The organism is Rhizobium sp. C4, from assembly GCF_021026315.1.
Lineage (GTDB): Bacteria > Pseudomonadota > Alphaproteobacteria > Rhizobiales > Rhizobiaceae > Ensifer_A.
This window is the reverse complement of sequence record NZ_JAJNCX010000005.1, coordinates 114,500-170,403: the sequence shown is the minus strand read 5'-3', so window position 1 is coordinate 170,403 and position 55,904 is coordinate 114,500. Positions and strand designations below refer to the sequence as shown.

Annotated in this window: 57 protein-coding genes (2 of these 57 running past the window's edge); 36 read left to right on the top strand and 21 right to left on the bottom strand. The window is 61.2% G+C overall.

Annotation, left to right across the window (positions count from 1 at the left end; genetic code table 11):
* The 9 genes from LQK84_RS11170 to chvE form a co-directional block, all read right to left on the bottom strand.
* Window positions 1-366, bottom strand: partial view of a bifunctional methylenetetrahydrofolate dehydrogenase/methenyltetrahydrofolate cyclohydrolase gene (locus LQK84_RS11170; RefSeq protein ID WP_230828797.1) — the 5' portion only. The gene continues 543 nt to the left of window position 1, outside the view; the window shows 366 of its 909 coding nt (coding positions 1-366); it begins with the start codon at window positions 364-366; its stop codon lies off the left edge, out of view.
* Window positions 367-372: 6 nt separating this feature from the next.
* The gene (gene purU, locus LQK84_RS11165; RefSeq protein ID WP_230828796.1) at window positions 373-1,257 is read right to left on the bottom strand and encodes a formyltetrahydrofolate deformylase; all 885 of its coding nucleotides are present in this window, start codon (window positions 1,255-1,257) and stop codon (window positions 373-375) included.
* 240 nt (window positions 1,258-1,497) lie between these two features.
* Window positions 1,498-3,003: an aldehyde dehydrogenase (NADP(+)) gene (locus LQK84_RS11160; RefSeq protein WP_230828795.1), complete on the bottom strand. Its 1,506-nt coding sequence runs from the start codon at window positions 3,001-3,003 to the stop codon at window positions 1,498-1,500.
* A gap of 86 nt (window positions 3,004-3,089) precedes the next feature.
* Window positions 3,090-4,007, bottom strand: a complete 918-nt coding sequence (locus LQK84_RS11155; protein ID WP_230828794.1) for a dihydrodipicolinate synthase family protein — start codon at window positions 4,005-4,007, stop codon at window positions 3,090-3,092.
* Between the two features lie 12 nt (window positions 4,008-4,019).
* The gene (locus LQK84_RS11150) at window positions 4,020-4,958 is read right to left on the bottom strand and encodes a Gfo/Idh/MocA family protein (RefSeq protein ID WP_230828793.1); all 939 of its coding nucleotides are present in this window, start codon (window positions 4,956-4,958) and stop codon (window positions 4,020-4,022) included.
* Window positions 4,958-6,700 carry an L-arabinonate dehydratase gene (gene araD / locus LQK84_RS11145; protein ID WP_230828792.1) on the bottom strand — a complete coding sequence of 581 codons (1,743 nt, stop codon included), beginning with the start codon at window positions 6,698-6,700 and terminating at the stop codon, window positions 4,958-4,960. Before araD ends, LQK84_RS11150 begins: the two co-directional genes overlap by 1 nt.
* Before the next feature lie 60 nt (window positions 6,701-6,760).
* Window positions 6,761-7,966: a multiple monosaccharide ABC transporter permease gene (gene mmsB, locus LQK84_RS11140; protein WP_230828791.1), complete on the bottom strand. Its 1,206-nt coding sequence runs from the start codon at window positions 7,964-7,966 to the stop codon at window positions 6,761-6,763.
* A 9-nt stretch (window positions 7,967-7,975) separates the two neighbouring features.
* Window positions 7,976-9,496 (bottom strand): multiple monosaccharide ABC transporter ATP-binding protein, encoded by a 1,521-nt coding sequence (gene mmsA, locus LQK84_RS11135; protein WP_230828790.1) that lies wholly within the window; start codon window positions 9,494-9,496, stop codon window positions 7,976-7,978.
* A 233-nt stretch (window positions 9,497-9,729) separates the two neighbouring features.
* Window positions 9,730-10,800, bottom strand: a complete 1,071-nt coding sequence (gene chvE, locus LQK84_RS11130) for a multiple monosaccharide ABC transporter substrate-binding protein (RefSeq protein ID WP_230828789.1) — start codon at window positions 10,798-10,800, stop codon at window positions 9,730-9,732.
* Window positions 10,801-10,963: 163 nt separating this feature from the next.
* Between chvE and LQK84_RS11125 the strand changes: the two genes are divergently transcribed.
* The 4 genes from LQK84_RS11125 to LQK84_RS25235 all read left to right on the top strand — a co-directional run bounded on the left by LQK84_RS11125 (window position 10,964) and on the right by LQK84_RS25235 (window position 15,587).
* Window positions 10,964-11,905, top strand: coding sequence for a LysR family transcriptional regulator (locus tag LQK84_RS11125; RefSeq protein WP_230828788.1), 942 nt, complete (start codon window positions 10,964-10,966; stop codon window positions 11,903-11,905).
* A gap of 193 nt (window positions 11,906-12,098) precedes the next feature.
* Window positions 12,099-12,338, top strand: coding sequence for a hypothetical protein (locus tag LQK84_RS11120; protein ID WP_230828787.1), 240 nt, complete (start codon window positions 12,099-12,101; stop codon window positions 12,336-12,338).
* Between the two features lie 24 nt (window positions 12,339-12,362).
* Window positions 12,363-14,231 (top strand): adenine deaminase, encoded by a 1,869-nt coding sequence (locus tag LQK84_RS11115; protein ID WP_230828786.1) that lies wholly within the window; start codon window positions 12,363-12,365, stop codon window positions 14,229-14,231.
* 177 nt (window positions 14,232-14,408) lie between these two features.
* Window positions 14,409-15,587, top strand: a complete 1,179-nt coding sequence (locus tag LQK84_RS25235) for a GGDEF domain-containing protein (protein WP_230828785.1) — start codon at window positions 14,409-14,411, stop codon at window positions 15,585-15,587.
* A 17-nt stretch (window positions 15,588-15,604) separates the two neighbouring features.
* On the opposite strand, the gene LQK84_RS11105 is transcribed toward LQK84_RS25235, so the two are convergent.
* Genes LQK84_RS11105 through LQK84_RS11095 form a run of 3 tightly spaced genes read right to left on the bottom strand, consistent with a single transcriptional unit; the run spans window position 15,605 to window position 18,355 of the window.
* A complete protein-coding gene (locus LQK84_RS11105) occupies window positions 15,605-16,756 on the bottom strand; it encodes a CaiB/BaiF CoA transferase family protein (RefSeq protein WP_230828784.1) in 1,152 nt (383 codons plus the stop codon).
* Window positions 16,746-17,171 carry a hypothetical protein gene (locus tag LQK84_RS11100; protein ID WP_230828783.1) on the bottom strand — a complete coding sequence of 142 codons (426 nt, stop codon included), beginning with the start codon at window positions 17,169-17,171 and terminating at the stop codon, window positions 16,746-16,748. The genes LQK84_RS11105 and LQK84_RS11100 overlap by 11 nt, the downstream gene beginning before the upstream one ends.
* 2 nt (window positions 17,172-17,173) lie before the next feature.
* Window positions 17,174-18,355 (bottom strand): acyl-CoA dehydrogenase, encoded by a 1,182-nt coding sequence (locus LQK84_RS11095; RefSeq protein ID WP_230828782.1) that lies wholly within the window; start codon window positions 18,353-18,355, stop codon window positions 17,174-17,176.
* 99 nt (window positions 18,356-18,454) lie between these two features.
* Here LQK84_RS11095 and LQK84_RS11090 point away from each other — a divergent pair, with 99 nt between their 5' ends.
* Both LQK84_RS11090 and LQK84_RS11085 read left to right on the top strand, forming a co-directional pair.
* Window positions 18,455-19,360, top strand: a complete 906-nt coding sequence (locus tag LQK84_RS11090) for a LysR family transcriptional regulator (RefSeq protein ID WP_230828780.1) — start codon at window positions 18,455-18,457, stop codon at window positions 19,358-19,360.
* A gap of 140 nt (window positions 19,361-19,500) precedes the next feature.
* A complete protein-coding gene (locus tag LQK84_RS11085; protein ID WP_230828779.1) occupies window positions 19,501-20,082 on the top strand; it encodes an outer membrane protein in 582 nt (193 codons plus the stop codon).
* Window positions 20,083-20,126: 44 nt separating this feature from the next.
* On the opposite strand, the gene LQK84_RS11080 is transcribed toward LQK84_RS11085, so the two are convergent.
* A complete protein-coding gene (locus LQK84_RS11080) occupies window positions 20,127-20,906 on the bottom strand; it encodes an SDR family oxidoreductase (protein WP_230828778.1) in 780 nt (259 codons plus the stop codon).
* Window positions 20,907-21,170: 264 nt separating this feature from the next.
* Here LQK84_RS11080 and LQK84_RS11075 point away from each other — a divergent pair, with 264 nt between their 5' ends.
* From LQK84_RS11075 to LQK84_RS11065, 3 genes are all read left to right on the top strand, one after another.
* Window positions 21,171-22,088, top strand: a complete 918-nt coding sequence (locus LQK84_RS11075; protein WP_230828777.1) for a sugar kinase — start codon at window positions 21,171-21,173, stop codon at window positions 22,086-22,088.
* Window positions 22,089-22,147: 59 nt separating this feature from the next.
* On the top strand, window positions 22,148-22,546 hold the full coding sequence (locus LQK84_RS11070; RefSeq protein WP_230828776.1) for a (R)-mandelonitrile lyase: 399 nt from the start codon (window positions 22,148-22,150) through the stop codon (window positions 22,544-22,546).
* A gap of 121 nt (window positions 22,547-22,667) precedes the next feature.
* Window positions 22,668-23,858, top strand: a complete 1,191-nt coding sequence (locus tag LQK84_RS11065) for an AGE family epimerase/isomerase (RefSeq protein ID WP_230828775.1) — start codon at window positions 22,668-22,670, stop codon at window positions 23,856-23,858.
* A 6-nt stretch (window positions 23,859-23,864) separates the two neighbouring features.
* On the opposite strand, the gene LQK84_RS11060 is transcribed toward LQK84_RS11065, so the two are convergent.
* Window positions 23,865-24,656, bottom strand: coding sequence for an SDR family NAD(P)-dependent oxidoreductase (locus LQK84_RS11060; RefSeq protein WP_230828774.1), 792 nt, complete (start codon window positions 24,654-24,656; stop codon window positions 23,865-23,867).
* A gap of 2 nt (window positions 24,657-24,658) precedes the next feature.
* On the bottom strand, window positions 24,659-25,702 hold the full coding sequence (locus LQK84_RS11055) for a phosphotransferase family protein (RefSeq protein ID WP_230828773.1): 1,044 nt from the start codon (window positions 25,700-25,702) through the stop codon (window positions 24,659-24,661).
* Between the two features lie 153 nt (window positions 25,703-25,855).
* Between LQK84_RS11055 and LQK84_RS11050 the strand changes: the two genes are divergently transcribed.
* The 4 genes from LQK84_RS11050 (at window position 25,856) to LQK84_RS11035 (ending at window position 30,176) form a co-directional block, all read left to right on the top strand.
* Window positions 25,856-27,124, top strand: coding sequence for an acyl-CoA dehydrogenase family protein (locus LQK84_RS11050; protein WP_230828772.1), 1,269 nt, complete (start codon window positions 25,856-25,858; stop codon window positions 27,122-27,124).
* Window positions 27,124-28,092, top strand: a complete 969-nt coding sequence (locus LQK84_RS11045) for an NADPH:quinone oxidoreductase family protein (protein WP_230828771.1) — start codon at window positions 27,124-27,126, stop codon at window positions 28,090-28,092. Before LQK84_RS11050 ends, LQK84_RS11045 begins: the two co-directional genes overlap by 1 nt.
* Before the next feature lie 129 nt (window positions 28,093-28,221).
* Window positions 28,222-29,004 carry a 3'(2'),5'-bisphosphate nucleotidase CysQ gene (gene cysQ / locus LQK84_RS11040; RefSeq protein WP_230828948.1) on the top strand — a complete coding sequence of 261 codons (783 nt, stop codon included), beginning with the start codon at window positions 28,222-28,224 and terminating at the stop codon, window positions 29,002-29,004.
* Window positions 29,005-29,051: 47 nt separating this feature from the next.
* Window positions 29,052-30,176: an RHE_PE00001 family protein gene (locus LQK84_RS11035; RefSeq protein ID WP_230828770.1), complete on the top strand. Its 1,125-nt coding sequence runs from the start codon at window positions 29,052-29,054 to the stop codon at window positions 30,174-30,176.
* A gap of 10 nt (window positions 30,177-30,186) precedes the next feature.
* Here LQK84_RS11035 and LQK84_RS11030 read toward each other — a convergent pair whose 3' ends face one another.
* Entirely contained in the window at window positions 30,187-30,954 is a 768-nt protein-coding gene (locus tag LQK84_RS11030; protein WP_230828769.1) for an SDR family oxidoreductase, read from the bottom strand.
* Between the two features lie 303 nt (window positions 30,955-31,257).
* Here LQK84_RS11030 and LQK84_RS11025 point away from each other — a divergent pair, with 303 nt between their 5' ends.
* Window positions 31,258-32,085, top strand: coding sequence for an endonuclease/exonuclease/phosphatase family protein (locus LQK84_RS11025; RefSeq protein WP_230828768.1), 828 nt, complete (start codon window positions 31,258-31,260; stop codon window positions 32,083-32,085).
* 174 nt (window positions 32,086-32,259) lie between these two features.
* Here the strand turns inward: LQK84_RS11025 and LQK84_RS11020 are convergent, their stop codons facing one another.
* Window positions 32,260-33,426: a nucleotide sugar dehydrogenase gene (locus LQK84_RS11020; protein WP_230828767.1), complete on the bottom strand. Its 1,167-nt coding sequence runs from the start codon at window positions 33,424-33,426 to the stop codon at window positions 32,260-32,262.
* A gap of 499 nt (window positions 33,427-33,925) precedes the next feature.
* Between LQK84_RS11020 and LQK84_RS11015 the strand changes: the two genes are divergently transcribed.
* The gene (locus LQK84_RS11015; protein ID WP_230828766.1) at window positions 33,926-34,132 is read left to right on the top strand and encodes a hypothetical protein; all 207 of its coding nucleotides are present in this window, start codon (window positions 33,926-33,928) and stop codon (window positions 34,130-34,132) included.
* 84 nt (window positions 34,133-34,216) lie between these two features.
* On the opposite strand, the gene LQK84_RS11010 is transcribed toward LQK84_RS11015, so the two are convergent.
* Complete coding sequence (locus tag LQK84_RS11010; protein ID WP_230828765.1) at window positions 34,217-34,855, bottom strand: nucleoside/nucleotide kinase family protein; 639 nt, start codon at window positions 34,853-34,855, stop codon at window positions 34,217-34,219.
* A gap of 135 nt (window positions 34,856-34,990) precedes the next feature.
* Window positions 34,991-35,746, bottom strand: a complete 756-nt coding sequence (gene phnF, locus LQK84_RS11005) for a phosphonate metabolism transcriptional regulator PhnF (RefSeq protein WP_230828764.1) — start codon at window positions 35,744-35,746, stop codon at window positions 34,991-34,993.
* Window positions 35,747-35,831: 85 nt separating this feature from the next.
* On the opposite strand from phnF, the gene phnG reads away from it, so the two are divergent.
* Genes phnG through LQK84_RS10990 form a run of 3 tightly spaced genes read left to right on the top strand, consistent with a single transcriptional unit; the run spans window position 35,832 to window position 38,030 of the window.
* Complete coding sequence (phnG, locus tag LQK84_RS11000; protein ID WP_230828763.1) at window positions 35,832-36,314, top strand: phosphonate C-P lyase system protein PhnG; 483 nt, start codon at window positions 35,832-35,834, stop codon at window positions 36,312-36,314.
* Window positions 36,314-36,922 (top strand): phosphonate C-P lyase system protein PhnH, encoded by a 609-nt coding sequence (gene phnH, locus LQK84_RS10995; protein ID WP_230828762.1) that lies wholly within the window; start codon window positions 36,314-36,316, stop codon window positions 36,920-36,922. The genes phnG and phnH overlap by 1 nt, the downstream gene beginning before the upstream one ends.
* A gap of 1 nt (window position 36,923) precedes the next feature.
* Entirely contained in the window at window positions 36,924-38,030 is a 1,107-nt protein-coding gene (locus LQK84_RS10990) for a carbon-phosphorus lyase complex subunit PhnI (protein ID WP_230828761.1), read from the top strand.
* A gap of 11 nt (window positions 38,031-38,041) precedes the next feature.
* Here the strand turns inward: LQK84_RS10990 and LQK84_RS10985 are convergent, their stop codons facing one another.
* The gene (locus LQK84_RS10985; protein WP_230828760.1) at window positions 38,042-38,197 is read right to left on the bottom strand and encodes a hypothetical protein; all 156 of its coding nucleotides are present in this window, start codon (window positions 38,195-38,197) and stop codon (window positions 38,042-38,044) included.
* Window positions 38,198-38,247: 50 nt separating this feature from the next.
* Here LQK84_RS10985 and LQK84_RS10980 point away from each other — a divergent pair, with 50 nt between their 5' ends.
* From LQK84_RS10980 to LQK84_RS10925, 12 genes are all read left to right on the top strand, one after another.
* Window positions 38,248-39,129, top strand: a complete 882-nt coding sequence (locus LQK84_RS10980; RefSeq protein ID WP_230828759.1) for an alpha-D-ribose 1-methylphosphonate 5-phosphate C-P-lyase PhnJ — start codon at window positions 38,248-38,250, stop codon at window positions 39,127-39,129.
* On the top strand, window positions 39,126-39,902 hold the full coding sequence (gene phnK, locus LQK84_RS10975) for a phosphonate C-P lyase system protein PhnK (RefSeq protein ID WP_230828758.1): 777 nt from the start codon (window positions 39,126-39,128) through the stop codon (window positions 39,900-39,902). Before LQK84_RS10980 ends, phnK begins: the two co-directional genes overlap by 4 nt.
* 71 nt (window positions 39,903-39,973) lie before the next feature.
* The gene (gene phnL / locus LQK84_RS10970; protein WP_230828757.1) at window positions 39,974-40,678 is read left to right on the top strand and encodes a phosphonate C-P lyase system protein PhnL; all 705 of its coding nucleotides are present in this window, start codon (window positions 39,974-39,976) and stop codon (window positions 40,676-40,678) included.
* A gap of 3 nt (window positions 40,679-40,681) precedes the next feature.
* Complete coding sequence (locus LQK84_RS10965) at window positions 40,682-41,293, top strand: DapH/DapD/GlmU-related protein (RefSeq protein WP_230828756.1); 612 nt, start codon at window positions 40,682-40,684, stop codon at window positions 41,291-41,293.
* Window positions 41,294-41,420: 127 nt separating this feature from the next.
* Window positions 41,421-42,248, top strand: coding sequence for a phosphonate ABC transporter ATP-binding protein (phnC, locus tag LQK84_RS10960; RefSeq protein WP_230828755.1), 828 nt, complete (start codon window positions 41,421-41,423; stop codon window positions 42,246-42,248).
* A gap of 86 nt (window positions 42,249-42,334) precedes the next feature.
* Window positions 42,335-43,240, top strand: coding sequence for a phosphonate ABC transporter substrate-binding protein (phnD, locus tag LQK84_RS10955; protein WP_230828754.1), 906 nt, complete (start codon window positions 42,335-42,337; stop codon window positions 43,238-43,240).
* A gap of 103 nt (window positions 43,241-43,343) precedes the next feature.
* On the top strand, window positions 43,344-44,306 hold the full coding sequence (gene phnE, locus LQK84_RS10950) for a phosphonate ABC transporter, permease protein PhnE (protein ID WP_230828753.1): 963 nt from the start codon (window positions 43,344-43,346) through the stop codon (window positions 44,304-44,306).
* Window positions 44,307-44,319: 13 nt separating this feature from the next.
* Entirely contained in the window at window positions 44,320-45,657 is a 1,338-nt protein-coding gene (gene phnE / locus LQK84_RS10945; RefSeq protein ID WP_230828752.1) for a phosphonate ABC transporter, permease protein PhnE, read from the top strand.
* 123 nt (window positions 45,658-45,780) lie between these two features.
* Window positions 45,781-46,449, top strand: a complete 669-nt coding sequence (locus LQK84_RS10940) for a DUF1045 domain-containing protein (protein WP_230828751.1) — start codon at window positions 45,781-45,783, stop codon at window positions 46,447-46,449.
* 15 nt (window positions 46,450-46,464) lie between these two features.
* Window positions 46,465-47,604 carry an alpha-D-ribose 1-methylphosphonate 5-triphosphate diphosphatase gene (locus LQK84_RS10935; RefSeq protein WP_230828750.1) on the top strand — a complete coding sequence of 380 codons (1,140 nt, stop codon included), beginning with the start codon at window positions 46,465-46,467 and terminating at the stop codon, window positions 47,602-47,604.
* Window position 47,605: 1 nt separating this feature from the next.
* Window positions 47,606-48,166 carry a phosphonate metabolism protein/1,5-bisphosphokinase (PRPP-forming) PhnN gene (gene phnN / locus LQK84_RS10930; protein WP_230828749.1) on the top strand — a complete coding sequence of 187 codons (561 nt, stop codon included), beginning with the start codon at window positions 47,606-47,608 and terminating at the stop codon, window positions 48,164-48,166.
* 191 nt (window positions 48,167-48,357) lie between these two features.
* Window positions 48,358-49,128 (top strand): siderophore-interacting protein, encoded by a 771-nt coding sequence (locus tag LQK84_RS10925; RefSeq protein WP_230828748.1) that lies wholly within the window; start codon window positions 48,358-48,360, stop codon window positions 49,126-49,128.
* A 34-nt stretch (window positions 49,129-49,162) separates the two neighbouring features.
* On the opposite strand, the gene LQK84_RS10920 is transcribed toward LQK84_RS10925, so the two are convergent.
* Window positions 49,163-49,540, bottom strand: a complete 378-nt coding sequence (locus LQK84_RS10920; RefSeq protein ID WP_230828747.1) for a DUF2147 domain-containing protein — start codon at window positions 49,538-49,540, stop codon at window positions 49,163-49,165.
* 136 nt (window positions 49,541-49,676) lie between these two features.
* Between LQK84_RS10920 and LQK84_RS10915 the strand changes: the two genes are divergently transcribed.
* The 6 genes from LQK84_RS10915 to kdpB all read left to right on the top strand — a co-directional run.
* Window positions 49,677-50,483: a DUF1295 domain-containing protein gene (locus LQK84_RS10915; protein ID WP_230828746.1), complete on the top strand. Its 807-nt coding sequence runs from the start codon at window positions 49,677-49,679 to the stop codon at window positions 50,481-50,483.
* A complete protein-coding gene (locus tag LQK84_RS10910; RefSeq protein ID WP_230828745.1) occupies window positions 50,480-51,505 on the top strand; it encodes an SAM-dependent methyltransferase in 1,026 nt (341 codons plus the stop codon). The genes LQK84_RS10915 and LQK84_RS10910 overlap by 4 nt, the downstream gene beginning before the upstream one ends.
* 8 nt (window positions 51,506-51,513) lie before the next feature.
* Window positions 51,514-52,038, top strand: coding sequence for a hypothetical protein (locus LQK84_RS10905; protein WP_230828744.1), 525 nt, complete (start codon window positions 51,514-51,516; stop codon window positions 52,036-52,038).
* Window positions 52,039-52,229: 191 nt separating this feature from the next.
* Window positions 52,230-52,328 (top strand): K(+)-transporting ATPase subunit F, encoded by a 99-nt coding sequence (gene kdpF, locus LQK84_RS10900; protein WP_230828743.1) that lies wholly within the window; start codon window positions 52,230-52,232, stop codon window positions 52,326-52,328.
* 19 nt (window positions 52,329-52,347) lie between these two features.
* A complete protein-coding gene (gene kdpA / locus LQK84_RS10895) occupies window positions 52,348-54,057 on the top strand; it encodes a potassium-transporting ATPase subunit KdpA (protein ID WP_230828742.1) in 1,710 nt (569 codons plus the stop codon).
* A 12-nt stretch (window positions 54,058-54,069) separates the two neighbouring features.
* Window positions 54,070-55,904: the 5' portion of a potassium-transporting ATPase subunit KdpB gene (gene kdpB / locus LQK84_RS10890; RefSeq protein ID WP_230828741.1), read on the top strand. It continues 199 nt past the right edge of the window; 1,835 of the gene's 2,034 nt are visible here — the first part of the coding sequence; the start codon lies at window positions 54,070-54,072; the stop codon falls past the right edge of the window.

The window sequence follows — 55,904 nt, the reverse complement described above, 5'->3', positions numbered from 1 at the left end:
AAGACCGTCAACATCCTTTTCAGGCTTGATCGACTGAATGATCGGCTCTGAATCCAGACCCTTGGGCAGCGGCAGCTGGACGAGAACGCCATGAATGGCGGAATCGGAGTTCAGACTGTCCACCAAAGCCGCAAGCTCAGCTTGCGTCGTTGCCTCAGGCAGCGAATGCTGAACCGAGTGAAAGCCGCATTCCTTGGCCGTGCGCGACTTCGAGGCGACATAGGTCTGGCTCGCGGGATCTTCCCCGACGATGACGACGGCAAGGCCGGGCTTTACGCTATGATCGTGCTCCAGGCGCGCCGCTTCCGCCTTCACCTTCTCAATGACAGCCGCCGCCGTCGGCTTTCCCTCGATCCGTCGAACCATTTGAAATCAGCCCATTCTTTCAGACGCGTAAGACCCGGGGCTAGCCGGGAAAACGACAGTCCGGTTGCCGTTGATGAAGGTGCGGTGATGGATATGGGCATGGATGGCCCGTGCCAGCACCTGGCTTTCCACATCGCGGCCCAGCGACACGTAGTCGTCCGCGCTCTGGGCATGCGTGATGCGGACAATGTCCTGCTCAATGATCGGGCCTTCGTCAAGGTCCGCCGTGACATAATGCGCCGTTGCGCCGATCAGCTTCACGCCGCGCTCATAGGCCTGCTTGTAGGGGTTGGCGCCCTTGAAGGACGGCAGGAAGGAGTGGTGGATGTTGATGATCTTGCCCGACATCTTCTTGCAGAGATCGTCGGAAAGCACCTGCATGTAGCGCGCCAGAACGATCAGCTCGGTGCCGGACTGCTCCACCACCTGCATCAGCTGCGCCTCAGCTTGCGGCTTGTTCTCCTTCGTCACCTTGATGTGGTGGAAGGGAATATCGTGGTTGACGACGACCTTCTGGTATTCAAAATGGTTAGATACAACGCCCGCAATGTCAATTGGCAGTGCGCCAATCTTCCAACGATAGAGAAGATCGTTGAGGCAATGGCCAAAGCGCGAGACCATCAGCAGCACCTTGACGCGCTGATCCGGGCTGTGGATTTCCCAATCCATGGCGAATTTCTCTGCCACAGGCTCGAAACCGCTGCGCAAGTCATCGCCGCTGATGCCCCCCTCGGAAACGAAGGACACGCGCATGAAGAACTTGCCGGTGTCGAGCGCATCGAATTGGGAGCTGTCGATAATGTTGCAGTCTTTGTCAGCCAGATAGCCCGAGATCGCGGCAACAATCCCCCTGGTTGATTTGCACGAAACGGTGAGAACGTAATTGTTCATATCCGAGAGCCCCTCTTCATCTCCGCCGATCTTCTCTACCCGGAACAACGCAGACTGCAAGGTCTTTCGTGTCTCCGGTCGGCATGGCTAATTCGTATCGTCCGCTGGCCTTCTCTGGCTCTTCCGCGTCCGACACCGTTTGGCGCATTCAGACTGTCGCAAAAGAGACGATTTGGCCTCAAGACGACAAAGGCGGGACGTTGCCGCCCCGCCTTCTCATGCATTTACAGGTCTCAGATCTCAGCGCAGATCGGCCGGCAGAAGGTCGGCGGGCATGTTCTGATAGGACACCGGACGCAGGAAGCGACGGATCGACAGCGTGCCGACAGAGGTCGCACCGAAGTTTGTCGTTGCCGGATACGGACCGCCATGAACCATTGCGTCGCAGACCTCGACGCCGGTCGGATAGCCGTTGACCAAGATGCGGCCGGCCTTGCGCTCCAGGATCGGCATCAGCTTCTGCGCATCCGCCGTGTCGGCCGCGTCCATGTGGATGGTCGCCGTCAGCTGGCCGGCAAAGCTGAGAGCCAGCTTGCGCATCTCGTCGAGATCATTGACGACAACGACCATGCCCAGCGGACCGAACACTTCTTCGCTCAAGACATGGTTGCCCAGCCAATCCTCACCCGTCGTCACGTAGAGGTAAGGCGTCGCGTTGCGCAGATCACAAACCGACGTCAGCACTTCACGGACACCAGCTGTTGCGCGAACGCGGTCGCGGCCACGCCGGAATGCTTCGGCAATGCCGTCCGACAGCATGGTCTGCGCACCGACAGGCTCAAGGCCCTTCACCGCGGCGTCGATGTAAGTGTCGGCGCTTTCGCCCTTCACCACGATCGAAATGCCGGGATTGGTGCAGAACTGCCCTGCCCCCATGGTGAGCGAGCCAGCCCAGCCCTTGCCGATGGCTTCAGCGCGCGCGTTCGCGGCGTTCGGCATGACGAACATGGGGTTGACGGAACCGAGCTCGCCGAAGAACGGGATGGGTTCCGGACGGGCCATGCAGAGATCAAACAGAGCCTTGCCGCCACCGAGGGAACCGGTGAAGCCGATGGCCTTGATCAGCGGATGCTGAACGACGGCGGCGCCGAGCTCGCGCGTAACGCCCTGAACGAGCGAGAAGACGCCCGGATGAATGCCGCAGGCCTTAATGGCTGCATCGATCGCCTGGGCAATGATTTCACCCGTGCCGGGATGCGCCTGGTGGCCCTTGACGACGACCGGGCAACCGGCAGCCAGTGCGGCCGCAGTGTCACCGCCGGCAGTCGAGAAGGCGAGCGGGAAGTTGGAGGCACCGAAGACGGCGACCGGGCCAACGGGACGTTCAATCAGGCGGATATCCGGGCGCGGCAGCGGCTGGCGGTCCGGCAGGGCCGGATCGTAGCGGCGGTCGAGATAGTCGCCCTTCTCGATATGGCTGGCGAAAAGGCGCAGCTGGCCGGTGGTGCGGCCGCGCTCGCCCTGAAGGCGGGCTTCCGGCAGACCGGTTTCGGACGAGCCGATTTCGGTGATTGCGTCGGCACGCGCCTCGATCTCGTCAGCGATCTTGTTGAGGAAAGCGGCGCGCTCGGCGCGGGTGGAATAGCCATAGGACCAGAAGGCCTCTTCGGCAGCTTGCACGGCGCGATCGACTTCGGCGGCTCCGCCATCAGAATAGGTGCGGGATTCGCCCTTGGCCGGGGCGGACTTGAAGGTCTTTTCAGAACTGACCCATTCGCCAGCGATCAGGTGTTTGCCAGTCAGCATCGTCTTACTCCTTGCGGTCAAATGGAAAGTGGCGAGCGGGCCGCTCGCCACTGATCTAGGTTACTATCCGCCGGCATTCAACCGGCTTACTTGCCCCATTTCAGGGCAAGCACATCAAGGTCACGCGCCAGTGACAGCAGGCGCTGCTTGGTGCGATCCGACATCGGCTTCAGCGGATGGCGGACATAATCGCTCTTGATCACGCCGCCTTCCATCATCACGGTCTTCGCCGCGCGCAGGCCGCATTGACGGTTCTCATGGTTGACGAGCGGCAGGCAACGCTGCCACTGGGCCAGCGCCGCATCAAGCCGGCCGGCGCGATAATCGATCACGATCGGACGGATCTTTTCCGGGAACATGGCCGAGGTCATCGTGCCCGTTGCGCCGGCGTCGAGGTCCGCCAGCAGGGTCACTGCTTCCTCGCCGTCGAACGGACCGAGAATCTCGGGGCCGCCTGCTTCAATCAGGGCCGCCAGCTTGTCGGCTGCAAACGGCACTTCGATCTTGAAGTAGGAGACGTTTTCGATCTCCTTGGCCATCTTCACCAGCATGTCCACCGGCAGCGACGCACCGGAGATCGGAGCATCCTGGATCATGATCGGGATCGAGATCGCATCGGACACGGCCTTGAAGTGCTCATAGATGCCGAGCGGAGCCGGCACCAGGCCGACACCGTGATAGGGCGGCATCATCATGACCATCGAGGCGCCGAGGCTCTGCGCATACTTGGCACGCTCGACCACGATATGCGTTGCAAAGTGGCTGATGGTGACGATGACCGGAACGCGGCCGGCCACATGCTCGACAGAGAGCTTTGTCAGCAGCGCGCGTTCTTCGTCCGACAGAACGAACTGTTCGGAATAGTTGGCCAGAATGCAGATCGCATCGACACCCTGGTCGATCATGCAATCGAGCACACGGCGCATGCCGTCTTCGTCAACGCGACCGTCCGCCGTAAACGGCGTCGGGGCAACGGGCAGAATGCCGGTCAAAACATGTTTCATAATCGAAGCACCTTATTCGTAAAACGGTTCGACGGTCACGCGCTTGCCAAGCAGGAAGGCATCGGCAACATGCGCCATCGGCGAGATATCCATGTGAATGGCGCCAGCCTTAACCAGCGCAGCCATCTTGGCATAGAGGCGCGGATATTCCCCTGACAGGGTCAGTCCACCTTCCAGCGCCGCCTGGCGCTCGCCATTGATGAAGAGGTTCGCGCCACCATCGGTCAGGCTGAGCTTGCCCTCTTCCGTCTCTACGTCGATCGACCAGGTCTGTTCGCCTTCCTGACGGAAGTCGAACACGGCCGAGACATCGGCACCCTGCGGGTGGAAGAACTGCAGGTCAGCCGCAATCGGCGTCTCGCAGTTGGACGGGAAGGACAATTCAGCTGCCTTCAGGTGGATCGGAACCGGGAGAATCTCGGTCACGATCGACAGCGCGTTGATGCCGGGATCGAAGACGCCCAGTCCGCCTGCCTGCCAGATCCAGGCCTGGCCCGGATGCCAGCGACGAACGTCTTCCTTCCACGTCACCTTCAGCGACTTCAGTGCCTTGTCCTTGAGCCAGGACTTGGCAGCCGCCACGCCTTCCGCCTCGCACGAATGCCAGGTCGCGTAAATCGAAACGCCTGCCTTGCGGGCAAGTGCTTCCAGCGCATGGCATTCGGAAACGGTCGCACCCGGCGGCTTTTCAAGCATCACATGACGCCCGGCCTCGATGGCGGCCTTCGCATATTCAAAGCGCGGAACCGGCGGCAGGCAGAGCGACACGGTTTCGATATCCGGCCGGGCTGCGAGCATCTTGTGGAAGTCGTCGAATGCCTCAACGCCCTCCACAGCTCCATGGCGCGACACGGTTGCGGCGAGTTCCCAGTCCGACGACGCCTTCAGCGCCGGAACGTGCTGGTCGACCGCAATCTTGCCGATGCCGACAAGGGCAAGCTTCATGGCCATCAGTGCGAGTCCTTTCCGACCGGGGCGCCACGGCAGCCCTTGAGGAAGTCAAGGTCGGCGCCGGTGTCAGCACCCATGACATGGGTCTGGTGCAGCCAGGCGTAACCCGACTCCGGCTGATCCGGCAGCGGCTTCCACTCGGCAAGACGGGCCTGCAGCTCGGCATCGGAAATATCGAGATGGATGCGGCGTGCCTCGACGTCGAGCTCGATCATGTCGCCATTGCGGACAACGGCAAGCGGACCACCTGCGGCGGCTTCCGGCGAGGTGTGCAGGACAACGGTGCCATAGGCGGTACCGGACATGCGCGCATCCGAAATGCGAACCATGTCGGTGATGCCCTTGCGGAGCACCTTGGGCGGCAGGCCCATGTTGCCGACTTCGGCCATGCCCGGATAGCCCTTCGGACCACAGTTCTTCATGACCATGACGCAGGTCTCGTCGATATCGAGGTTTTCGTCGTTGATCTTGGCCTTGTAGTCGTCGATGTCTTCGAAGACCACGGCGCGGCCGCGATGCTTCAGGAGATGCGCGGAGGCGGCAGACGGCTTCAGGACAGCGCCGTTCGGGGCAAGGTTGCCCTTGAGGACCGCGATACCACCGTGAACCGTCAGCGGCCTGTCAGCTGGCAGGATGACGTCTTCATTGTAGTTGACGACATCCTTCACTTCGTCCCAGATCGAGCTGCCGGCGACCGTCAGCGCATCCTTGTTCAGGAGTCCAGCTTCGCCCAGGCGCTTGATGACGACCGGCAGGCCGCCGGCATAGAAGAACTCTTCCATCAGGTACTTGCCCGACGGCATGAGGTTGACGATGGTCGAGACCTCGCGACCGCAACGATCCCAGTCGTCAAGCGTCAGGTCGATGCCGACGCGGCCGGCGATCGCCAGAAGATGGATCACGGCATTGGTCGAGCCGCCGATCGCGCCATTGGTGCGGATGGCGTTCTCGAAGTTTTCCTTCTTCAGGATGTCGGAAGGCTTCAGGTCGTCCTTGACCATCTGGACGATCCGCATACCGGTCATGTGCGCCATCACGCGGCGGCGGCTGTCGACGGCCGGGATCGCGGCATTGCCGGACAAAGTCATGCCGAGCGATTCCATCATGGAGGCCATGGTGGACGCAGTGCCCATCGTGTTGCACGAGCCCGGCGAACGCGACATGGAGGCTTCTGCCTGGGCAAACTCGGCTTGCGTCATCTCACCGGCCTTCACGGCTTCGGAGAACTTCCACAGATGCGTGCCGGAACCGACGCGCTCGCCACGGAAATAGCCGTTCAGCATCGGACCGCCGGAGACCATGATCGTCGGCAGGTCGCAAGATGCAGCCCCCATGAGGAGCGACGGCGTGGTCTTGTCACAGCCGACGAGCAGCACACAGCCATCCATCGGTTGGCCACGGATCGCTTCTTCGACCGCGAGAGCGGCGAGGTTGCGGAACATCATCGCGGTCGGGCGGAAGGCGCTTTCCGAGGCCGAGAAGACCGGCACTTCGACCGGGAAGCCACCGGCTTCATAGACGCCGTACTTCACCTTTTCAGCGAGATCGCGCAGATGCGCGTTGCAGGGCGTCAGTTCCGACCACGTGTTCAGGATGCCGATGACCGGGCGACCGTCGAACATGTGGTGCGGCAGGCCCTGGTTCTTCATCCAGCCGCGGTGATAGATCTGGTCGCGCCCGTTGCCGCCGAACCATTCTTGAGAACGCAGTTTTCTAGGCCATTGAGCAGGCTTGAAAGTCATAGGGCACCTTTAAAAGGTTATGTTTCGTAAGGGGACGCGAGGTCAGTGAGGGCTGAAAAATCAGCCCTGCTTCTGCTTGTAGTAAACGTCCAGGAACACCGCGAGCATCAGAACGACGCCCTTGATGACCTGCTGCCAGTCAATGCCGATACCCATGATCGACATGCCGTTGTTCATCACACCCATGATGAAGGCGCCGATGACCGCGCCGACGACCTTGCCGACGCCGCCGGTTGTGGCCGCACCGCCGATGAAGCAGGCCGCGATCACGTCGAGCTCGAAGCCGAGACCGGCCTTCGGGGTTGCGACGTTCAGACGAGCCGCGAAGATCAGGCCGGCAAGACCAGCAAGCGCACCCATGATGGTGAAGGTCAGAAGGATCAGGCGCTCGGTATTGATACCCGAGAGCTTTGCAGCCTTCTCGTTACCACCGAGCGCATAGATGCGGCGACCGAAGGTCGTGCGCGTGGTGATGAAGGTGAAGAGCACGATAAGGGCAAACATCACGACCAGCACGTTCGGCAGACCACGATAGCGGGCCATCAGATAGGTGAAGCCGAGGAAACCGATCGCAATCAGAATGTTGCGACCGAAGAAGATGACGTTCGGTTCTTCAGCCATGGAGTGCTGAAGCTGATTGCTGCGCTCCTTGAAGTTTGCGCGGATGATCAGCGCGGTCACGACGACACCGATGGCCATGGCCAGCACGTTGAAGGGCTGACCGAAAAGCTGGAAGGTCGTGAAGTCGGGCACATAGCCCGAAGACAGGAGCTGGAACTCCTTCGGGAACGGACCGACAGAGGCACCGCCGAGAACGGTCAGCGCCAGCCCCTTGAACACCAGCATGCCTGCAAGCGTCACGATGAAGGCCGGGATCCGATAGAAGGCCACGAAGAAGCCCTGCATCGCACCGATAACGCCACCCAGCGCAATACAGAGAACGACAGCAAGCGCCGTGTCCATCTTCCACTGCACCATGAACACGGCCGCAACCGCACCGATAAAGCCCGAGACAGAGCCCACTGACAGATCGATATGACCCGCCACGATGATCAGCAGCATGCCCAGCGCCATGATGACGATGTAGCTGTTCTGCAGGATGATGTTCGTCATATTGACCGGCATGAACAGCGTGCCATTGGTCGAATACTGGAAATAGGCCATGATGATGAGAAGGGAGATCAACAGCGCGTAGTCGCGAATGTTTGCCTTCACAAAATGCAGAATATCGGTCTTATCCCGCGATGTTTCCGTCGCCTGGGCCATGTTTCTCTCCTATGATCTCATTATCGCGCGCATGATGGCCTCCTGCGAGGCCTCCGCGACGGGCATTTCAGCAACAAAGCGGCCTTCGTTCATCACATAGATCCGGTCCGACATGCCGAGAAGTTCGGGCATTTCGGAGGAGATGACGATGACGGCCTTGCCGGCTTCCGCCAGCTTGTTGATGATGCCATAGATTTCGTATTTCGCGCCGACATCGATGCCGCGCGTCGGTTCATCCAGAATGAGCACGTCCGGACCGGAAAACAGCCACTTGGACAGCACAACCTTCTGCTGGTTGCCGCCCGAGAGGTTCCCCGTCTTCTGGAACACGCTCGAAGAGCGGATCGCAAGGTCACGGCGATAGCCGTTGGCGACCTGCAATTCGCGGATATCGTCAATCACGCCGTTCTTCGAAACATCTTCGAGATTGGCGAGCGTGATATTGTGCTTGATGTGATCGATCAGCACGAGACCATAGGTCTTGCGGTCTTCCGTCACATAGGCGAGGCCCGCATCCATGGCGCGCGGAATGGTCGAGACATCGACATCCTTGCCATGCAGCTTGACCGAACCGGTGATCTTCTGGCCCCACGAACGGCCGAAGAGCGACATCGCAAATTCGGTGCGCCCTGCCCCCATGAGGCCGGCAATACCGACGACTTCCCCTGCGTTGACCGTCAGGTTGACACCCTTGATCGTCTGGCGCTCGGCGTGGTTCGGGTGATAGACCGACCAGTCCTTCACCTCGAGAACCGGCTCGCCGATCGTCGCATGGCGCGGCGGATAGCGGTCGGACAATTCACGGCCAACCATGGCGCGGATGATGCGGTCTTCGTCGACCGTGCCGTCCGAACAGTCCATCGTGTCGATGGTGGAGCCATCGCGGATGACCGTGATACGGTCGGCGACCTTGGTCACTTCGTTCAGCTTGTGGGTGATCAGGATCGACGAGATGCCTTGCGAGCGGAAGCCCATGAGCAATTCCAGAAGGGCGTCGGAATCCTTTTCGTTCAGGCTCGACGTCGGTTCGTCGAGGATGAGAAGCTTCACCTTCTTGTTCAGCGCCTTGGCGATTTCCACCAGCTGCTGCTTGCCCGTGCCGATATTGGTGATCAGCGTGTCTGGGCTCTCGTTGAGGCCGACCTTCGCCAGAAGTTCCTTGGTGCGGGCATAGGCCTCGTACCAGTTGATCACGCCCATCTTCGCGGTCTCGTGACCCAGGAAGAGGTTTTCCGCGATCGACAGAAGCGGCACAAGGGCAAGCTCCTGATGGATGATGATGATGCCGATGTCTTCGCTGTCGCTGATGGCAGAGAACTTCTGTTCCTTGCCTTCGAACATGATCTTGCCGGTAAACGTACCATCCGGATAAACCCCGGACAGAACCTTCATCAGCGTCGACTTGCCCGCGCCGTTTTCGCCGACGACGGCATGAATTTCTGCAGGCATCACGGAAAGGTTCACATTCGTCAGCGCTTTCACGCCCGGGAACGTCTTGGTGATGTCTCGCATTTCGAGAATTGGCTGCATTTCACTCCCCCGGCGCATCGTAGCATATTTGCGAGACTTGTCGCAGGCTTGATGCGGGCGTTGTTCTTTTTATCAGGAGCCGGTCGCGTCATTAAGGACCGCCGCACTCTTTCCTGCCCTTCCGGCTGACCAGACCCCCATGCGGCAGGGGCCGCCATTTTCATGGATCACGGCAGGCATTCCAGGATGGGAAGCCCGGCTAAAACCGGACTTCCCTGACTGTTCAACCAAGATTACTTGGCAATCTGGTCCTTGGTGTAATAGCCGGAACCAACGAGAACCTTCTCGATGTCGTCCTTGTAGACAACATGGGGCGAGAGAAGCATCGACGGAACAACCTTGACGCCATTGTTGTAGGTCTTGGAGTCGTTCACTTCCGGTGTCTTGCCCTGCATCACGGCATCAACCATCTTGGCGGTCGTTGCAGCGAGGTCGCGGGTGTCCTTGAAGATCGTCGAATACTGTTCGCCAGCAATCATGCCCTTGACGGAAGCAAGCTCGGCATCCTGACCGGTTACGATCGGGAATTCCTTGCCAGCCGGATCATAGCCAACGCCCTTGAGCGAGGAGATGATGCCGCGCGACAGACCATCATAGGGAGACAGAACGCCGTTGACCTTCTTGGAGGTGTAGTTTGCCGACAGAAGGTTGTCCATGCGAGCCTGCGCAACAGCGCCGTCCCAACGGAGCGTACCGACCTTGTCCATGCCCATCTGACCGGAAACAACGGCAATTTCGCCCTTGTCGATCATCGGCTTCAGAACGCTCATGGCGCCATCATAGAAGAAGAAGGCGTTGTTGTCGTCCGGAGAACCGCCGAAGAGTTCAACGTTCCAGGGCTTCACGTTCGGGAAGCGCTCCTTGAGGCCCTTCACGAGCGATTCTGCCTGCAGAACGCCAACCTTGAAGTTGTCGAAGGTCGCATAGTAGTCGACATTCGGCGTTTCGCGGATCAGGCGGTCATATGCGAAGACCTTCACGCCGGCCGTGTGAGCCTTGGCGAGAATGTCGGACAGCGTCGTTCCGTCGATGGCGCCGATGACGAGAACCTTGGCACCCTTGGTGACCATGTTTTCGATCTGGGCGAGCTGGTTCGGGATATCGTCTTCAGCGAACTGAAGGTCAGCCGTGTAGCCGAGATCCTTGAAGCTCTTGACCATGCTCTCGCCGTCGGAGATCCAGCGCGTGGACGACTTCGTCGGCATCGAGATGCCAACCATGCCCTTGTCGGCAGAGAAGGCAGGAGCGGTCATCAGACCAGCGCCGAGTGCAATCGACGCCAGAGCGGAAATTAGTTTTCTCATTAAATCCTCCCGGATTGATACGACAGCGCCATGATCGCTTTCAAAACAATACGATGGCGAGTCCCTTGAGACCTCATTTGATCCCGCACCAATTAGAAAAGTCGCAACTTGACTTTCAATTGCATATGCAGACAATCTGCATAACAAATTTGGTAAGTGATCCGTGCAAGTTCTCCAGAACCGACTTCAGCTCAAAGATTTCCGTCTCATCCGCGCCATCTATGAAACCGGGCAATTGGCCATCGCCGCCGAGCGCATGTCGCTGACGCAGCCGGCGGCCTCTCGCATGCTGGCAAGCATAGAGCGGATGGTGGGCATGACCCTTTTCGTGCGCCATCCGAAAGGTATGACGGCAACGCCAGCAGGCGAGATCCTGGCGCGCAATGCGGCGGGTCTCTTGAACGGGCTGGAGCAGACACTGCAGGAGGTCACGGCTGTGACTTCCGGGAAGTCGGGAAGCGTGCGCGTCGGATCGGTGACCGGTGGAGCCGTCGCCTTCGTCGTGCCGGCCATCCAGAAGCTGAAGGCGAATACCGGCTCGGCTGACATTTACGTCGATGTTGCGCCGAGCGACGTTCTGATCCAGGGGCTGATTGACGGCGAATATGATTTCGTCCTCTCGCGACTGCCGCCCGGAACCGATTCCAGACAGTTCAATATCCTGACTGGACGCGTTGAAATCATTCGCTTTCTGGTCCGCGAAGGCCACCCTCTCGCAGGTCGGAAGAAGCTGCGGCTGGGGGACCTCTCCGATTATGAATGGCTCATGCAGGCACCGCGCACGCCTATGCGCCACGCGATCGAGGAAGCGTTTCTGAGCCAGGGCCTCCCCTCTCCGCAGGAAACCGTCAACACCACGTCGATGCTCGTCATGATATCCTATCTGACAACCTCGGACGCGATTGCGCCGATCACGCAGGAAGTGGTGGAGCTGCTCGGACCGAAGGTTTTCGGCGGACGGGTGGCAGCCCTTGATGTGACCGACTCGGTCGTCGTCACGCCCTATCACCTGATCTCCCGCAAGCATCAACTGATGAGCCCGCTCGCCACCCGCCTGCGCGAACTGGTCTTTGCCGGACTGGCAAGCGGCCGCCATCGCGAATAGAGATTTCGCCAGTCAAAGTCCCTGTCGCAGGCGTGGCACGTTGCCCCCCTTCACTCGCGATGGCCCGTTTCCCACTGCAATGTTGCAGTTTGATCCGGCAACAGGCGCGGGGCGGTTGCCAAACGGATCAGTTGCTAATATCGTTAACTCATTGTGAAGTTTACGCATTGATGCGAGAGATGGAGCTGGCTTCTTGGGCATCCAACCGGAAAAAGCTGAAAACCGACCCGAAACTGACGATGTCGACGCGTCGATCAACGCACGTCTGACCCGTCATTTGATGGAGAATGCGGTCAGGCCGGATGAAGCCTCGAAGCCCGCCGCTGCAGCCATGGGGCTCGGCGAGCGTGTTGTCGTTGCCGGCGGCACGGCCTTTCTCATGTCTATCCTCGGCCTGTTTTCCCTCCTCGACCTGCGCAAACGCTTCCTCTGAAGCTTCTAAAATCCGGACATTGTCATGAATGAGCGTGCTGCCGACGACCTCTTCGTCACGGGAGAGGGAGAAACCCGTATTCGTCAGCATTTGACGCTTGTCGCGCTCGGCAAACGCCCGGCCGACCGGAAACTCCGGGTCGGACGCCTGCTTGATGTGCATGGTCGCGAATGGCTCGACGACCAGGAAATCGTCATCTCAGGTCGGCGGATCGCCTATGTCGGGCCGGCAGGCTCCTGGCCCGGCGAAGCCGCAGAAGAGGTGCATGAACCCGCCCTCTCCGCCGTTCCGGGCTTCGGCGAGGTGCACAAGCACATCGAGAGCTCTCACCTGACCCCGGAATACGAGGCGGCCATGGTTCTGCCGCGCGGCAATACCTGGACCTGCGAAGCCAGCCACGAATTTTCCAATGTCGATGGGCCGCACAATCTCGAATTCTGGATGACGGCGCGACGCCACGGATCGCCGCTGAAGATCTTCCCCCTTCCCGGCTCCGCCGTGCCGCCAACGGCCTATGAGTTCGGCGGCGGCTATTTCGGTCATGCCGAGCAGCAGAGTTTCCTGCGGGAAAGCCTGATGGTCGCAGGGCTTGACGAGGTCATGGACTGGCCCTCCGTCTGGAATCCGGAAAACCCGTCCTATGACCGGCTTTGGGGCATGATCCGCGCCACGTTCGAACAGCGGGGCGTGGTCGAAGGCCATGCGGCGGGCATGCGCGCCCTGCCGGAGATCAACGCCTTTGCCGCCGCGGGAATGGCCTCCGATCACGAAGCCTGGACGCCGGAAGAGGTTCTGGACAAGCTTCGCCGCGGCCTGTTCGTCGAGATCCGGCCGCATTCCCTCCCCGAGATCATCAAGGCGCTGCTGGCGCGCGGGCAGTCGGACTGGTCGCAATTCGCCTTCTGCACGGATGACCGCTCCTGCTCGGATACGCTGAAGCTCGGCGCGACCGACTACAATGTTCGCCTCGCGATCGAAAATGGCCTGCCGCCGGAGATCGCAATCCAGTGCGTCACGATCAATCCGGCGCGGCACATGCGCCTGACGCCGTGGGTCGGATCGATCGCGCCTGGCCGTTTCGCCGATATCGTGCTGCTCGATGACGTTCAGACGCTGTCGATTGCCAAGGTGTGGGCCGATGGCGACCAAGTGTCGGACGGCAAGACCTACCTGCCTGCGATCCCGAAGATCGACTGGCCGGACTGGGCGCGGCAGACCGTCAAGATCGGCGACGGCCTGACGGCTGCCGATTTTGCGATCGCCGCCGAGCCCGGCCGTGAGACCATGAACGCGGCCCTGCTTCGCCCGTTCCATTGGCATGACGACTTCATCAGCATGGAACTTCCCGTCGAAAACGGCGAGGTCCAGCGCGATACGAGCCGAAACGTCACCAAATTCGCGGTTGTCGATCGCTTCTCGGGCCGGACGAATGTCGGCAAGATGTTCTGGCTCGGCACCGGCCCTTCGACACCCGACTGCGCGCTGGCCTGCTCCATGGGGCATGACAAGCACAATATCTGGGCAGTCGGCTCATCGGACGCCGCCATGGCTCTCGCGGTCAATACGATTGCCGGGATGCAGGGCGGCTGGGCGCTGGTCGATCGCGGCAAGGTGACCGCCACTGTCCGCTACGAAGTCGGCGGCCTCATGACCTGCCGCCCGCCGGAAGCACTGCACGAGGAAATGCAGGCGCTCTACAAGGCCGGCGAAGCCATTGACTGGATGTATGAACCGACATTTTCGCCCCGCTGGTGGCCCGGCTTCCCCGAGCGGCTGGCCTTTGCGACACTGACCTGCGCGCCCTGGCGCTGGGTTCTCGTCGCCCCCAACGAACGAGCACCGGAAGGTTTCGTTAACGTTCAGACCGGAGCGACACACCCTATCGTGTGGTAGTTGCACGCTCCGATCAGCCAAAATCGGCAAAATTCCCAAATCAGAACAGTCAGATGGCCAAATCTCGCGGTTTCGTTAAAATCGCGTGACGCTCTTCAAGCATTTTGAAACGCTTCATGTCTAAAAGATATAAGGAATATAGAATGTCGACACTTTGATCAGTTGAAGGCAGAATTGGTGGAAGCAGTCAGCGGCGAATACGGTTCAGAGGAAGTCAAAAGGGCGCAACTTCAGAGCGTGCTTTCGAACCTGCCCGTATCCCTGGCAGCCAATTGCTTCATCGCAAGCTCTGCTGCTCTCCTGATATACGACGAGCGCCGCGGCGGCCTCGTCTTTGCCTGGCTCGCCGGAACCGTCATCTTGAATGTGCTGCGGATGATCTACGGATTGAAGCAGCTGCGCATGGCCTCCCACCTTGCCCCCGGCAAGGCTTTGCGAAATCTGACAATCCTGGCCTTCATCGCCGGCGCCTCATGGGCTCCACTGCCGATCTATTTCCTCGATACGATTGAAAGCCGCACGAGCGCCTACATCGTCTTCATCATGGCCGGCATCACCACCGGCGCAATCATCCAGAGCCTGGCCTACTGGCGGATTTCTGTGGCCTTTGGCGGCCCCATTCTTCTCTCGACCATCATAAAGCTCCTGATGCAGGGCCACACGGTTGACCTGGTCGTCGCTTCAAACGTGTTTCTGCTGATGGCCATGCTGATCCGCAGCGCTATCATGAGTGAAGCCAAGTTCCGGATCAATCATACAACGACGCTTCAGGCGACCGAACTCGCCGCATCACTGCAGCATGCAAACGAGGAAGTTCAGAAGGCAAACGAGACGTTGAAGCGACTGGCAACGACCGATCCTCTGACCGGTCTGCCGAACCGCTCGGTGTTCAACCAGATGCTGGCAGGGCTTATCCACGCCGGTGCGCCTGTTTCGCTTGCACTTGTCGATATCGACCAGTTCAAGGCGGTCAACGACAACGAGGGGCATGCCGCGGGCGACCAGATCCTGTGTTCGCTGGCGCTTTTCATGCTCGACAATGCCAGCGAGGGCCTCACGCCCATTCGTCTGGGCGGCGACGAATTCGCCATCATCGCCTCAGGCCCGGAGTGTGCCACGCGCCTCATGCACTATGCAATCACGCTGCAGCGAAACATGAAGACGCTGAGAAACCCGGCCGGCGACATGAACAATGTCACGCTGTCTGTGGGTATCTGCGTCGACGAGGGCAAGCAGCTCTCGGCCTCGGAACTGTTTGCCGACGCGGACCGCGCACTTTACGCGGCAAAGGCGGCCGGCAGAAACTGCATCCGCATCGCCAAGGGGCAGACGGAAACACTCCCGAAAAGCGCCTGACGCTGCCGTAAAATCCCTCAGGAGCGGCTCTTCAGCCCTTCCCTGATCTCCGCATCATGTTCGCCCCGCTTCGGCGCGCGCCGTGTCAGCTGCAGTTCGCTGTCCGAAAACACCATCGGCGAGCGAATGCCGGGAATGCCTTCCGGATCGATCCGCATGCCACGATGCTGAAATTGCGGGTCGGCGAACACATCGGCGACCGTGTTGATCGGTCCTGCCGGAACCGATTTCGCCTCAAGCAGCGCCAGCAATTCGTCGCGCGCAAAGCTCCGCGTCTTCGCCTCGATCATGCCGGCGACCTCGGCGCGGTTTTCGACGCGGGCGCGGTTGGTCGCATACCGCTCGTCGCTCGCGATGCCTTCTAAGCCCAGAATATCGCAGATTGCCGCAAACTGCCGGTCGTTGCCGCAGGCGATGATGATATGACCATCGCTCACCGGAAAGGTCTGGTACGGCACGATATTCGGATGCGCATTGCCCAGCCGCCGCGGTGCGACGCCCGAGGCCAGGAAATTCATGGCCTGGTTGGCCAGAACCCCGGTCATCGTATCGAAAAGCGCCATATCGACAAGCTGTCCCCGCCCGGTGACTTGCCGCTGCGCCAGCGCCGCCTGAATGGCGATCGTGCCGTAAAGACCGGTCATGATGTCGGCAAGAGCCACACCAATCTTTTCCGGCGGCCCGTCCGGCTCGCCCGTCAGATCCATAAAGCCGCTCATCCCCTGGATCATGAAATCGTAGCCGGCGCGCGCAGCATAAGGCCCGCTCTGGCCGAAGCCGGTGACCGAGCAATAGATGAGGCGCGGGTTGAGCGCTTGCAGGCTTTCATAGTCGAGACCGAACTTTTTCAGGCCGCCGACCTTGAAATTCTCGATGACGACATCGGCATCCTTGAGCAGCGCCAGCACGAAATCGCGGTCTTCCGGCTTGCCGAAATCGGCAATGACCGAACGCTTGCCGCGATTGCAGGCATGAAAATAGGCGGCCGATTTCTCGCCATCGATTTCGATGAAGGGCGGTCCCCAGCCGCGCGTGTCGTCGCCCTCGGGGCTTTCGACCTTGATGACATCGGCCCCGAGATCGGCCAGCGTCTGGCCGATCCAAGGACCGGCCAGAATGCGGGCAAGCTCGATAACCTTGAGGCCCGAAAGCGGCGAATTAGCGTTCATGGCGTCTGAACCTCACGACTTGGATATATGGAAGAGTGGAAAAGAGCACCTGCCCCAAGAAACCGACCCAGCGTTCCGGAGACCGATCGGCCCAGTAGACCTGAACATTGGCCGCAAAGGCGTTGCCCGGTCCGAGAAGGCCGGAAAACAACGTTTCTCCGGCCTGCAGAAGGATAAACGCGCTCACCCCCATCAGGATTGCACTGGATGGGGCCAATATCCGCGCAGCGTCGAGCCACAAGATCACGCCCCAGGCAATGAGCAGCATGAGGGGCACTTCCAAAACGACAGCAGTCAACGGTCCCAGCAGGGGTGCGACAACCCAGATGCGCAGAATTCCGAACGCAAAGCCGGCAGCGAAAACGGTCGCAGCAACGATTGCCGAAAGGCGAACGGCGACGACCGCTTCTGACATCATCAGAAGAATGCCTGAATGCCGGTCTGGGCACGCCCAAGGATCAGCGCATGAACGTCATGTGTGCCCTCATACGTGTTGACCGTTTCGAGGTTCTGCGCGTGGCGCATGATGTGATACTCGATCTGGATGCCGTTGCCGCCATGCATGTCGCGGGCCTGGCGCGCGATATCGAGTGCCTTGCCGCAATTGTTACGCTTGATGATGGAGATCATTTCCGGAGAGAACTTGTGATCGTCCATCAGGCGGCCGACGCGCAAGCTGGCCTGCAGGCCAAGTGCGATCTCGGTCTGCATGTCGGCGAGCTTCTTCTGGAAAAGCTGCGTGCCGGCCAGCGGCTTGCCGAACTGGTGACGGTCGAGACCGTATTGGCGAGCACGGAACCAGCAGTCCTCGGCAGCGCCCATCGCGCCCCAGGAAATGCCGTAGCGCGCACGATTGAGGCAGCCGAACGGACCCTTGAGACCCGAAACATTCGGAAGCAGCGCGTCTTCGCCGACTTCAACGCCGTCGAGAACGATTTCGCCCGTCGTCGATGCGCGCAGCGAGAGCTTGCCCTTGATCGCCGGCGCAGAAAGGCCCTTCATGCCCTTTTCGAGAATGAAGCCACGGATCTGGCCATCATGCGCTTCCGATTTCGCCCAGACGACGAAGACATCGGCGAAAGGCGAATTCGAGATCCACATCTTCGCGCCCTTGAGGCGATAGCCGCCGGAAATCTTCTCAGCGCGCGTCTTCATGCCGGCCGGGTCGGAACCGGCATCCGGCTCGGTGAGGCCAAAGCAGCCGATCAACTCGCCGGAGACGAGACCCGGCAGATACTTGTCCTTCTGCTCTTCCGAGCCATAGGCGTTGATCGGATGAATGACGAGCGAGGACTGAACGCTCATCATCGAGCGATAGCCGCTGTCGATACGCTCGACCTCACGGGCAACCAGGCCATAGGAGACGTAGTTCGCATCGGCGGCGCCATACTTCTCCGGCAGCGTCACGCCGAGAAGACCAGCCTTGCCCATCAGTGGGAAGAGCTCAGGCGCAGGTGTCTCGTGAAGATAGGCCTCGTTGACACGCGGAAGAAGCTCGGCCTCCGCGAAGGCGGCCGCGCTGTCGCGGATCATGCGCTCTTCGTCGGAAAGCTGGTCGTCCAGGAGAAAGGGATCGTTCCAGGAAAAACTCGATGACATGGTGATGCGGCTCCTCGATTGTTGAAGCCACTTTCCCCAGATTCACCCTCCGGCGCAAATCATATTTACTTTCGTCGCTTTGAGCTTTACTCAAAGCAGATGGAACCAACACAGCGCCGCCTCCTGCCCTCGACCGCCGCCCTCTCCGCCTTCGATGCGGTGGCAAGGCTCGGCAGCATGAGCGCCGCCGCCGCCGCCCTCAACCTGACGCCCGGCGCCATCAGCCGTCATGTCGCTCTTCTCGAAGAACAGCTCGGCGTGGCGCTCATCAACCGCACGAACCGCGGCGTCGAACTGACGGACAAGGGCCGCCGGTTTGCGGAAGGCGCGGATGCGCTTCTCAGAAACCTTCGACTGCTGTCGCTGGAGGCGATGTCCGACAACGCCTCGGCCGTCTTCGGGCTCGCCATCCTGCCGACATTCGGCACACGATGGCTGATGCCGCGAATGCCTGCCTTCCTGAAGCAGAACCCGGGCCTTACCGTCAATTTCGCGACCCGCATCGGCCGGGTCGATTTCGACCAGGAACGGCTGGATGCGGCCATCCATGTCGGCAAGCCCGACTGGCCGGACAGTCACTTCCGCTTTCTGATGCGCGAGCATGTCGTGCCGGTCTGCAGCCCGCAATTCCTGAAAGAAAATCCGGTGCGGACACCGGAGGCGCTGATCTCCATGCCGCTTCTGGAAATGGCCTCGCGGCCCGAGGCCTGGCAGCACTGGTTCTCGACGCTCGGCGTCAAGCGATCCCATCGCGAGGGCATGCGCTTCGAGCAGTTCATGCATGTCTCGCAGGCCTGCATCGCCGGTCTCGGCGTTGCCCTTATGCCGCTCTTCCTGATCCAGGCAGAGTTGCAGGAGGGAACACTTGTCAAGGCAATCGACCGCGCGATCGAAAGCCGCAGCAGCTACTATTTCGTCACGCCGGCCAACAGACAGCCGCACCCCGCAGCAAAGCGGCTTTCGGACTGGCTCAGCGCAGAGGTCGAGGCGGCTGGACTGGCGTAGGCATGCCTCATCACGTCCCCCTCCCATGACAGAGGGTGCTCTAGCTGCCAACCATACCCGGACGTCCATCTTAGAAAAACCTGATAGACAGCACCACAAGGTCGTGCTTTCATATTTCTCACCTAAAACGGGAGAGACATATGCGGAAACTTGTTCTCGCAATGGCGTTTTCAGCTGTTCCATTTGCTGCGGCGGCTGGTGACAACTTCTATATCGGGGCTTTCGGTGGCTACGGATCAGTCCACGCCAGCGCAACCGTCAGCGGTGCATCCGGAAGCACCGACCTGAACGGCGGAAGACTTGGCGGGTTCGCCGGTGCAGATTTCCTGATTGGCCAAGGCTGGCTGATCGGGCTCGAAGGCGACATTTCCTATGACTGGAATGCCCTTACGGCAACGTCGGGCGGCTTCACCGGTAGCGTCGGCACGGATTTCGGCGCAAGCGTTCGTGGCAAGGTCGGTTACGACCTCGGCCCGGCCAATCTGTTCCTGGCCGGTGGCTGGACTGGCACGAATGTATTTGCCAAGGTCACTGGCCTCGGCAGCGCCAACCAGTGGATCAATGGCTATACAGTTGGCGCAGGCGCAGATTTCAAGATTACCGAAAACATCTTCGCCCGCGGCGAATACCGGTTCAACCAGTTTGAAACGCTGAGCGGTGGCGGCTCGTCGGTCGGCTTCCGGCAACATGTCTTGAATGTCGGGCTTGGTGTGCGTTTCTAGAGCCGCCCCATGCGGAGGTCCATGATCCGCCCGCCGGACCTCTCTCACCCCGATGCAGTCATCCCGCCATCAACGGCGAGCCACTGACCTGACATATGACCGGCTGCCTTGGAGCAGAACATGAGCGCCGGCGCCTTCAGGTCTTCGGGACCGCCGAAACGGCCATTGGGGACAGACGGCAGCAGGGCGGCACCCATCTGGTCCATCAGGCCCTTTGCCATCTTGGTCGGGAAGAAGCCCGGGCAAAGCGCGTTGACGGTGATGCCGTGATGCCCCCACTCGACGGCCAGCGTCTTGGTGAAGTTGATGACGGCTCCCTTGGACGTGTTGTAGGCGATCGTCTTCATGTTCAGATCAGCGCGATTGCCGCCGAGGCCTGCGACGGAAGCGATGTTGAGAATGCGCCCATATTTGGCAGGGATCATCGAGAGCCGGCCGATCTCGCGGCTGAGCATGAAGATCGACGTGACGTTGAGGTTCATCACCTTGTTCCAGGCTTCGATCGGATAGTCTTCCGCAGGCGCACCCCAGGTCGCACCCGCATTGTTGACGAGGATCTGCACGCCCGAGCCGCTGGCATCGAGAACCTTGGCGGCGAAATCGGGGATATCGTCTGTCTTCGACAGGTCGCCTGCGATGCCGATCGCCTTGCCGCCGCGCGCAGAGATATGGGCCACGGCCTCGTCAAGCTCGGCCTGCTTTCGTGCCGTGAGGATCACTCTTGCACCATGATCGGAAAGGACTTCGGCAATCTGCAGGCCAAGCCCGCGCGAGCCACCGGTAATCAGGGCCGTCTGGCCAGACAGGTCGAACAGATCAGTCATTCTCGTCTCTCTCCCAAACCGGCATCCTCGTACCGGCAATCCATCGCGGCGCGCGCGAAATCAGTTCAATGCTGAACAGAGTGTATCAACCACATCCAAAACTGCAATGGCCTCACCCCACATTCAGGTGGATGATGGAAAGGACTGCGCGGAGACTTGTTCGGGGATTCAATCGCTGGGCAGCGCCCGCTCCGCCACCGCATCCTTGCGCAGCTTGACGGCCTGTGCGAGACGACATGGAAGCAGCAGGAGGAGAATGCGAGAATGGGCAGGAAGACATTTCTTTCCGTGGGCGAATGCATGATCGAAATGGCATCGCTTGGCGGCTCGGATTTCCGTCTCGGCTTTGCCGGCGACACCATGAACACCGCCTGGTATGCCCGCGCCTGCCTGCCCAGGGACGACTGGAAGGTCTCGTATTACACCCGCCTCGGCGAAGACGTCTATTCCAGGAAGATGCTGGCTTTCTTCCAGCAGAACGGCATCGACACCAGCCTTATCGGCGTTCATCCGACCCGTCGCCCCGGGCTCTACATGATCGAGATCACCGATGGCGAGCGCAGCTTTACCTACTGGCGGGATCAGTCTGCGGCCAAGACCTTGGCAGATGACAGGCGCGCGCTCTCCGAGGCTTTTGCCGGCGCCGACGTGATCTATTTCTCAGGCATCACCATGGCAATCCTCCCCGAAGCCGGCCGGGCCAATCTCCTTGAAGAGATGATCACCGCCCGCTCGAATGGCAAGACGATCGTCTTCGATCCCAATCTTCGTCCGCGCCTCTGGACGTCACCGGAAGAAATGCGCGCCGTGACGATGCAGGCGGCCGGCGTTTCCGACTTCCTCCTGCCAAGCTTCGACGATGAGGCCGCAACCTTTGGCGATGCCGATCTCGATGCCTGCGCAGACCGGTATCTGGCGGCGGGAGCCAAGATGGTTCTCGTCAAGAATGGCGGCGGGCCGATGCTGCTTGCGGAGCCCCAGGAGCGCTACCTGACGAGTGCGATCGAACGGGTGAAGCCGGTCGACACAACGGGCGCCGGGGACAGTTTCAACGGCGGCTTTCTCTCGGCCCTCGTCACCGGCGCCAAGCCGGACGAGGCGATAGCGCGCGGCCACTCTGTCTCGCTGCAGGTGATCATGCATCGCGGCGCACTTCTCCCCATGGCGGAACTTGTTCGATAGGCGCACCGTTGCCACTGCAACGCGATTGATGCGATATGGGCACCCAAGGGAGATCGATGATGAAAATCAACCGCCTCGAACAGCGAAGCTCGAACCCCGGCCCCTCCGACTGGTTTACCGGTCAGGTTCGGGTCGAGCCTCTGATCCAGACAGAGCCCCCTGCCCGCGTCGCATCCGCCTCGGTGACGTTCCAGCCGGGTGCGCGCACGGCTTGGCACACGCATCCGCTCGGACAGACGCTGATCGTGACGGCCGGCATCGGACGCGTTCAGCGCGAGGGTGGCCCGGTCGAAGAAATCCGCGTCGGCGATGTCGTCTGGTTCGAACCGGGCGAACGGCATTGGCACGGAGCGGCAGAGACCCATGCGATGACGCATATCGCCATCCAGGAGGCGCTCGATGGAAAAACCGTCGACTGGCTCGAACATGTCACCGATGCGCAGTATGACGGCCGCTGAGATCTTTACCCTGGCGGCCTAAAACGCTTGACCAGCCACCTCGCCTGCATACTCTCCGGGAACAGAGCTGAATTCCGCTTGTTTGTTGCCTATCTCATTGGATCAGGATCATTTAATCCGCATGTCAAACGCTGAAACGACGTCACGCCTCGAAAAGGCGCTTGCAAACCTCACCGACTGGCTGGAGAGCGCTGCGCTGCCGCTGTGGAGCTCCGCAGGGGTCGAGAGCACGACGGGCGGCTTCCATGAGCGGATCGGACAGGACGGCCAGCCCGTCGTCGCCGACAATCGCCGGGCCCGCGTGCAGCCACGCCAGCTCTATTGCTTCAGCGCCGCCCATCTGCGCAGCCTTCCGGGCGACTGGGATACGATCGTCAGGAATGGCCTCACCTATTTCGAGCACACGTTCCGCAAGCATGACGGACTTTATGGCGCGCTTGCCAGCCCGCAGGGCGAACTGATCAATCCGGACTACGATCTCTACAATCAGGCCTTCGCGCTCTTCTCGTTCTCGCAGGTCGCCGCAAGCTTTCCTGACGCGACGATGCGCATGGAAGAAAAGGCGGTCGAACTGCTGCGTTTGCTGACGACCCATCACAAGCATCCGTCCGCGGGCTTCGAACATTCCGATCCGCCGAGCCTGCCGCTCTGCTCCAATCCGCACATGCATCTCTTCGAGGCGGCGCTTGCCTGGGAGGCGCTTGCCGAACGTCCGCAGGTCTGGACCGAGCTTGCCGACGAAATCGCAAACCTCGCGCTCACGAAATTCATCGACGCACAATCTGGCGGGCTGCGGGAGTTCTTCGACCACGACTGGAACCCGCACCCCTCCGAGCAAGGCCGGATCATGGAGCCCGGTCATCAGTTCGAATGGGCGTGGCTTCTGGCGCGCTGGGGTGCGTTGCGAAACAATGCGGCGGCGATCGCTAAAGCGGAAAGGCTCTTCGAAATCGGCATTTCCTACGGCATGTCCGCAGATGGGAAAGTGGCGGTCATGAGCCTCTATGACGACTTCTCGGTGCATGATGCCGTCGCACGCATGTGGCCGCAAACCGAGTGGCTGAAGGCCGCCACCAAGCTTGCGGTCGTCGGAAGTCCCCAAAAGCGCGCGCATTATGTCGCCTCCGCGACCCAAGCCGCGGACGCGTTTCTGGAGTTTCTGAGAACGCCGGTCCGCGGGCTCTGGTATGACAAGAGGCTGCCCGATGGCCGGCTGGTCGACGAGCCGGCACCTGCAAGCACCTTCTATCACATCCTCTGCGCCATCTATGAGGCCCGCGACAATTTCGATGCCTTGCAGAAGGCATCCTGATCCCTGTCAGGTGGCAGTCATGCCACCGTCGACCTGGATCGTCTGGCCGGTGTAGAACGAATTGGCCGGCGATGCGGCAAAGATCAGTGCCTCGATGATCTCCGAGACCTCGCCGAGGCGCCTAGCAGGGATGCCGCGTGTGAGATGCGCTTCCGCCTCGTCCCGAGTCGCCTGACCGCTGGCGACCTGGGCATCCAGCATTTTCGTAACCATCGGCGTTCTGGCGAAGGACGGGCAGAGCGCATTGATGCGGATGCCGCGCCGGACATATTCGAGCGCCGCGGACTTCGTCAGGCCGACGACCCCATGCTTTGCAGCGGCATAAACGCTTGCCGTCGCCGCACCGGCCACGCCGGCAACCGAGGCGACATTGACGATGGCAGCCTTGCGACCGCGCTCGCGATACTGCTTCTCCATCACCGGAAGCTGATGCTTGAGGGCATAAAAGACGCCCATCAGGTCGATATCGATGACGCGCCGCGCCAGCTCGCTGTCGATCTGCGGCAATTTCATCAGCGGATGCGCAATGCCGGCATTGTTGACGGCAACGTCGAGCGAACCGAAACTGTCCAGCGCCAGCTGCACAAGATCCTCGGACAGCTTCTCCTCTGCCACCGAGCCCGCAAGCGTGGCGACACGCGCCGAGTCGTAGCGGCTCGCAATGCGATCGACCGCCTCCTCCGTCAGATCGGAAAGGACGAGATTGGCGCCCTCCTGATAGAAGCGATCCGCCGCAGCCTCGCCAAATCCTCCCGTTGCACCGGTGATCAGAACCGTGAGCCCATCGAACTGCTTCATTGTCATTCTCCCTTGTTCACGAGATCGCGCGCCATGCGCGCCACAAGCGGGACAGCAGCGGCAAGCTGGCGCGCCTTTTCCGGGTTCGACGCGTTGCCGTCGAGCGCGCGCTTGACAACACCCTGGATGATCGCCCCGATCCGGAAGAAGGAAAAGGCAAGCGCGAAGACCCAGTTCTTCGGAATGTCGATGCCGCGCCGTTCGCAATATATCCGCACATAGTCCGCCTCCAGCGGCAGGCCGAGCGCCTCGCGGTCCAGGCCGCCAATGCCGCGGAAATTGCCCTGGTTCGGCAAGCGCCACTGCATGCATTGATAGGCGAGATCCGCCAGAGGATGGCCGAGCGTCGAGAGTTCCCAGTCGAGCAGCGCCAGCACATCCGCGCCGCCCTCGGAAAAGATCATGTTGTCGATGCGGTAGTCGCCATGGACCAGCGCCACCTGCCCGTCGTCGCCGGCGTCGTGCTTTTCCAGCCAGTCGATCAGCCAGTCCATGTCTTCAAGTTTTTCCGTCTCGCTGGCCCGATATTGCTTCGCCCAGCGACCGATCTGACGCTCGAAATAGCTGCCCGGCTTGCCGAAATCGCTCAAGCCCACGGCATTCACATCGACGCTGTGGAGTGCGGCGAGAACCCTGTTCATCGCATCATAGATCGCACTCCGGCTCTCCACCGTTTCACCGGGAAGCGCCGGATCCCAGAGAATCCGTCCTTCCACATGGCTCATCACATAGAACATGCGCCCGATCGACGACTGTTCCGGCGACAGATAGAGCGCGTCAGGGACCGGAACGGCGCTGCCATGCAGCGCGCGCAGCACCCGAAACTCCCGGTCCACCTGATGAGCCGAGGCCAGCAGCTGCCCCGGCGGCTTGGCGCGCAGCACATAACGCTTGCCGTCTGCGGTCAAAAGGTAGGTCGGGTTCGACTGTCCGTCGGAGAATTTCGTCGCCGACTGCAGCACGCCGAAACCTGGAATGGCCTGCCCGAGCTCCTCCCCGAGCGCAGCAAGGTCCAGGAGATGTGACCCCTGATGCTGATCTGTCATTTGAATTCCTCCCATATGAAATATCATTGCCGCATTCGGGGACAATTGACAACATACTCGGTAGTATGTTCACCTGATGCAGCATTACAACCAGAATTTTTCGTCCGATGGAGGCGGAGCAAGAGGCTCCGGTCGGACGCAACGGAGGAAGCCATGTCCGATATCGTCGCCGGGGCTGACAGCATGCCGCTTGGCATGACAGAGCGTCTGAAACCCATCCACGCCAAAGTTCGCGACATGATCCGCAACGAGATCATGCCGCTCGACGAGGAATACCTCGCCGAAGTTGGCAAGGCGGAAGGCGGCAACCGGTTCGCCTTCACCGCGCGGCAGACCGAGATCCTGGAAAGCCTCAAGAAAAAAGCCAAGGAACGCGGTCTCTGGAACTTCTGGCTGACGAATTCCAAGAACGGCTTTGGCCTCAACACCGTCGAATATGCCTATCTGGCCGAGGAAATGGGCAAGTCCTTCCTCGCCGCCGAGGTCTTCAACTGCTCGGCGCCCGATACCGGCAACATGGAAGTGCTCGAACGTTATGGCTCACCCGAACACAAGGAAAAGTGGCTGAAGCCGCTGCTGAACGGCGAAATCCGTTCCGCCTTCCTGATGACGGAACCGGACGTCGCTTCGTCTGACGCCACCAACATTTCCATGCGCTGCGAGCGCGACGGCGATGACTATGTGCTCAATGGCGAGAAATGGTGGTCGTCAGGCGCCGGCGATCCGCGCTGCAAGATCTATATCGTCATGGTGCATTCGCCGAGCACGGAACGGCGCAAGCACGAGCAGCATTCCATGATCCTCGTTCCTGCCGACACGCCCGGCATCACCAAGCTCCGTCCGATGGAAGTCTTCGGCGATGACGACGCACCGCACGGGCATTTCCATATGAAGCTGGAAAACGTCCGCGTGCCGGCCTCCAATCTTCTGCTCAGCGAAGGCCGTGGCTTCGAGATTGCGCAAGGCCGACTTGGTGGCGGGCGCATCCATCACACCATGCGCGCCATCGGCCATGCCGAGATGGCGCTGGAGCGGCTTTGCCAGCGGGCGCTGCGCCGCGAAGCCTTCGGCAAGAAGCTCGCGGAACTGGGTGCGAATTTCGACATCATCGCCGAGGCCCGCATCGAGATTGAAATGACCCGCCTCCTCTGCCTGAAGGCCGCCTGGATGATCGATCGCGGTAATCCGAAGGAAGCCGCTGTCTGGATCAGCCAGATCAAGGTGGCAGCGCCCCGCATGGCGCTGAAGATCATCGACGAATCCATGCAGATGCATGGCGGGATGGGCATCAGCCAGGACACGCCGCTGGCGCGCTCGTGGACCAATGTCCGCACCCTTCGCTTCGCCGACGGCCCCGATGCCGTCCATCGTCGCCAGATCGCGCGCGAAGAGCTCAAGCGCTATACGCAGGAGAAAGTCTGATGAAGGCGATCCTCTGCAATGCCTACGGCCCGATTGACGGCCTGGCCTTTTCAGACCTGCCGGAGCCGGAAGCGACCGGCTCTCAGGTTGTGATCAAGGCGAAGGCCATCGGGGTCAACTATCCGGATGGGCTTCTCGTCCAGGGGCTTTATCAGGCCAAGCCCGAGCTGCCCTTCATACCCGGCATGGAAATGGCGGGTGTTGTCGAGAGCACCGGCCCTGATGTGAAACATCTGAAACCCGGCATGCGCGTCGTCGCCACCGCCGGCACCGGCGCCTTTGCGCAGAAGGGCGTCTTTGCCGAAGCGCAATGCATTCCCCTTCCCGACGGCGTCGATGACGCCGACGCCTGCGCACTCATGTGTGGTTTCGGCACCTCGCATCATGCCCTGAAGCAACGCGGCACACTGAAGCCGGGCGAAACACTCGTCGTTGCCGGTGCGGCAGGTGCCACGGGTCTCGCCGCCGTGCAGATCGGCAAGGCTATGGGTGCCAATGTCATCGCCATTGCCTCGACGGATGAGAAGCGCGAGGCCGCCAGACAGGCCGGCGCAGATCATGTCATCGGTTACGATAATCTCAAGGAAACCATGCGCGAGCTGGCCGGCAAAAAGGGCGTGGATGTGATCTTCGATCCGGTCGGTGGCGACACGTTCGACACGCTGGTTCGTTCCATGGGCCGCAACGGGCGCTATCTCGTCGTCGGCTTTGCCGGCGGTCGCATTCCACAGCTTCCCGTCAACCTGGCCCTTGTGAAGGAATTCTCCCTCGTCGGCGTTTTCTGGGGCGCATTCACCCAGCATGAACCGGCAGCCTATGCGGAGAATGTCCGCGAGCTCTTCGGCTGGCATCAGCAGGGCAAGGTGAAGCCGCTGATCAGCGCACGTCATCCCCTGTCGGAGGCACCAAAAGTTCTGACACAGTTGATGGAACGCGGTGTTTCAGGCAAAATAGTTCTTGAACCCTGAGTGCCGGCCCATCAACAGGCTGGTGAACACTAGGGACGACGGCTTGCGGCGAAGGTCCGTCGAACGTATATGCGCATGCGTCGGCAACGCCTTGTCGACGCGAGAACCATGATGATAACCAACGACCCCATGCTTGAGATTTTCACGGCTGCCGCCATCGAGGCAGGCGCCGTGATCATGACCGTGTTTCGTGCGGGCCCGGAAGTCCGGATCAAATGCGATCAGTCCCCGGTCACCATTGCTGACGAGAAGGCCGAGGCCATCATCGCCGGCATTCTGACAAAGGCCTATCCCGACATTCCGCTCGTGGCCGAAGAGGCCTGTGCTGCCGGACACATGCCGGCGACCGGTTCGGGGCGCTTCTTCCTCGTCGACCCTCTCGATGGCACGAAGGAATTCATCAACAAGAGCGAAGACTTCACCGTCAACATCGCCTTGATCGTTGAAGGCCGCCCCGTCGCAGGCGTCGTCTACGCGCCGGCCAAGGGCGTGCTTTACCGCGGCGATGCGCAGGGTGCCGAAAAACTCGTCATCGGCGAAGGAGGCAGGCTCGTCTCCCGACATACGATCGGCGTCCGCGCCTGCCCCGAAAAGCCGGTTGCAGTCGCAAGCCGCTCGCACAACAGCCCCGAAACACTCGCCTTCCTTGAAAAGGAGGGTGTCCACGACTACCGCTCCGTCGGTTCTTCGCTGAAATTCTGTCTGATCGCCGAGGGCGAGGCAGATATCTATCCGCGCTTCGGCCGGACGATGGAATGGGACACGGCCGCCGGCGACGCCGTCGTGCGCGCAGCGGGTGGCTCGACCGTTGGTCCGGACGGGAATCCGCTGTCCTACGGCAAGCGAAACCAGCCGACTGACAGCGATTTTGCCAATGCCGACTTCATTTGCTGGGGACGCCGACAGGCATAAGGATCAGGCGATAGGCAACAGCCGCTGAATCGCCTACCCTTCAGAGCATGTCCTATGACCTCAAGCGAATCGATCTGCCGGCGCTGTTCGGGCCCGTGTGCCGGGCGACGGATGCTCTGGCGCGACTGGACGAGTGCATTGCCCGCTCGACGATCCGCGAAGGTTTTCTCGAAAGACAGGATTTCGCCGACGCAGTGTCTTCGATGTGGGTCGACGGCGAGCTCGTTCACGTCGAGGATCTGGTCCTCCATGATGCACGCCGCGATGCCCGCACGCCGACGCACGAACTGACCATCGCGCATTCCGTGCTCCGCAGCCGGCGCCAAATCGGGAGCCACCCGGCCGATTGGGCCCTGAGCAACGCCGGCCTCGCCCGCCTGCGCGGCGAAGCCCGGGAGGCGGACGCTCATAGCCCACTTCAGCCCCCCTCGCCGACCCAAGTCTCCAGCATTCCCGAAGGCTCTCCGGAAGACGACGATCTGGCATTGGAGGACGCAGGCGATGAATTTGCCGAAATCGATGCGCTGCTGAGCCGCAGCAGCGCGCTGATTGACGATACGCTCAACAATCGTCCCGCGGCCAAACGCGCGCCCGACCGCGACCCGCTGATCTATGATGCCGATTGGGACGAAGATGCGCGGCTTGACGAATGGATGCAGATCCTTCGCGCCGCCGATGCGCTTCCGCCTGTCCTCAAGGCCGCGATTGCACTCGACGCCTGGAACCAGCTCCAGGTGCTGCAGCACAGGGCCGAGCTCGGCCGACAGCTTGCCGCAGCACTGCTCCGCCAGGAAGGCGTGGCCCGCGCTCACCTCCCACCGCTCAATGTCGGGCTGAAAGCAATCAAGATCGACCGGCGGCGGTCACCGAGCCGCATGACGCGGCTGCTGGCAATCTTGGAAAGCATCGAGGAAACGGCCGCGACCGGCTTGAAGGAACACGACCGGCTGCTGGCGGCCCGCGCCCAGCTTGAGCGTCGCACCGCCAACCGCCGCGGTCATTCGCGTCTGCCGCAACTGGTCGATCTGGTGATTGCAAGACCTGTCGTATCAGCCAGCCTAATCGCCCAGGAGCTCGACATAACACCGCAGGGGGCCCTTGTGCTAACCAAGGAGCTGAACCTGCGCGAAATGACCGGCCGCGGGCGCTATCGGGCGTGGGGCGTCCTTTAGTCCACCCCGGTTAGCCACGCCCCACGAAGGGCATTTTCGTCGCCATGACGGTCATCGTCAGGACATTTGCATCCAGCGGCAGGCCCGCCATGTAGACGACGGCATCCGCCACCAGCTTGGGATCGATCGTCGGTTCGACCATTGTTTCCCCATTCGGCTGGACGATGCCGGCGCGCATCCTTTCGGTCATGTCGGTTGCCGCGTTGCCGATATCGATCTGCCCGCAGGCAATATCGAAGGCGCGGCCATCGAGAGCGCAGGATTTCGTCAGACCTGTGATGGCATGCTTCGTCGCGGTATACGGCGCCGAATTGGGCCGCGGCGTCGTGGCGGAAATCGACCCGTTGTTGATGATGCGGCCACCACGCGGCGTCTGCGCCTTCATGATGCGGAACGCCTGCTGGGTGCAGAGGAACGCGCCCGTCAGATTGGCGGCAACGACACGGTTCCAGTCCTCGACATCCAGCTCATCCAGTGGAACGGCCGGGGCGCCCGAGCCGGCATTGTTGACGAGCAAGTCGAGCCTGCCGAAGCGGCTTTCGACCTCCTCGAAAAGCGCGCGAACAGAGCCGGGAATGCCGACATCGGCAACGATCGCATGGACCTTCGCGGAGGATTCCGGGCCGAATTCACGGATCGCCTCGTCCAGAACCTCGAGCCGGCGTCCCGCAATGACGACGGTCCATCCCGTGTCGGCAAGCGCCCGAACCATGGCCTTGCCCACGCCAGTCCCTCCCCCCGTCACGAGTGCAATTCCCTTCGCATCAACGTCAGCCATTCGTCTCTCCCCTTAAGATCTCGCGCCGAGACCGACTTGTCGCCCTCAAAAATCCCGATGTCAAATCGTCGGCGACGTTCAAGCGCGTCACACCAAGCCAATGAACGGATGATAGCGGCGCGGAAATTTAAATCTGGCGGTGAAGGAAATCGACTTGTTTGCATGCTAAATAGCCAAGGAAATCGGGGACCCTTAATGATAGGCAGCATCTGGAAAATTATCACACATGCGCGAGCAGCCATCGTCGTTGCGCTCCTGCTTGTTGCCGGTCGATACCAGCTTGAACTCGGCCATCTCTTGTCCATGGGCTATCTGTTCTGGGACTATATGCTTGTCGCAAGCATGGTCGTACTGCTCGCTCTTGCCGCACTTTTCAGGAAGGTTCGCATCGCAGCCCTGCTTGCAGCCGTCGTGGTTTGCGCGGAATTCCTCTCCCCTACGCTCGTCAATTGGGACAGAAACGCTGGACCCGCCACTGGGCCGGTGCTGAAGGTGATTTCCTACAACTGGCTTCTGGACGAACGAGACAGGTCAGACATCTATGCCTGGCTCAAGCATGAGGACCCGGATATTGTCGCCATCCAGGAGTTCACAGAGCAGGAGAAGGGTACGACTGCGCTCTTCAGCCTCTTTCCCTATCATACGACACCCGTTCCGGATGTGCTGATCCTCTCGAAATATCCGATCATCAAGCAGACGAACAAATCGCTCGACTGGAATTCGATGGTCCGCGCGGAAATTAACGTCAAGAACCGCCTGCTCGTCGTGTGGGGCATCCATCCCGCGACACTGAAGGAACCGCAGGAACTTAAGGCGAGGGATCACTACCTCTCCGATATTGCCTACTACGCCGCGCGTGAAACAGAGCCCGTCCTAATGCTGGGTGACTTCAACGCGACCCGCTGGGATCCGGGCTTCCGCGCGATCGTTGCTGCCGGCGAATTGCATGAAGAACCGGCCTTGCTGGCGCCTCTGACGCGCATGGCGGTCCGCAAAGGCGTGCCCTTCATCGGCGCACCGATCGACCACCTCCTGACAAATGGCAGCAATATTTTCTCAGATTGCCACACAGGTCCGAACCTTGGGTCAGACCACAAGCCGCTTGTTTGCATTCTGCAACTAAGCCGTTAAATTCTTTGGGCCATCGCTCAGCGGCGTCAGTTCTCATCCTTGAAAGGAGTACGAATCCAGCGCACGTGCCTCCACCTTACAACATCCCAAAGACATCAATGTCGGCAAAGCTGCGATCGCCTAAAGCATAAGCTGCGGGCCGGTCCATGTTATCCGCGACCGATTGACGTGATGTCAGTCATTTCCGAAGAGATCGCGGGTGTAGACCTTGTCGGCGACATCCGAGAGGTCAGGCGCCATGCGGTTTGAAAGGATGAGGCTCGCCTCCGCCTTGAATGCATCGAGATCCCGATAAACCGTCGAGCCGAAGAATGTCGTCTCGTCAAACGTCGGCTCGTAGACGATCATGGGGACGCCCCTCGCCTTGATCCGCTTCATGACTCCCTGGATGCTGGAGGAGCGGAAATTGTCCGACCCTGCCTTCATGATAAGCCGATAGACGCCGACCGTTGCAGGTTGGCGGCGCAGGATGTCTTCGGCGACGAAATCCTTTCGGGTGGAGTTCGAGGTCACGATCGCATTGATGAGGTTTTGCGGAACATCCCGATAGTTGGCGAGGAGCTGCCTTGTGTCCTTGGGCAGGCAATAGCCGCCATAGCCGAAGGAAGGATTGTTATAATGCGCTCCGATGCGAGGATCGAGGCCAACGCCGTCGATGATCTGGCGGGTGTTGAGACCATGCGTGGCGGCAAACGTGTCCAGTTCGTTGAAATAGGCAACGCGCATGGCGAGATAGGTGTTTGCGAAGAGCTTGATGGCCTCCGCCTCGGTGGAGTCGGTGAGCAAAACGGGCACATTGTTCTTCTCCGAGCAACTCCGCAGTATCTCCGCGAAGACACGAGCGCGATCGGACTGTTCCCCGACGACGATGCGCGAGGGGTGCAGGTTGTCGTAGAGGGCCTTGCCCTCGCGCAGGAATTCCGGAGAAAAAATCAGGTTCTGGCAGCCCAGTTCCTTCCTGATCCTGCTCGTGTAGCCGACTGGCACCGTCGACTTGATGATCATCACGGCATCGGGATTGAGCGCCAGGACATCGCGGACGACGGCTTCGATCGATGTGGTATCGAAATGATGGGTGACGGGGTCGTAATTCGTCGGCGTGGCGATGACGACAAAGTCAGCGCCCTCGAAGGCGTCCTGCTTCGACAAGGTGGCCCTGAGCCGCAGTGGCCTCGTTGCCAGGAATGACTCGAGCTCCGTGTCCGTAAATGGGCTCTTTCGCTGATTGACGAGATCAACGCGCTCGGCGGCGATGTCGAGAGCCACCACCTCGTGCCGCTGCGCCATCAGAACCGCATTGGAGAGACCGACATATCCGGTGCCGACAACCGCAATCTTCATCGCATTCCATCCTTTTGCGTGCTCCCAGGCAGGCCATGCAAAAGGCGCGCGTGAGACGGACGATCTTCCAATGGCGCAACAGTCAGACATGTCCCTTGGGTGGCGCTCGGAACGGATGATTCGTTACATGCCGATGGCGACCTGCGAGCCTTGGATGCCCACGACTATCCGAGGCTCGCGAACCTTTTATTGCAGCAATGTTCGAAAGCTGTGCGCTTCGGGCCAGTAGTCTTCTCAGACAGAATGAAAGGAGAGATGTGGGAAAGCGAAGGCCGGACATGGCCCCTTCAGCAGAATTGAACTGTAGAAACAGGCAGCTACATCGCGGAAGTTGGCAGAAGACGAACGAGCAACAGTGCTCAAAGCTTTATATTAAGCAAACCTAATTTACAGGATAAGTAGCAACGCCAGCTCAAATCCTCTTGCAGATGCAGTTTAATACTTTAATATCCACGCCAAGGGGAGTTCTTGGTTTTAGGCACCAACTGCAGATGGGTGGATGCAGGACGTGAAGTTTCAGCTTTTATTGATCTTTTTGCTCGTGAGCCTCATTTCCTGGGGCGGTTTCTTCATGGCCGCGAGGCATGGATATCACACGGCGCAGAAAACCGGCGTGATGCCGAATCTGCACATCAAGCAACGTCTCGGGATCGAAAAGCGCGAAACCGTGAACTTCACCGCGTTGCCGAACGACAGCAATTCGTGAGCGAAGGCGGTCGCAACTGACCACTCTGAAGCCAGTGCGGCGCCCCAGTAAGGCGCCGGCGAAGTGCTTTAAGACACAGTCTTTCTATTCAGCCGCGCGAATGACGAAATCGGGCTCTGTGCTGCCCTGCGTAACACGTCTGCCATTTGGCAGGTCGTTGCCGTCAAGCTTCCAGGCGCGATCCTCCGGCGAGAGATCCTTCCAGCGCTCCTCAAGCCTTGCCCGAAGCACGTCCTCCGGCTCATCGATCATGACAGTCAGATCGTAATGCGGATGCAGTTCCCGCCAGCGCCCTTCATCGAGAAGAAGGTAGTTTCCCTCCGCGATGATGTAGCGGACCGATTGGGGTATCATGCGCGCCCCTGCCCGCGCGATTTCGATGGAGCGGTCAAACACCGGGACGGCAATCTCCGGTTCGGCGTTCTGGCGCAGGCGCATGAGCATATGGGCAAAACCGGCCGCATCGAAGGTCTCGGGCGCACCCTTGCGGGGTCTCAGGCCGCGCGGAACAAGCAGCATGTCATCATAATGGTAGCCGTCCATCGGCAGAATAGCGGCCGAACCGGGTGCCACATCGTTCAATGCGTCAACGATCTTCTCCGCCAGCGTCGACTTGCCGGCACCCGGCGGGCCGGCAATGGCGGCAATCACACGGTTGCCCCCATCGCCCTTGCCCAGGATTGCGGAGACGAGCGTTTCGAGCGTTGCGACCTTGCGTGTCATGATGTTCCTGCCGAGAGTTTGAAGGTCGCAAATTCCCTCATCCGCGGGCGCAAGACAAGGCTGGGCAGTACCAAACAACAGCTTTCCTACCCTGTACCCTTCCCGCGCCCGAAGCGCTCCGGCTTCAAGGGTCGCTCAAAGCTCCACATCGGTCCCGACATGCAGGCTGACGCGGCCGGCGGAGAAGAGCGTGCGCGAATATTGCACCGGCACGCCTTCCAGATCGGCATTGATTGCCAGTGCCTCCAGAACAATGCCGCCGGGCGTCAGCCGAAGCCATTCGCGCTCACGCTCGTCGGCGTGGCGGGCGGAAATGTCGGTGGAAATGCGGACGTAATCGGCAAGCCCCATGGCCGCAAAGGAGCGCGTGACCGAGCGCTCGCGACGGAAATGCTCATCGATCCCGGCAAAGCGCGCGGCCGGAAACGTGTGGAAGGCAAGTGACACCGGAATGCCATCGGCAAGACCGAGCGTTTCCAGCGTCACGCAGGGCGTGCCGGGTGCGATGCGAAGCGCTGCCGCAACCTCCTCCGAAGCTTCGGCCTCGCCCGAGGCTATATAGGCCGTTTCCGGCCGCCGTGCCTGTCCGCCAAGGCCTGACGAGAAGCGCGTGCGCCGGGAGATCGGCATTTTCAAGCGGATATCGGACAGGATTTCCGTGCCCCTGCCCGCCTTTGCCTTGACGATCCCCTCGGTCTGAAGCGCCGCGATTGCCGCGCGCACCGTATGACGGTTGACGCCGAAGCGCTCGGCCAGCGCCATTTCCCCCGGCAGCTTGCCGGCCTCGCGGAATTCGCCCGCGCCAATGGCGACGCGGATATCGTCGGCGATCTGCCGCCAGAGCGCCACGCCGCTCGTCCGGTCAACCCCTGCCTGCTTCGTTCCAGTCATGAAGATGTCACCCAAATGTCACTCGACAATGCTACTAACATGGCCTAGGTTTAATTGTCTAGATAAATATACATTTGAGGTTCAAATGCAGACCGCAGCAAGGACAAATCCGGAGACGTCGCTGAGCGCCGCCGATGAGGCGCGCAAACTCCGCATCGAGCGCCTCGCCCGCGCCACCGTCGATGAAATGGTTCAGGCGCTGGGCGCCATAGGCGGCACCCCGGACGCCGTGAACCTGCGCGGCCCCGAAACGGGCCTCGTGATGATCCGCGGCCGCATGGGCGGCACGGGATCTCTCTTCAATCTGGGTGAGGCCACAGTCACCCGCGCCACGGTACGGCTTGCAAGCGGCGCGGTCGGTCACGGCCAGCGCCTCGGCGGCGACAAACATGCAGCCCGACTTTCGGCCATTCTCGACGCACTTGGCGAAATGCCGGCGCATCGGACAGCGGTCGAAACACTCTGCGCCGCAGTCGCCGTTCGCATCGAAATGGAAGATGGGAAACGCGCCGCCGAAACTGCCGCCACGCGGGTTGATTTCTTCACCATGGTCCGGGGAGACGATTGATGTCCTTGCACACAGAAGCACTTGAAGGCGGTTTCGCCAATCCCGTTCTCGGCGCGCAGGCCACCTTCCGCGCTCTGATGGACGCCATGTCCCGCCCCGGCACGATCCACACGCTCGGCACTGACGCAGCCCCGCCGCATCCGCTCGGTGTTGCGCAAGGCGCTGTTGCCCTGACGCTGGCCGATCACGACACGCCCGTCTGGCTCTCGCCGATGCTCGCCAATGCCACGCTCAAGGGCTGGGTCGGCTTCCACACGGGCGCGGAAATCGTCGCCTCGCCGGCGCATGCCCGCTTCGCCTTCCTCGCGAGCGGCGAGCCGATCCCGGATTTCCTCGGCTTTGCCGCTGGCAGCCAGGACTATCCGGACCGCTCCGCCACGCTCGTGATTGAACTGCCGTCGCTGACAGGCGGTCCGCAATTCCTGGCAACCGGCCCCGGCATCAAGATCAGCACGCAGATCGCCCTTCAGGGCCTGCCCGGCGACTTCCTGCATCGCTGGCGCGTCAATCGCGGCTTCTTCCCGCGCGGGATCGACCTGATTTTCACCGCCGGCTCGGACCTCATGGCCCTGCCGCGTTCCACCGACCTTCAAGCCTTGGGAGGCTGACATGTATGTAGCCGTGAAGGGCGGCGAAGCCGCCATTTCCAATGCGCATCGGCTTCTGGCCGACCGCCGCCGGGGCGACCGCTCGCTTCCAGCGCTTTCCATCGACCAGATCGTCGCGCAGCTCGCGCTCGGCGTCGACCGCATCATGGCCGAAGCCTCGCTTTATGACCGCACGCTGGCGGCCCTTGCGATGCGTCAGTCCCGTGGCGACATGATCGAGGCGATCTTCATCCTGCGCGCCTATCGCACCACGCTGCCGCGCTTCGGCTATTCCTGCGCCGTCGATACCGGCACGATGCTGGTCGAGCGCCGCATTTCGGCGACCTACAAGGATCTACCCGGCGGGCAGTTGCTCGGACCGACCTTCGACTATACCCACCGCCTGCTCGACCCGTCGCTGCTTGGCGACCATGCGGTTGCAGAAGGCGTCCAGCGCGAGCCGGGCACGGAGCCCGTCATGCGCGTCTCCGACATTCTCGCCGGCGAAAGCCTGATCGAGATGGAAGAGCCTGACGAGACCGACACGCTCCCCGGCGACATCACCCGCGAGCCGCTGGAATTCCCGCTTGGCCGCGACGAGCGTCTTCAGGCCCTGGCACGTGGCGACGAAGGCTTCCTTCTCGCGCTCGCCTATTCGACGCAGCGTGGCTATGCCCGCACCCATCCCTTCGCCGGTGAAATCCGCATCGGTCAGGTCGAGGTGGAAATCGACATTCCCGAGCTCGGTTTTGCCGTGTCGCTTGGCCGTGTTCAGGTCACGGAATGCCAGATGGTCAACCAGTTCAAGGGTTCGGCCAAGCAGCCGCCGCAGTTCACGCGCGGCTACGGCCTCGTCTTCGGCCAGTCGGAGCGCAAGGCCATGGCCATGTCGCTGGTCGACCGGGCGCTACGCGCTGAAGAATTCGGCGAGGATATCGTTGCTCCTGCGCAGGACGAGGAATTCGTCATCTCGCATTCGGACAATGTCCAGGCGACCGGCTTTGTCGAACACCTGAAACTGCCGCATTACGTGGACTTCCAGGCCGAACTCGACCTCGTCCGCCGCATGCGCCGCGAATATGACGCCGCCCAAGAGATCGTTGAAGAGATGAAGGAGGCTGCGGAATGAGCATTAGCCTCTCAGTCCCCTCCGCCATCTCCCCCGCCGTCGCCGTCTCCGTCGCCGTCAAAGCTGCCGAAGATGCCAGAGCCGTCGCCCGACTTGCCGCCCGGCTTTCGCAGCAGCACGACTGCGAGGGTGACGCTCGCAAAAATGGCATAGAAAATCCATCGCATCACACGCCCCTCATGTCCGCCCGTCCCACACTTGAAAGAGGTATGGCCCAATGAGCGAACTCGCAACCTACAATTTTGCCTATCTCGACGAACAGACCAAGCGAATGATCCGCCGGGCGATCCTCAAGGCGATCGCCATTCCCGGCTATCAGGTCCCCTTTGCCTCGCGTGAAATGCCCATGCCTTATGGCTGGGGCACGGGAGGCGTGCAGGTGACGGCCGCCGTCATCGGGCCGGAAGACACGCTGAAGGTCATCGACCAGGGCGCCGACGACACGACGAATGCGGTCTCCATCCGCGCCTTCTTCCAGAAGGTCGCCAATGTCGCCGTGACCACGAAGACGCGCGAGGCGACGGTCATCCAGACCCGCCACCGCATTCCGGAAGAGCAACTCACGGAAGGCCAGGTGCTGGTCTATCAGGTTCCGATCCCGGAACCCTTGCGCTTCCTCGAGCCGCGCGAGACCGAAACGCGCAAGATGCATGCGCTGGAAGAATACGGCCTCATGCATGTGAAGCTCTACGAGGATATCGCCCGCAACGGCCATATCGCCACGACCTATGCCTATCCGGTCAAGGTTGAGGGCCGCTATGTCATGGACCCCTCGCCGATCCCGAAATTCGACAATCCGAAAATGCATATGTCGGAGGCGCTTCAGCTCTTCGGCGCCGGCCGCGAAAAGCGCATCTACGCGATCCCGCCGCACACCAAGGTCGTCAGCCTCGACTTCGAGGATCACCCCTTCGAGATCCAGAAATTCGCCAAGCCCTGTGCGCTTTGCGGCGCGCATGGCGTCTATCTCGACGAGGTCATCCTGGATGACAAGGGCGGGCGCATGTTCGTCTGCTCCGACACCGATTTTTGCGAGGAACGCCGCGAGGCCGGCCATGTCGGCGAACTGGGTGTGGCCAACAAGGAGGCTGCGGAATGAGCGAGCAACCGCTTCTGAAAGTTCACGAATTGTCGAAATTCTACGGCGCGCGCATCGGCTGCCGCGATGTGAGCTTTGATCTCTGGCCGGGCGAAGTGCTGGCCATTGTCGGCGAATCCGGCTCTGGCAAGACGACGCTGCTCAATTGCCTGTCGACACGGCTGACGGCCGATGTCGGCTCGGTCGAATATCTGATGCGTGACGGACAGTATCGTAATCTGGCGACCATGCCGGAGGCCGAGCGGCGCTTCCTCATGCGTACGGACTGGGGCTTCGTCCACCAGAACCCGGCCGACGGGCTACGCATGACGGTTTCGGCCGGCGCCAATGTCGGCGAACGGCTGATGGCGGTCGGCGAGCGGCATTATGGCCGCATCCGCGAAACCGCCGGCGACTGGCTCGGCCGCGTCGAAATCGGTCTTGACCGCATGGATGATCAGCCGCGCGCCTTTTCCGGCGGCATGCGCCAGCGCCTGCAGATCGCCCGCAATCTCGTGACCTCTCCGCGCCTTGTCTTCATGGACGAGCCGACCGGCGGTCTCGACGTGTCGGTTCAGGCGCGCCTGCTCGATCTCATCCGCGGCCTCGTGCAGGATCTCGGCCTTGCCGTCATCGTGGTCACGCACGACCTCGCCGTCGCCCGTCTTCTGTCGCATCGCATGATGGTGATGAAGAACGGCCTCGTGATCGAACAGGGGCTCACCGATCGCGTCCTCGACGATCCGCGCGAACCCTATACCCAGCTTCTCGTCTCCTCGATCCTTCAGGTCTGAGCGCAATTCCAGCTTAAGCGGACGCCGGTTTCGCGTCCGGAATTGCGTCAAACAAAGAGAAAGGACATATTATGGCAACGCCTCTCGTCGTTTCCGAAGTCGCCAAATCCTTCACCATGCATTTGCGTGGCGGAACGCTGCTTCCCGTCATCCAGGACGTCAACTTTTCGGTGAAGGCCGGCGAATGCGTCGTGCTCGGCGGCCCCTCGGGTGCCGGCAAGAGCTCGATCCTCAAGATGCTGTTTGGCAATTATGGGGTCGATTGCGGCCAGATCCTCGTCAAGCATGAGGACCGTGTCATCGATCTCGCCAGCGCTGATCCGCGCACCGTGATCGATGTCCGCCGCAAGACCATCGGCTATGTCAGCCAGTTCCTGCGCGTCGTGCCGCGCGTCTCTGCGGTCGATATCGTCGCCGAACCGCTTGCCGCACGCGGAACGCCCATCGAGGCTGCCCGCGCCCGCGCCGAAGAGCTGCTTTCCGCACTCAACCTGCCGCGCGAACTCTGGTCGCTGCCGCCGGCCACCTTCTCCGGTGGCGAGCAGCAGCGCGTCAACATAGCGCGCGGCTTCATCACCGACCATCCGATCCTGCTTCTCGACGAACCGACCGCCTCGCTCGACGCGAAGAACCGCGAGGTTGTCATCGCCATGATCGAGGAGAAAAAGCAGGCGGGCGTGGCGCTTCTCGGCATCTTCCATGACGAGGATGTGCGCGAGCGCGTCGCCGACCGCATCATCGACGTTTCCGGTTTCTCCGCGCGAAAGGCTGCCTGATCCATGACCAAGCTTTCCATCGCCCCCTTGATCGATCCGACCGCCAAGGTGAAGGACTGCACCCTCGGCCGTTATACCGAGATCGCCGAACTCTGCCGCGTCAGCGAAACGGAACTGGGAGACTATTCCTATATCGAGCGCGGCAGCATGGTCTGGTGCGCGACGATCGGCAAGTTCGCCAATATCGCCGCCGATGTCCGCATCAATGCCACCAAGCATCCGATGTGGCGGGCAACGCTCCACCACTTCACCTATCGCGCCGGCGATTACTGGCCGGATGCGGAGGATGAGAAGGACTTCTTCTCCTGGCGCCGCGAAAATCGTGTCACAGTCGGTCATGATACATGGATCGGCCACGGCGCGATCCTTCTTCCCGGTGTCACAATCGGCAATGGCGCTGTCATCGGCGCAGGCGCGGTTGTCTCGAAGGATGTCGCCCCATACACCATCGTCGGCGGCGTGCCGGCAGCACCGATCCGCGAACGTTTCCCGAAAGAAATAGTCGAGCGTTTCGAAGCGCTTGCCTGGTGGGATTGGGAGCACGACGCACTGCGGGGCGCGCTGGAAGATTTCCGTGCGCTCGACGCCGAGGCCTTCCTGGCGAAATACGAATGACGGCGTCACAAAAGCCGTCACAAAATTGCAAAATGAAATTCAAGAAACTGCAATAAAACTGACATCGCGGCTTCAAGCTCGGGCGATAGCGTTTTTCCTAACAAAAAATGAAACAGGGACTTGGTTCATGTTCGAGCTCAAGCAAGTGAGCCGCGTGTTTGGTCGCAAGACGGCCGTCGATTCCGTCAGCTTCTCGATTCCGTCCGGCCAGATGGTCGGCGTCATCGGTCGTTCGGGTGCTGGCAAGTCCACCTTGATGCGGATGCTCAACCGGCTTTCGGACCCGACCTCCGGCTCGATCGTCTTTGACGGTCAGGAAGTCTCGGCTCTGAAGGGCGCGGCACTGCGCCGCTGGCATCGCGATTGCGCGATGATCTTCCAGCAGTTCAACCTCGTCCCCCGCCTCGACGTGCTGACCAATGTGATGCTCGGCCGCCTGAACCACCGCTCCACCGCCATGAGCGTGCTGGGCCTCTTCACCCGCGAAGAGCGGATCATGGCGATTGCTGCCCTTGAGCGTCTCGGCATCGAACAGACGGCGCTTCAGCCGGCCGGCACGCTGTCGGGCGGCCAGCAGCAGCGTGTGGCGATTGCCCGTGCTCTCATGCAGCAGCCGAAGGTTCTGCTTGCTGACGAGCCGATTGCCTCGCTCGATCCGATGAACGCCAAGATCGTCATGGACGCGCTGCGCGACATCAACGAGCGCGAGGGCATCACGGTCATCACCAACCTGCATACGCTCGACACGGCGCGCGCCTATTGCCAGCGCATCATCGGCATGGCCGGTGGCCGCGTCGTCTTCGACGGCACGCCGGCGGAACTGACGACCGAAGCCGTCAACCGCATCTATGGCGCCGAGGGCGCGATCGACGAGAGCATGACCTCGACCGCCATCAACCCCATCCCGGCCTACAAGCCCGCCCCCGCCGGCGCGCTCATGCCTGCCGCATCCTGACGGCAACCCTTCGCCCGCCCGCGTCAAAGGCACCCGTCGCAGTTTGAAGACCTCCCGGCATTTCGCCGGTTTCACTGGAGAAAACCATGTTCAAGAAAGCCCTGCTTGCCGCTTCGGCGGTTCTCGCGCTCGCCGTCAATGCCGGCGCAGCCGATCTCAAGGAATTCCGCGTCGGCATCCTCGGCGGTGAAAACCAGACGGACCGCCTGCGTAACTACGCCTGCCTTCAGGATCACCTGAAGAAGGAATTCGGCTTCGAGAAGGTCTCGCTCTTCCCGGCTGCCGACTATGACGGCGTGATCCAGGGCCTCCTCGGCGGCACGCTCGACTTCGCCGAACTCGGCGCTTCCGGCTTTGCCAACGTTTACCTCAAGAACGCCAAGGCCGTGACCCCGATCCTGACGACGCAGCAGAAGGACGGCTCGACGGGCTACTTCTCGATCGGCCTCGCGCTCAAGTCCTCCGGCATCAAGAACATCCAGGACGCCAAGGGCAAGAAGCTCGGCTATGCCGATCCGGACTCCACCTCCGGCTACCTGATCCCGCTGACGCAGATCCCGAAGGACACGGGCGCCCCGAACGACAAGTTCTTCTCCGCCACGTCGTTCAACGGTGGCCATGAGAACAACCTGCTCGCCGTCTATGACGGCAAGGTCGACGTTGCAGTGGACGATAGCTCGGGCATCGGCGATTTCGCTGACGGCTACACCTCCGGCACGTTCCACAAGCTGGTTGCCAAGGGTAAGGTCGATCCGTCCAAGCTCGTCGAAGTCTGGCGCTCGCCGCTTATCCCGAACGGCCCGCTCGTCGTTCGCAACGAACTCGGCCAGGAATGGCAGGCAAAGCTTGCCAAGTTCTTCACCGAACTGCCGGCCAAGGATGCCAAGTGCTTCAGCGCCATCGAAGGCGGCGACTTTACGGGCTACGTTCCGGTGACCGCCGACAACTACAAGGCCATCATCGACGTTCGCAAGCAGGCGATCGGCGGCTGATCGACCGACATCATGAAGATGGGCGGCTCATTCGGGCCGCCCATTGTCTTGTTTGATTTCAGCATTTGACTGCCCCCTCCCGGAAATATCTGACGGAGCCACGATGAGCGTCGCCCAAACCGAACCGGTCCTGAAAGAAACCACGCGCGAGATCGTCACCGCGTGGGAAAGGACGACTTCGAGCCGCCGGCTCTATACGGTCATCGGCCTCATCCTGATCGCTATCGGCTTTGTCGGTTCCGTCCAGTATGCGGACGAGGCCAATGCCGGCCATTTCTTCGAGCGCCTGCCGCATCTCTTCGACTTTCTGCAATGGCTGATCCCGAGCGACTGGACTGACGTCTGGCGCGCACTTTTCGACCGCGCAAGCCCGCTCGACAATGGCAGCGAGGCCTATGATTTTGCGGCCGGCCGCGTCTATGTCTGGGGTGATTTCTACATCCCCGAATATTTCGAGCTGATGATCACCACGCTCAACATTGCGGTCCTTTCGACCATCTTCGGCTTTCTCATTGCAGTACCTTTGGCCTTCCTTTCGGCCCGCAACATCACGCCATCGCCCGCCATCCGCTTCGGCGCCCGGCGCGTCTGCGAATTCCTGCGGGCCTTTCCGGAACTGGTCTTCGCCGGGCTCTTTGCCGCAGTGCTGTCGGCAGGCCCTGTCCCGGCCATTGCCGCCATCCTGCTTCACACGATCGGCGCGCTGGGCAAGCTGTTCTACGAGATCATCGAAAATATCGACATGAAGCCGGATGAGGGCGTGCAGTCCGTCGGCGGCACGCGGCTGGAGCGCATCCGTTTTGCCGCGATGCCGCAGGTCCTGCCCAATCTCATTTCCTATGGCCTGCTACGTCTTGAAATCAATGTCCGCGCCTCGACCATCATCGGCGCCGTCGGCGGCGGCGGCATCGGCGAAGAGCTGCGGCTGGCGATTTCGCGCGGCTTCGGCGCCAAGACGCTGGCGCTGCTTCTGCTGCTTTTCCTGACGATCATCGCGGTCGACCAGCTTTCCGCCTGGATGCGCAAGAAGCTCGTCGGCGAACATCAATTCCTGCTGGCGCATTGAGGGGATGACCACGATGACGATGATCAACACCTTTGACCGCCGCGATATCGAAGCGCGCTTCCCCGAACTTCTCCACCGCACGCGCTGGCAGCGCTTCGGCACGCCGCTCGTGATCATCGGAACGCTGCTCTATGTTCTTTATGCGGTCTGGTTCTTCAACCTGCCGAAGCTGGTCGCCGAAGCCCATTGGGAGCGCTTCGGCATCAATCTGCTGCAATGGGTGAGCTACGACGTGCAGCCGCAGTTCCGCGTCAAGGACAACGGCACGATCGATATCCGCTACCCGCGCTTCTCGGTGCTGGGCGATGACCCGAAGCAACCCGCCTGGATCAAGACGGAGACGGATGGCTCCTACACCATCGATATCGGTGGCGGAGTGCATATCGGCCGCACCGAAACGGTCGTCACAGCGCATGGAACGAGCGTGACGATCAAGACTGCCGGCGATGTTCCGACGGTCGTCGGCGCGCCGCCTGCCTGGGTCGGTGTCGCGCCAGACAATGTTCAGGTCGATCTCGGTCTGTCCGGGCGGCTCAGCATCGATGCCAACCGCGTAAAGGTGGTGAAGCGCTTCTTCGGCTGGCCGAATTTCATTTTCGACCCCACCTCGCCCTTCTTCGGCAAGCCGACCGGCGAGGTCGTGAGCCTGATCGTTTCCGGCGACCGGATCGATCCGAGCCAGTCGAACCTGTCGCTGGCCTTCGACAATTTCTGGAACAACATGACCTGGCAGCACGGTGACGTCTGGACCAAGCTCTTCCAGACCATCGTCATGGCCTTCCTCGGCACATTGCTCGGCGCCATCGTCGGCTTCCCGCTCGCCTTCCTGGCGGCGCGCAACATCACGCGGAACCGGCTGCTGAACAGCACGCTCAAGCGCTTCTTCGACTTCATGCGCTCCGTCGACATGCTGATCTGGGGCCTGTTCCTCACTCGCGCCTTCGGCCCCGGCCCGCTGTCGGGCAGCGGCGCGATCTTCCTCATGGAAGTCGGCTCGCTCGGCAAGCTCTATGCAGAGGCGCTCGAAAATATCGACAACAAGCCGCGCGAAGGCATCCGCTCGGTGGGCGCATCGCCGATCGCCGTCCAGCGCTACGGCGTCCTGCCACAGGTCATGCCGGTCTTTGCCGGCCAGACGCTCTATCAGTGGGAATCGAATATCCGCGGAGCGACCATCATCGGCGCCATCGGCGCGGGCGGTATCGGCCTGAAAATCTGGGAAGCCATGCGTACCAACGACAATTGGCAGAACGTCGCCTACATGGTGCTTCTGCTGCTCATCGTGGTCTATTTCTTCGACATGGTTTCGAACAAGCTGCGCAGCGCGATCGTCGGCGAAAAGTTGATCTGACCATGCCGGTTTTCGACCAAAGGACTGTCATAATACGGGTCTATCTGCGAGGCTTGAGAGCACCAAGCCGATTCCCCGTTTGCCAGTCCAGAACCCTTTAGTTTGAAACCAAGGAAGCCTGCCTTGCGTTACGCGATCTATTTTTCGACCGAAGCCGATCATCCGTTGACCGAGGCCGCCGCGCTGTGGCTCGGCCGCGATGCCTTCGGCGAGGATGTTCCCCCGGCCGTCGGCCGTGAGGAATTGGTCGCCGAACCGGCACGCTACGGCTTCCACGGCACGCTGAAAGCGCCGTTTCATCTGCACAAGGGCATTGACGCTGCGAGCCTGTTCGATGCCTTCGATGAATTCTGCGCCGAGACGCCGGCTTTCGAAATTCCGGAGATCGTCATCGGCCAGCTCGGCCCCTTCTTCGCACTCGTCCCCGGCAAAGATGCGCATGCCGGCATCAATGCGCTGGCGGAAGCCTGTGTTCGCACCTTCGAACCCTTCCGCGCACCCTTGAGTGAAGTGGATATCGCGCGGCGCAAGCCCGACGCGCTGCCCGAACGGCAGCGCCAATATGTCCTCGAATGGGGCTACCCCTACGTCTTCGAGGAATTCAGATTTCACATGACGCTGACCGGCGCCGTGCCGGAAGCCGACAGGAGTGACGTGAGAAGCAGGCTCGACATGCATTTCGGCGCCTTTGCCGGAAAGCCGCTCGCCGCCTCGCATCTGGCACTCTTCGTCGAGCCCGAACGCGGCGCACCCTTCAACGTCGAACGGATCAAGCCGCTGAAGACGGCATAAGGAAAGGCAAGAACAATGACTGCGGAATTTGTGATCAGAAACGCCCGGATCGTCCTCGAGGACGAGGTGCGGCATGGCGCGGTTCTCGTCCGCGACGGACTGATCGCCGACATTTCGGCGGACTCCGCCGCCCCGGGCGAGGATTTCGATGGCGACTACGTCATTCCCGGCCTCGTGGAACTCCATACCGACCATCTGGAATCGCATTATTCGCCGCGCCCCGGTGTGCGCTGGAACATGATGTCGGCCATCCAGGCGCATGACGCGCAGGTCTCCTCTTCCGGCATCACGACCGTCTTCGACTGCCTGCGCATGGGCTCCGACGAGGATGGCGGTTTCGACGACGGCGAGATGCGGATGATGGCGGATGCCCTGAAACAGGCCGCCGACGAGGATCGCCTGCGCGCCGACCATTTCATCCACCTGCGCTGCGAAGTCTCGTCGCACAATGTGCTCGACCACTTCAACGCCTTCGGTGATGTCGCCGCCGTCCGCCTTGCCTCGATGATGGACCATGCGCCGGGCCAGCGTCAGTTCCAGACGATGGACCAGTACACGCTCTACTACAAAACCAAGCGTGGCCTCTCCGACGAGCAGTTCGCCGAATTTGTGCAGCGTCGCCTCGAAGCCTCTGAAAAATATGCCAACAAGCACCGCATCGTCATTGCGGATAGCTGCCATGCGCGCGGTATTTCGATTGCCTCGCATGATGACGCAACGCTCGACCATGTCGAGGAAGCCAAGGGCTTCGGCGTGCGTCTGGCCGAATTCCCGACCAGCATGGAAGCGGCACGCGCCTCGCACGAGGCCGGCATGAGCGTGCTGATGGGCGCGCCGAACATCGTGCGCGGCAAATCGCATTCCGGCAATATTGCCGCCCGCGATCTCGCCGAAAACGGCGTTCTGGACGTGCTTTCGTCGGACTACGTCCCGCTCAGCCTCATCCATGCGCCCTTCATTCTGGCCGATACGCATGAGGACATTTCGCTGCCGAAGGCGCTGGCCATGGTGACATCGACGCCGGCCCGTGCCGTCAGTCTCGATGACCGTGGCCGCATCGCGCCGGGCCTGCGCGCCGACCTCGTGCGCGTGCGCCGCAACGAAGGCGTTCCGGTCGTGCGCGGCGTCTGGCGCCAGGGTCGTCGGGTGGCGTGATATGAGCCAGGGAACGATCTTCGTCGTCGTCGGCCCGAGCGGCGCCGGCAAGGACAGCGTCATCGACTACGCCCGCCGGCAGCTTGCCGGCGAGAAGATCTATCGTTTCGTCAAGCGCTATATCACCCGGCCGAAAGAGGCTGGCGGCGAAGATCACCAGCCGGTCGATCATGCTGCCTTCAGCGAGCTGGCCGCCGCCGGCAAGCTGGCGCTGCACTGGCAGGCGCACGGCCTGTTCTATGGCATTCCGTCGGAGACGCTGGATGATCTGGAGGCGGGACGCATTCTCATCGCCAACGGCTCGCGCGCAGCGCTTCCCGCGTTTCGCGATGTCTATGGCGACAGGCTGAAGGTCGTTCTGGTCACGGCGCCCAAGGAGGCACTTGCCGCGCGGCTTGCAGCCCGTGGGCGCGAAAGCGCCGAAAGCATCCTCCAGCGCCTTGAGCGCAGCGGCGAGCTGGGCGACGAGACGATTGCCGATCTGGTGATTGTCAACGACAAGGAGTTGTCGGAAGCCGGCGATCGTTTCACGGATTATGTCAGCGCCCGCATCGACGCCTGATGCAGCGCTGACGTCTATCGACAGGTCTTTTTTGCCCTTTTCCGACCTTGTCTGACCCGTTTCGGGATGCTAACTCGGCCTTATTGTCCCAGCCAGAAGCCACGGCACATAAGCGTTTACGTCAATCAACGCACCCGAATGCGCTTCAGCTTGCCTTGGATTGCAAGCGTGATGCAAACAGGACGTTGGACATGATGAGCGAAGAAACCTCCCCCTCCCTCGCCGCCCCGAAGCTCGAACGCGTGCGCCACGATTTGAAGTGGCGGACCCTGACGGTCGCAAAGATCGAGCGGCTTTCACCCGGCATGCTGCGCCTTCATCTGACAAGCGACGAGCTGTCCGATTTCACCAGCCTCTCGCCGGACGATCATATCAAGATTCTCCTGCCGAACCCCGATGGCGATCCCTTCATGCGGGATTACACGCCGCGTCTCTTCGACAATGCGTCAGCAAGCCTCGTCATTGATTTTGCCGTTCACGAAGCGGGCCCTGCGACGCTCTGGGCATTGTCGGCAAAGATCGGCGACACGGTGAAGATCGGCGGCCCGCGTGGATCGGTCGTGATCAAGGGTCCGATTGCGAAGTGGCTGCTGGTCGGCGACGAGGCCGCCCTTCCGGCGATCGGCCGTCGTATCGAGGAAACGGAAGCCGGAATTTCCGTAACAAGCGTCATCGCCGTCGAAAGCTCGGAAGACCGACAGAGCTTTGTCAGTGCTGCCGCGCATGACGAAATCTGGGTTCATCGCCCACTTTCGCAGGGCGACCGACCCGACGCAATGATTGCCGCGCTGGACAAGATCGACATCGGCACCGACACATTTGTCTGGATTGCTGCCGAAGCCAAAGTGGCAAAGGCAATCCGCGTCTATATGACGGAAAAACGTGGGATTCCCGCAGGCTGGTTCAAGGCTGCGGGCTATTGGCAAAAGGGCGAAGCGGGCGCGCATGTCGCGATCGAGTGATCGCGCCCGGACGACGTCTCATATCAAGCGGTGATCAGTTTCGCGACCAGCTGACCGACTTGCAGACGATCTTGGCCAGCACGCAGCCACGCGTCGTCATGCTGGCCCCCTTGACGTTGACCTGCAGATTATAGGTCAGGCCGCGCTGCGGGTCCTCTGCCTTGCCTTCATACTTGCCGTCACCGGCAGGGCTGACATTCATGATCAGCTTGTCGCCGACCTTTTCGCTCGGCGTACCAGGCTTGATCCAGAGATTGGTCGCGCAGAGCGCCGATCCGCAGCTGTCGATCTTGACGCGCGCATTGCCGTCGCCGCGTGACCAGACTCCCTTCATCGAGCCATCATCGGCCGCAAACGCCTGACCGGCACCGAGAAGTACAAAAGCTGCAAGTGCAATCCTGCGGTTCAACATCGCGAATATCTCCCAAAGTGTTTCAATACGCCAGATTACGCATCGAAGGTCGAAGCGGATTGTTCGCTCGCGACAATCATAATCCGGAACGCAATCACACCCGTATTGGTTTCATAGAAAAGAACTGGATACGGCGATGAACGCGCTTTCACTGATCATACCTCTCATATTCCTGTCCCTAGGCATGGCTGCCGCCTGGGCCGTGCAGCGCAAGACCGGCAACAGCGGCTGGGTCGACATGGCCTGGTCGGCCCTGACCGGCCTTGCCGCCATCATCGGCCTAGCGTTCGCCGGCGTGCTGACAACTGGGCCAGGCCTGATGGCCACCCTTATTCTTGCGCTCTGGGCCGGTCGGCTTGCCATTCACATTGGCGGACGCAGCCGCCTTGCCGGCGAAGATCCGCGCTATGCGGCGCTGATCGAGGAATGGGGCGACAAGGCACCCCAGCAGCTCTTCAAGTTCCTGCAGATCCAGGCCGTCGTCTCCTTCGTGCTGGTGATCTCCGTTCTTGCCGCAACAACAGGCACCACTGCGCTCACGAATTTCCACTACGCAGCGCTTGCCATCGCCGCCATCGCGATCCTCGGGGAGGCGGTCTCCGACCGGCAATTGTCGGAGTTCCGACGCGAGAACAAGGGCTTCAAGGGCATTTGCGATATCGGCCTGTGGCGCTGGTCGCGCCATCCGAACTATTTCTTCGAATGGCTCTACTGGTGCGCATGGGGCGTGATGGCGCTCGCAAGTGGCCCTGTCGCGATTGTGCTTGCCCTGCTCGCACCCGCCCTCATGTATTACCTGCTCGTCCATGTGTCCGGCATTCCGCCTCTTGAAAAGCACATGCTCGCCTCGCGCGGCGAGCTCTTTCGCCTCTACCAGATGCGCGTCAACGCGTTTTTCCCCGGCCCGACCCGCCCGCTCGTTTTGAAGGAGACAGTGAAATGACCATGATCGCCAATGTCATCAACGCCGCCGAGCGGGTGAACCTTCCGGACTGGCTGACCGCCGCCGGCGTGGAGTTTCTGGTCGGCCGCACCGGCCGCCGCCTCCAGACCGTGGCCGAGACCGATGAGGCCATGTTCTTCGAAACAATGAAGGCCTATCCGATCGCCATTCATACCGATGAAGCGAACGAGCAGCATTACGAAGTGCCGGCCGAGTTTTTCGGCCTGGCGCTCGGCGCGCGCCGCAAATATTCCTGCTGCTTCTATGACGGCGAAAACACCACGCTCGACCAGGCCGAAGTCGCGGCCCTGAAACGCACCGTGGAGAATGCCGGCCTCGTTGACGGCCAGACAATCCTCGAACTCGGCTGCGGCTGGGGCTCGCTGTCGCTCTACATGGCCGAGCATTTCCCGAATTCCGCGATCGTTGCGGTCTCCAACTCCGCCTCCCAGCGCGCCCATATCGAAAGCGTCGCCAAGGCGCGCGGCTTCAAAAACCTTGAGATCCGCACCGCCAACATGACGGAATTCGACCCGCAGGCGCAGTTCGACCGGATCGTGTCGGTCGAAATGTTCGAGCATATGTCGAACTGGCATGAACTCTTGACCCGCACCCGCTCGTGGCTCAAGCCCGATGGGCGGCTCTTCATGCATATCTTCACCCATCGCGACCGGTCCTATCGCTTCGACCATCGCGACCGCGCCGACTGGATTGCCCAGCATTTCTTCACCGGCGGCATCATGCCCGCGCATGATCTCATCCGCCGCTTCTGCGACATCTACAAGGTAGAGCAGGAATGGCGCTGGTCGGGCCAGCATTACGAAAAGACGGCCAGGCACTGGCTCGAAAATTTCGACAACAATGACGCGGCCGTACGCCGTGTGTTGAGCGAATGCTATGGCAAGGATGCGCAGATCTGGCATCGCCGCTGGCGGCTCTTCTTCCTCGCCACCGCCGGTCTCTTCGGCCACAACAATGGCGAGACCTGGGGCGTGTCGCATTACCGGCTGTCGCCGGCATGACGCTCGCCATGGAACGAAGCGAGAGCCACGCGCTTGATCCGTTGACATCGGCCGCCATGTCGGTGTCGACGGTCATCGCGCTCAACAAGCCGATCTATCCGCTCTATGTCTGGTGGCTCGCGCCCGATGCGCTGAAGGCGTCACTCTGGACGGCAGCGTCATTGCCGCTCTGGATCGCGCTGCCCTTCCTCGCTCGCAAGAACCCTTATCTGGCAAGGGTTTCGCTCGTCGCGGTCGGCGCGATCGATACGGCGGCCATCGGCATGGCGCTCGGCGACGGAACGGGCGCATGGCTCTTCCTCTTCGCCGCCCTGATGCTCGCCGCCATGTCCTTCGAGGCGGCGGAAGTCTGGACGCGGCGGATTGCAATTGCCTCCGTCTTTGTGGTCTTCGCTCTCAGCTACGGCCGTTTCCCAATTGGGCTTGCCGGCGCATTTTCGCCGGAAAGTGTTGCCACGCTCTTCAAGCTGAATGCGTTCGGCGCAGCCGCACTTCTGGCCTTCATCGGGCTTCGCTATCCCTCCTCACGCTGATCGCGTGAGGGTGATCTTTATGTTTTCCTGATGTGGCAGCCCCACCTTCGCAATCGAGACCTGACCTGATGCGGACATAGTATCCGGACCTGTAACAACAGGAGTCCGGACATGTCCGACATCATCTTTCTTGCGCTCGGCATCGGCACGTTCATCGTGCTGGCCATCTATGCGCGCAGCCTCCAGCGTCTGTGAGGCTTGCCATGATCATCCCCGTCATCGGCTTCGTCATCGCCCTTGCCCTCGCCGTCTATCTGGTCGCCACGCTGCTGCGACCGGAGAAGTTCTGAAAGACCGAGGAGAATAAACATGACACTTATCGGATGGGCCCAGATCGGCTTTGTGCTGCTTCTCGTGCTGGCCCTTATCAAACCGCTCGGCATCTACATGGCCAAGGTCTTTTCAGGCGAAAAGACCTTTCTGGCGCCGATACTTTCCCCGCTTGAAACCGGCATCTACCGGCTTTCCGGCATCAATCGCGACAAGGAACAGGGCTGGCTCGGCTATACGCTCGCCATGCTCGCCTTCTCGGTCGCCGGCTTCGTCGTGCTTTACGGCATGATGCGCCTTCAGGCCTGGCTGCCGGTCAATCCGCAGGGCTTTGCCAATGTGCCGAGCGACCTCGCCTTCAACACGGCGGCCAGCTTTGTCACCAACACCAACTGGCAGAACTATTCCGGCGAAGCGGTGATGAGCAACTTCACCCAGATGGCCGGTCTTGCCGTGCAGAACTTCCTGTCCGCCGCCACCGGCATGGCGCTTGCCATTGCCATCACGCGCGCCTTTGTCCGTTCCAAGGCTGAGACGGTCGGCAATTTCTGGGTCGATGCCACGCGGGCGACGCTTTACGTCCTGCTGCCGCTGGCGATCATCGTCACCATCGCCTTCATCTTCCTCGGCCTGCCCCAAACGATGGACGCTTCGGCGACTGCCACGACGCTGGAAGGCGCCAAGCAGGTCATCACGCTCGGCCCCGTTGCCAGCCAGGAAGCCATCAAGCAGCTCGGCACCAATGGCGGCGGCTTCTACAATGCCAATGCCGCGCATCCGTTTGAAAACCCGAACGCAATCGCCGACTACCTGAACATCATTTCCATGCTGTCGATCTCGGCCGCCATGGTCTACATGTTCGGCCAGATGGCCGGCAACCGCAAGCAGGGCTGGGTCCTGATCAGCTCGATCGCAATCCTGCTGATCGCCGGCATCGGCGCCATCTACTGGGCTGAAACCGCCGGCAACCCGATCCTCACCTCGCTCGGCCTCGACCCGTCGCTCGGCAATATGGAAGGCAAGGAAGTCCGCTTCGGCCAGGCTGCATCCGCACTCTATACGGCAGTCACGACCGGCCTTTCGGATGGTGGCGTCAACAGCATGATCGGCTCCTATACCGGTCTTGGCGGTCTCGTCCCGATGTTCCTCATCCATTTAGGTGAAGTGCTTCCGGGCGGCGTCGGCTCCGGTCTTTACGGCCTTGTCGTCTTTGCCGTTCTCTCCGTCTTCGTTGCAGGCCTCATGGTCGGCCGCACGCCGGAATTCCTCGGCAAGAAGATCGAAAGCCGCGAGATGAAGTTCGCCATGCTGGCAGTTCTCATCCTGCCGCTCGTCATCCTGGGCTTCTCCTCGGTCTCGGCAGTTCTGCCCGCAGCCGTTGCCGCCATCGGCACGCCCGGCCCGCATGGCCTGTCGGAAATCCTCTATGCCTACACGTCCGCTGCCGGCAATAACGGCTCGGCCATGGCAGGTCTTGGCGGCAATACGGTCTGGTACAACACCACGCTCGGCATCTCCATGCTGCTCGGCCGCTTCGGCTATGTCGTTCCGGTCATGGCCATTGCCGGCTCGCTTGCCGCCAAGCAGAAGATCCCCTCCTCCAAGGGCACCTTCCCCACCGACACACCGCTTTTCGCCGGCCTGCTGATCGGCATCATCCTGATCCTCGGCGGTCTGCAATTCTTCCCCGCACTGGCGCTTGGCCCGATTGTCGAGCACTTCGCCATGATGTCCGGACAGACGTTTTAAAGGTCATACGAAATGTCCAACAAAACAACATCCCCCGCCCTTCTTGACCCGGCCATCGTCGTGCCGGCCATCAAGGACGCCTTCATCAAGCTCGACCCGCGTCAGCTGATCCGTAACCCGGTCATCTTCGTCACGGAAGTCGTCGCCGCCTTCGTGTCGGCCATCTTCATCCGCGACCTGATCGGCGGCGGCAACGAGGCCGTCTTCTCGGGCCAGATCGCTGCCTGGCTCTGGTTCACGGTGCTTTTCGCCACCTTCGCCGAAGCCGTGGCCGAAGGCCGCGGCCGCGCCCAGGCCGAAAGCCTGAAGAAGACCAAATCGGAACTCGTCGCCCGCCGTCTCAAGGACGGGCGCGAGGAGAAGATCGCCGCCACGCTGCTGAAGCTCGGCGATATCGTCATCGTCGAGGCCGGCGATCTCATCCCCGGCGACGGCGAAGTGATCGAAGGCATTGCCTCGGTCAATGAAAGCGCCATCACCGGCGAATCCGCCCCCGTGATCCGCGAATCCGGTGGCGACCGCTCGGCCGTCACCGGCGGCACGCAGGTTCTTTCCGACTGGATCAAGGTCAAGATCACCGTCCAGCCGGGCTCGAGCTTCGTCGACCGCATGATCGCGCTGATCGAGGGTGCCGAACGCCAGAAGACGCCGAACGAGATCGCCCTGTCGATCCTCCTCTCGGGTCTGACGCTCGTCTTCCTGATCGTCGTCGTCTCGGTCTGGGGTCTGGCCGGCTATTCCGGCACGCTGGTCTCCGTGACCGTGCTTGCCGCCCTGCTCGTCACCCTGATCCCGACCACCATTGGCGGCCTGCTCTCGGCCATCGGCATTGCCGGCATGGACCGTCTGCTGCGCTTCAATGTCGTGGCCACGTCAGGCCGCGCCGTGGAAGCTGCCGGCGACGTCGACACGCTGCTTCTCGACAAGACCGGCACGATCACCTTCGGCAACCGCATGGCTTCCGAATTCCTGCCCGTACCGGGCGTCGACGCCCACGAACTGGCGGAAGCCGCCCTTCTGGCAAGCCTTGCCGACGACACGCCGGAAGGCCGCTCCATCGTGGCGCTTGCCAATGGCACCTATGGCGTTGCAACGCCGAATGTGACGCCCGATCTCGTCGTGCCGTTTGCTGCCGAAACCCGGCTGTCGGGCTGCGACATCGCCGGCCGCCGCCTGCGCAAGGGTGCGGTCGATTCCGTCCGCAACTTCACCGGCCTCACCGAAGCCGAATGCCCGCCCGCCTTCCGGCAGGCGGTCGACAAAGTCGCCCGCTCGGGCGGCACGCCGCTGGCTGTTGCCTCCGGCAACAAGCTTCTCGGCGTCATCCACCTCAAGGATATCGTCAAGCCGGGCATCAAGGAACGTTTCGCTGAACTGCGCGCCATGGGCATCCGCACCGTCATGGTGACGGGCGACAACCCCGTAACCGCCGCGGCCATCGCCTCCGAAGCCGGCGTCGACGACTTCCTGGCCGAAGCCAAGCCCGAAGACAAGCTCGCCTATATCCGCGACCAGCAGCGCGGCGGACGACTGGTCGCCATGTGCGGCGACGGCACCAACGATGCCCCGGCGCTCGCCCAGGCCGATGTCGGCGTGGCCATGCAGACCGGCACGCAGGCCGCCCGCGAAGCCGCCAACATGGTGGACCTCGATTCCAGCCCGACCAAGCTCATCGAGATCGTCGAGATCGGCAAGCAGCTTCTGATGACGCGCGGCGCGCTTACCACCTTCTCGATCGCCAACGACGTCGCGAAATATTTCGCGATCATCCCGGCGCTCTTCGTGGTGACCTATCCGCAGCTGGCTGCGCTCAACATCATGGCGCTTGGCTCGCCCAAGTCTGCCAT

Coding starts and splice junctions, on each gene's coding strand:
- LQK84_RS11030 (WP_230828769.1), bottom strand. CDS start 30,954: ATGGCTGACGTTGATGCGAAGGGAATTGCACTCGTGACGGGGGGAGGG.
- LQK84_RS11055 (WP_230828773.1), bottom strand. CDS start 25,702: ATGACAGATCAGCATCAGGGGTCACATCTCCTGGACCTTGCTGCGCTC.
- LQK84_RS10985 (WP_230828760.1), bottom strand. CDS start 38,197: ATGCGATGGATTTTCTATGCCATTTTTGCGAGCGTCACCCTCGCAGTC.
- phnF (WP_230828764.1), bottom strand. CDS start 35,746: ATGACTGGAACGAAGCAGGCAGGGGTTGACCGGACGAGCGGCGTGGCG.
- LQK84_RS10990 (WP_230828761.1), top strand. CDS start 36,924: ATGTATGTAGCCGTGAAGGGCGGCGAAGCCGCCATTTCCAATGCGCAT.
- LQK84_RS10915 (WP_230828746.1), top strand. CDS start 49,677: ATGAACGCGCTTTCACTGATCATACCTCTCATATTCCTGTCCCTAGGC.
- phnH (WP_230828762.1), top strand. CDS start 36,314: ATGTCCTTGCACACAGAAGCACTTGAAGGCGGTTTCGCCAATCCCGTT.
- LQK84_RS11070 (WP_230828776.1), top strand. CDS start 22,148: ATGAAAATCAACCGCCTCGAACAGCGAAGCTCGAACCCCGGCCCCTCC.
- phnG (WP_230828763.1), top strand. CDS start 35,832: ATGCAGACCGCAGCAAGGACAAATCCGGAGACGTCGCTGAGCGCCGCC.
- LQK84_RS11075 (WP_230828777.1), top strand. CDS start 21,171: ATGGGCAGGAAGACATTTCTTTCCGTGGGCGAATGCATGATCGAAATG.
- LQK84_RS11060 (WP_230828774.1), bottom strand. CDS start 24,656: ATGAAGCAGTTCGATGGGCTCACGGTTCTGATCACCGGTGCAACGGGA.
- LQK84_RS11095 (WP_230828782.1), bottom strand. CDS start 18,355: ATGTCATCGAGTTTTTCCTGGAACGATCCCTTTCTCCTGGACGACCAG.
- LQK84_RS10920 (WP_230828747.1), bottom strand. CDS start 49,540: ATGTTGAACCGCAGGATTGCACTTGCAGCTTTTGTACTTCTCGGTGCC.
- LQK84_RS10965 (WP_230828756.1), top strand. CDS start 40,682: ATGACCAAGCTTTCCATCGCCCCCTTGATCGATCCGACCGCCAAGGTG.
- LQK84_RS11010 (WP_230828765.1), bottom strand. CDS start 34,855: ATGACACGCAAGGTCGCAACGCTCGAAACGCTCGTCTCCGCAATCCTG.
- cysQ (WP_230828948.1), top strand. CDS start 28,222: ATGCTTGAGATTTTCACGGCTGCCGCCATCGAGGCAGGCGCCGTGATC.
- LQK84_RS11050 (WP_230828772.1), top strand. CDS start 25,856: ATGTCCGATATCGTCGCCGGGGCTGACAGCATGCCGCTTGGCATGACA.
- LQK84_RS10980 (WP_230828759.1), top strand. CDS start 38,248: ATGAGCGAACTCGCAACCTACAATTTTGCCTATCTCGACGAACAGACC.
- phnL (WP_230828757.1), top strand. CDS start 39,974: ATGGCAACGCCTCTCGTCGTTTCCGAAGTCGCCAAATCCTTCACCATG.
- LQK84_RS11015 (WP_230828766.1), top strand. CDS start 33,926: ATGCAGGACGTGAAGTTTCAGCTTTTATTGATCTTTTTGCTCGTGAGC.
- purU (WP_230828796.1), bottom strand. CDS start 1,257: ATGAACAATTACGTTCTCACCGTTTCGTGCAAATCAACCAGGGGGATT.
- phnD (WP_230828754.1), top strand. CDS start 42,335: ATGTTCAAGAAAGCCCTGCTTGCCGCTTCGGCGGTTCTCGCGCTCGCC.
- phnE (WP_230828753.1), top strand. CDS start 43,344: ATGAGCGTCGCCCAAACCGAACCGGTCCTGAAAGAAACCACGCGCGAG.
- LQK84_RS11155 (WP_230828794.1), bottom strand. CDS start 4,007: ATGAAACATGTTTTGACCGGCATTCTGCCCGTTGCCCCGACGCCGTTT.
- LQK84_RS10905 (WP_230828744.1), top strand. CDS start 51,514: ATGGAACGAAGCGAGAGCCACGCGCTTGATCCGTTGACATCGGCCGCC.
- mmsB (WP_230828791.1), bottom strand. CDS start 7,966: ATGGCCCAGGCGACGGAAACATCGCGGGATAAGACCGATATTCTGCAT.
- LQK84_RS11045 (WP_230828771.1), top strand. CDS start 27,124: ATGAAGGCGATCCTCTGCAATGCCTACGGCCCGATTGACGGCCTGGCC.
- LQK84_RS11090 (WP_230828780.1), top strand. CDS start 18,455: ATGGAACCAACACAGCGCCGCCTCCTGCCCTCGACCGCCGCCCTCTCC.
- mmsA (WP_230828790.1), bottom strand. CDS start 9,496: ATGCAGCCAATTCTCGAAATGCGAGACATCACCAAGACGTTCCCGGGC.
- LQK84_RS11080 (WP_230828778.1), bottom strand. CDS start 20,906: ATGACTGATCTGTTCGACCTGTCTGGCCAGACGGCCCTGATTACCGGT.
- LQK84_RS11025 (WP_230828768.1), top strand. CDS start 31,258: ATGGGCTATCTGTTCTGGGACTATATGCTTGTCGCAAGCATGGTCGTA.
- phnE (WP_230828752.1), top strand. CDS start 44,320: ATGACGATGATCAACACCTTTGACCGCCGCGATATCGAAGCGCGCTTC.
- LQK84_RS10925 (WP_230828748.1), top strand. CDS start 48,358: ATGATGAGCGAAGAAACCTCCCCCTCCCTCGCCGCCCCGAAGCTCGAA.
- chvE (WP_230828789.1), bottom strand. CDS start 10,800: ATGAGAAAACTAATTTCCGCTCTGGCGTCGATTGCACTCGGCGCTGGT.
- phnK (WP_230828758.1), top strand. CDS start 39,126: ATGAGCGAGCAACCGCTTCTGAAAGTTCACGAATTGTCGAAATTCTAC.
- kdpA (WP_230828742.1), top strand. CDS start 52,348: ATGACACTTATCGGATGGGCCCAGATCGGCTTTGTGCTGCTTCTCGTG.
- LQK84_RS11100 (WP_230828783.1), bottom strand. CDS start 17,171: ATGTCAGAAGCGGTCGTCGCCGTTCGCCTTTCGGCAATCGTTGCTGCG.
- LQK84_RS10935 (WP_230828750.1), top strand. CDS start 46,465: ATGACTGCGGAATTTGTGATCAGAAACGCCCGGATCGTCCTCGAGGAC.
- LQK84_RS11115 (WP_230828786.1), top strand. CDS start 12,363: ATGAATGAGCGTGCTGCCGACGACCTCTTCGTCACGGGAGAGGGAGAA.
- LQK84_RS11160 (WP_230828795.1), bottom strand. CDS start 3,003: ATGCTGACTGGCAAACACCTGATCGCTGGCGAATGGGTCAGTTCTGAA.
- phnN (WP_230828749.1), top strand. CDS start 47,606: ATGAGCCAGGGAACGATCTTCGTCGTCGTCGGCCCGAGCGGCGCCGGC.
- araD (WP_230828792.1), bottom strand. CDS start 6,700: ATGACTTTCAAGCCTGCTCAATGGCCTAGAAAACTGCGTTCTCAAGAA.
- LQK84_RS11020 (WP_230828767.1), bottom strand. CDS start 33,426: ATGAAGATTGCGGTTGTCGGCACCGGATATGTCGGTCTCTCCAATGCG.
- LQK84_RS11105 (WP_230828784.1), bottom strand. CDS start 16,756: ATGAACGCTAATTCGCCGCTTTCGGGCCTCAAGGTTATCGAGCTTGCC.
- LQK84_RS11085 (WP_230828779.1), top strand. CDS start 19,501: ATGCGGAAACTTGTTCTCGCAATGGCGTTTTCAGCTGTTCCATTTGCT.
- LQK84_RS11035 (WP_230828770.1), top strand. CDS start 29,052: ATGTCCTATGACCTCAAGCGAATCGATCTGCCGGCGCTGTTCGGGCCC.
- LQK84_RS10910 (WP_230828745.1), top strand. CDS start 50,480: ATGACCATGATCGCCAATGTCATCAACGCCGCCGAGCGGGTGAACCTT.
- phnC (WP_230828755.1), top strand. CDS start 41,421: ATGTTCGAGCTCAAGCAAGTGAGCCGCGTGTTTGGTCGCAAGACGGCC.
- LQK84_RS11150 (WP_230828793.1), bottom strand. CDS start 4,958: ATGGCCATGAAGCTTGCCCTTGTCGGCATCGGCAAGATTGCGGTCGAC.
- LQK84_RS11065 (WP_230828775.1), top strand. CDS start 22,668: ATGTCAAACGCTGAAACGACGTCACGCCTCGAAAAGGCGCTTGCAAAC.